This is a genomic window from Pseudomonas sp. E6002 (assembly GCF_013385565.1).
Lineage (GTDB): Bacteria > Pseudomonadota > Gammaproteobacteria > Pseudomonadales > Pseudomonadaceae > Aquipseudomonas.
In genome coordinates, this window is the sequence record NZ_JACAPT010000032.1 from 56,454 (window position 1) to 113,144 (window position 56,691).

Annotated in this window: 55 protein-coding genes and 1 tRNA gene (2 of these 56 running past the window's edge); 15 read left to right on the plus strand and 41 right to left on the minus strand. The window is 60.1% G+C overall.

The genetic code is table 11. The features are described 5' to 3' along the window. The 23 genes from HX815_RS25385 to HX815_RS25495 all read right to left on the minus strand — a co-directional run. On the minus strand, positions 1–46 hold the 5' portion of the coding sequence (locus tag HX815_RS25385; RefSeq protein ID WP_032899042.1) for a toxin. The gene continues 305 nt to the left of window position 1, outside the view; 46 of the gene's 351 nt are visible here — the first part of the coding sequence; its start codon is at positions 44–46; the stop codon falls past the left edge of the window. A gap of 238 nt (positions 47–284) precedes the next feature. Then, positions 285–1,748, minus strand: a complete 1,464-nt coding sequence (nuoN, locus tag HX815_RS25390) for an NADH-quinone oxidoreductase subunit NuoN (RefSeq protein WP_003219557.1) — start codon at positions 1,746–1,748, stop codon at positions 285–287. Positions 1,749–1,755: 7 nt separating this feature from the next. Further along, a complete protein-coding gene (nuoM, locus tag HX815_RS25395) occupies positions 1,756–3,288 on the minus strand; it encodes an NADH-quinone oxidoreductase subunit M (RefSeq protein WP_003219558.1) in 1,533 nt (510 codons plus the stop codon). A gap of 49 nt (positions 3,289–3,337) precedes the next feature. Beyond that, complete coding sequence (gene nuoL / locus HX815_RS25400) at positions 3,338–5,191, minus strand: NADH-quinone oxidoreductase subunit L (protein WP_003219559.1); 1,854 nt, start codon at positions 5,189–5,191, stop codon at positions 3,338–3,340. After that, on the minus strand, positions 5,188–5,496 hold the full coding sequence (nuoK, locus tag HX815_RS25405) for an NADH-quinone oxidoreductase subunit NuoK (RefSeq protein WP_003219560.1): 309 nt from the start codon (positions 5,494–5,496) through the stop codon (positions 5,188–5,190). Before nuoK ends, nuoL begins: the two co-directional genes overlap by 4 nt. A 2-nt stretch (positions 5,497–5,498) precedes the next feature. After that, positions 5,499–6,002, minus strand: coding sequence for an NADH-quinone oxidoreductase subunit J (gene nuoJ, locus HX815_RS25410; protein ID WP_003219561.1), 504 nt, complete (start codon positions 6,000–6,002; stop codon positions 5,499–5,501). A gap of 9 nt (positions 6,003–6,011) precedes the next feature. Then, positions 6,012–6,560 (minus strand): NADH-quinone oxidoreductase subunit NuoI, encoded by a 549-nt coding sequence (gene nuoI, locus HX815_RS25415; protein ID WP_003174725.1) that lies wholly within the window; start codon positions 6,558–6,560, stop codon positions 6,012–6,014. Positions 6,561–6,571: 11 nt separating this feature from the next. Beyond that, the gene (nuoH, locus tag HX815_RS25420; protein WP_003219563.1) at positions 6,572–7,579 is read right to left on the minus strand and encodes an NADH-quinone oxidoreductase subunit NuoH; all 1,008 of its coding nucleotides are present in this window, start codon (positions 7,577–7,579) and stop codon (positions 6,572–6,574) included. Next, on the minus strand, positions 7,576–10,290 hold the full coding sequence (nuoG, locus tag HX815_RS25425; RefSeq protein ID WP_177009162.1) for an NADH-quinone oxidoreductase subunit NuoG: 2,715 nt from the start codon (positions 10,288–10,290) through the stop codon (positions 7,576–7,578). The genes nuoH and nuoG overlap by 4 nt, the downstream gene beginning before the upstream one ends. 135 nt (positions 10,291–10,425) lie before the next feature. Then, positions 10,426–11,781 carry an NADH-quinone oxidoreductase subunit NuoF gene (gene nuoF / locus HX815_RS25430; protein WP_003219566.1) on the minus strand — a complete coding sequence of 452 codons (1,356 nt, stop codon included), beginning with the start codon at positions 11,779–11,781 and terminating at the stop codon, positions 10,426–10,428. Further along, positions 11,778–12,275 (minus strand): NADH-quinone oxidoreductase subunit NuoE, encoded by a 498-nt coding sequence (gene nuoE / locus HX815_RS25435; RefSeq protein ID WP_003219568.1) that lies wholly within the window; start codon positions 12,273–12,275, stop codon positions 11,778–11,780. The genes nuoF and nuoE overlap by 4 nt, the downstream gene beginning before the upstream one ends. Positions 12,276–12,277: 2 nt before the next feature. After that, positions 12,278–14,062: an NADH-quinone oxidoreductase subunit C/D gene (gene nuoC, locus HX815_RS25440; RefSeq protein WP_003219570.1), complete on the minus strand. Its 1,785-nt coding sequence runs from the start codon at positions 14,060–14,062 to the stop codon at positions 12,278–12,280. A gap of 72 nt (positions 14,063–14,134) precedes the next feature. Then, positions 14,135–14,809, minus strand: coding sequence for an NADH-quinone oxidoreductase subunit B family protein (locus HX815_RS25445; protein ID WP_003219572.1), 675 nt, complete (start codon positions 14,807–14,809; stop codon positions 14,135–14,137). A 10-nt stretch (positions 14,810–14,819) separates the two neighbouring features. Continuing rightward, complete coding sequence (locus HX815_RS25450; protein WP_003219575.1) at positions 14,820–15,233, minus strand: NADH-quinone oxidoreductase subunit A; 414 nt, start codon at positions 15,231–15,233, stop codon at positions 14,820–14,822. A 659-nt stretch (positions 15,234–15,892) separates the two neighbouring features. Continuing rightward, positions 15,893–17,218 carry an isocitrate lyase gene (aceA, locus tag HX815_RS25455; protein WP_003219577.1) on the minus strand — a complete coding sequence of 442 codons (1,326 nt, stop codon included), beginning with the start codon at positions 17,216–17,218 and terminating at the stop codon, positions 15,893–15,895. A gap of 494 nt (positions 17,219–17,712) precedes the next feature. Then, positions 17,713–18,450, minus strand: a complete 738-nt coding sequence (locus HX815_RS25460) for a secretin N-terminal domain-containing protein (protein ID WP_177029078.1) — start codon at positions 18,448–18,450, stop codon at positions 17,713–17,715. Between the two features lie 239 nt (positions 18,451–18,689). Next, the gene (locus HX815_RS25465; protein WP_003219580.1) at positions 18,690–19,112 is read right to left on the minus strand and encodes a GNAT family N-acetyltransferase; all 423 of its coding nucleotides are present in this window, start codon (positions 19,110–19,112) and stop codon (positions 18,690–18,692) included. Continuing rightward, entirely contained in the window at positions 19,105–20,271 is a 1,167-nt protein-coding gene (locus HX815_RS25470) for a cupin domain-containing protein (protein ID WP_003219582.1), read from the minus strand. Before HX815_RS25470 ends, HX815_RS25465 begins: the two co-directional genes overlap by 8 nt. Positions 20,272–20,355: 84 nt before the next feature. Next, the gene (gene purB, locus HX815_RS25475; protein ID WP_003219584.1) at positions 20,356–21,726 is read right to left on the minus strand and encodes an adenylosuccinate lyase; all 1,371 of its coding nucleotides are present in this window, start codon (positions 21,724–21,726) and stop codon (positions 20,356–20,358) included. A gap of 124 nt (positions 21,727–21,850) precedes the next feature. Then, positions 21,851–22,474, minus strand: a complete 624-nt coding sequence (hflD, locus tag HX815_RS25480) for a high frequency lysogenization protein HflD (RefSeq protein ID WP_003219586.1) — start codon at positions 22,472–22,474, stop codon at positions 21,851–21,853. Further along, positions 22,471–23,595, minus strand: a complete 1,125-nt coding sequence (mnmA, locus tag HX815_RS25485; RefSeq protein ID WP_003219588.1) for a tRNA 2-thiouridine(34) synthase MnmA — start codon at positions 23,593–23,595, stop codon at positions 22,471–22,473. The genes hflD and mnmA overlap by 4 nt, the downstream gene beginning before the upstream one ends. A 59-nt stretch (positions 23,596–23,654) precedes the next feature. Continuing rightward, on the minus strand, positions 23,655–24,101 hold the full coding sequence (locus HX815_RS25490; protein ID WP_008431568.1) for an NUDIX hydrolase: 447 nt from the start codon (positions 24,099–24,101) through the stop codon (positions 23,655–23,657). A 228-nt stretch (positions 24,102–24,329) separates the two neighbouring features. Continuing rightward, a complete protein-coding gene (locus tag HX815_RS25495; protein WP_087693052.1) occupies positions 24,330–26,555 on the minus strand; it encodes an NADP-dependent isocitrate dehydrogenase in 2,226 nt (741 codons plus the stop codon). A gap of 494 nt (positions 26,556–27,049) precedes the next feature. Here HX815_RS25495 and icd point away from each other — a divergent pair, with 494 nt between their 5' ends. Next, complete coding sequence (gene icd, locus HX815_RS25500) at positions 27,050–28,306, plus strand: NADP-dependent isocitrate dehydrogenase (protein ID WP_003219599.1); 1,257 nt, start codon at positions 27,050–27,052, stop codon at positions 28,304–28,306. Between the two features lie 70 nt (positions 28,307–28,376). On the opposite strand, the gene cspD is transcribed toward icd, so the two are convergent. Next, on the minus strand, positions 28,377–28,637 hold the full coding sequence (cspD, locus tag HX815_RS25505; protein ID WP_023658953.1) for a cold shock domain-containing protein CspD: 261 nt from the start codon (positions 28,635–28,637) through the stop codon (positions 28,377–28,379). Positions 28,638–28,861: 224 nt separating this feature from the next. On the opposite strand from cspD, the gene clpS reads away from it, so the two are divergent. Both clpS and clpA read left to right on the plus strand, forming a co-directional pair. After that, complete coding sequence (gene clpS, locus HX815_RS25510; protein ID WP_003219604.1) at positions 28,862–29,230, plus strand: ATP-dependent Clp protease adapter ClpS; 369 nt, start codon at positions 28,862–28,864, stop codon at positions 29,228–29,230. Positions 29,231–29,259: 29 nt separating this feature from the next. Next, positions 29,260–31,530: an ATP-dependent Clp protease ATP-binding subunit ClpA gene (clpA, locus tag HX815_RS25515; protein WP_003219606.1), complete on the plus strand. Its 2,271-nt coding sequence runs from the start codon at positions 29,260–29,262 to the stop codon at positions 31,528–31,530. A gap of 236 nt (positions 31,531–31,766) precedes the next feature. On the opposite strand, the gene infA is transcribed toward clpA, so the two are convergent. The 3 genes from infA to aat form a co-directional block, all read right to left on the minus strand. Then, positions 31,767–31,985, minus strand: coding sequence for a translation initiation factor IF-1 (gene infA, locus HX815_RS25520; RefSeq protein WP_002553999.1), 219 nt, complete (start codon positions 31,983–31,985; stop codon positions 31,767–31,769). A gap of 100 nt (positions 31,986–32,085) precedes the next feature. Continuing rightward, positions 32,086–32,793, minus strand: a complete 708-nt coding sequence (locus HX815_RS25525; RefSeq protein ID WP_003219609.1) for an arginyltransferase — start codon at positions 32,791–32,793, stop codon at positions 32,086–32,088. Positions 32,794–32,848: 55 nt separating this feature from the next. Next, positions 32,849–33,529, minus strand: a complete 681-nt coding sequence (gene aat, locus HX815_RS25530; RefSeq protein ID WP_003219611.1) for a leucyl/phenylalanyl-tRNA--protein transferase — start codon at positions 33,527–33,529, stop codon at positions 32,849–32,851. A 487-nt stretch (positions 33,530–34,016) separates the two neighbouring features. Here aat and ftsK point away from each other — a divergent pair, with 487 nt between their 5' ends. From ftsK to cysG, 6 genes are read left to right on the plus strand one after another with little or no spacing between them, the layout of a single operon-like run. After that, positions 34,017–36,425: a DNA translocase FtsK gene (gene ftsK, locus HX815_RS25535; RefSeq protein WP_003219614.1), complete on the plus strand. Its 2,409-nt coding sequence runs from the start codon at positions 34,017–34,019 to the stop codon at positions 36,423–36,425. Between the two features lie 57 nt (positions 36,426–36,482). Then, positions 36,483–37,106 (plus strand): outer membrane lipoprotein chaperone LolA, encoded by a 624-nt coding sequence (gene lolA, locus HX815_RS25540; protein ID WP_177029079.1) that lies wholly within the window; start codon positions 36,483–36,485, stop codon positions 37,104–37,106. Positions 37,107–37,133: 27 nt separating this feature from the next. Beyond that, on the plus strand, positions 37,134–38,456 hold the full coding sequence (locus tag HX815_RS25545) for a replication-associated recombination protein A (RefSeq protein WP_003219616.1): 1,323 nt from the start codon (positions 37,134–37,136) through the stop codon (positions 38,454–38,456). Continuing rightward, positions 38,456–38,830, plus strand: a complete 375-nt coding sequence (crcB, locus tag HX815_RS25550; RefSeq protein ID WP_008431560.1) for a fluoride efflux transporter CrcB — start codon at positions 38,456–38,458, stop codon at positions 38,828–38,830. Before HX815_RS25545 ends, crcB begins: the two co-directional genes overlap by 1 nt. Positions 38,831–38,846: 16 nt before the next feature. After that, on the plus strand, positions 38,847–40,127 hold the full coding sequence (serS, locus tag HX815_RS25555) for a serine--tRNA ligase (protein WP_003219618.1): 1,281 nt from the start codon (positions 38,847–38,849) through the stop codon (positions 40,125–40,127). After that, positions 40,128–41,522, plus strand: coding sequence for a siroheme synthase CysG (cysG, locus tag HX815_RS25560; RefSeq protein ID WP_003219620.1), 1,395 nt, complete (start codon positions 40,128–40,130; stop codon positions 41,520–41,522). A 130-nt stretch (positions 41,523–41,652) separates the two neighbouring features. Here cysG and HX815_RS25565 read toward each other — a convergent pair whose 3' ends face one another. The 7 genes from HX815_RS25565 to HX815_RS25595 form a co-directional block, all read right to left on the minus strand. Beyond that, positions 41,653–42,648: a glutathione S-transferase family protein gene (locus HX815_RS25565; RefSeq protein WP_177029080.1), complete on the minus strand. Its 996-nt coding sequence runs from the start codon at positions 42,646–42,648 to the stop codon at positions 41,653–41,655. 88 nt (positions 42,649–42,736) lie between these two features. Then, on the minus strand, positions 42,737–43,738 hold the full coding sequence (locus tag HX815_RS25570; protein ID WP_102369435.1) for a glycosyl transferase family protein: 1,002 nt from the start codon (positions 43,736–43,738) through the stop codon (positions 42,737–42,739). Further along, positions 43,735–44,070 carry a TusE/DsrC/DsvC family sulfur relay protein gene (locus HX815_RS25575; protein ID WP_102369434.1) on the minus strand — a complete coding sequence of 112 codons (336 nt, stop codon included), beginning with the start codon at positions 44,068–44,070 and terminating at the stop codon, positions 43,735–43,737. The genes HX815_RS25570 and HX815_RS25575 overlap by 4 nt, the downstream gene beginning before the upstream one ends. Beyond that, on the minus strand, positions 44,067–44,360 hold the full coding sequence (gene tusB / locus HX815_RS25580; protein WP_177029081.1) for a sulfurtransferase complex subunit TusB: 294 nt from the start codon (positions 44,358–44,360) through the stop codon (positions 44,067–44,069). Before tusB ends, HX815_RS25575 begins: the two co-directional genes overlap by 4 nt. Continuing rightward, positions 44,360–44,710 carry a sulfurtransferase complex subunit TusC gene (gene tusC / locus HX815_RS25585; RefSeq protein ID WP_102369433.1) on the minus strand — a complete coding sequence of 117 codons (351 nt, stop codon included), beginning with the start codon at positions 44,708–44,710 and terminating at the stop codon, positions 44,360–44,362. The genes tusB and tusC overlap by 1 nt, the downstream gene beginning before the upstream one ends. Position 44,711: 1 nt before the next feature. Then, positions 44,712–45,104, minus strand: a complete 393-nt coding sequence (gene tusD, locus HX815_RS25590) for a sulfurtransferase complex subunit TusD (protein ID WP_003219632.1) — start codon at positions 45,102–45,104, stop codon at positions 44,712–44,714. A gap of 89 nt (positions 45,105–45,193) precedes the next feature. Further along, complete coding sequence (locus tag HX815_RS25595) at positions 45,194–45,865, minus strand: Bax inhibitor-1/YccA family protein (protein WP_003219636.1); 672 nt, start codon at positions 45,863–45,865, stop codon at positions 45,194–45,196. A gap of 152 nt (positions 45,866–46,017) precedes the next feature. On the opposite strand from HX815_RS25595, the gene HX815_RS25600 reads away from it, so the two are divergent. After that, positions 46,018–46,108, plus strand: a tRNA-Ser gene (locus HX815_RS25600). A gap of 248 nt (positions 46,109–46,356) precedes the next feature. Here the strand turns inward: HX815_RS25600 and HX815_RS25605 are convergent. After that, positions 46,357–47,268, minus strand: coding sequence for a bifunctional GNAT family N-acetyltransferase/nucleoside diphosphate kinase regulator (locus HX815_RS25605; RefSeq protein ID WP_008431545.1), 912 nt, complete (start codon positions 47,266–47,268; stop codon positions 46,357–46,359). A 362-nt stretch (positions 47,269–47,630) separates the two neighbouring features. On the opposite strand from HX815_RS25605, the gene HX815_RS25610 reads away from it, so the two are divergent. Further along, complete coding sequence (locus tag HX815_RS25610; protein WP_003219642.1) at positions 47,631–48,089, plus strand: Hsp20 family protein; 459 nt, start codon at positions 47,631–47,633, stop codon at positions 48,087–48,089. 127 nt (positions 48,090–48,216) lie between these two features. Here the strand turns inward: HX815_RS25610 and HX815_RS25615 are convergent, their stop codons facing one another. The 4 genes from HX815_RS25615 to HX815_RS25630 all read right to left on the minus strand — a co-directional run bounded on the left by HX815_RS25615 (position 48,217) and on the right by HX815_RS25630 (position 51,431). Further along, complete coding sequence (locus HX815_RS25615) at positions 48,217–49,545, minus strand: OprD family porin (protein WP_003219643.1); 1,329 nt, start codon at positions 49,543–49,545, stop codon at positions 48,217–48,219. Positions 49,546–49,775: 230 nt separating this feature from the next. Next, positions 49,776–50,033: a hypothetical protein gene (locus HX815_RS25620; RefSeq protein ID WP_177029082.1), complete on the minus strand. Its 258-nt coding sequence runs from the start codon at positions 50,031–50,033 to the stop codon at positions 49,776–49,778. Positions 50,034–50,073: 40 nt separating this feature from the next. Continuing rightward, positions 50,074–51,066 carry a zinc-dependent alcohol dehydrogenase family protein gene (locus HX815_RS25625; protein ID WP_003219647.1) on the minus strand — a complete coding sequence of 331 codons (993 nt, stop codon included), beginning with the start codon at positions 51,064–51,066 and terminating at the stop codon, positions 50,074–50,076. A gap of 62 nt (positions 51,067–51,128) precedes the next feature. Then, the gene (locus HX815_RS25630; RefSeq protein WP_003219649.1) at positions 51,129–51,431 is read right to left on the minus strand and encodes a helix-turn-helix transcriptional regulator; all 303 of its coding nucleotides are present in this window, start codon (positions 51,429–51,431) and stop codon (positions 51,129–51,131) included. 598 nt (positions 51,432–52,029) lie between these two features. Here HX815_RS25630 and HX815_RS25635 point away from each other — a divergent pair. After that, positions 52,030–52,227 (plus strand): hypothetical protein, encoded by a 198-nt coding sequence (locus HX815_RS25635; protein ID WP_177029083.1) that lies wholly within the window; start codon positions 52,030–52,032, stop codon positions 52,225–52,227. A 56-nt stretch (positions 52,228–52,283) separates the two neighbouring features. Here HX815_RS25635 and HX815_RS25640 read toward each other — a convergent pair whose 3' ends face one another. Further along, positions 52,284–52,844, minus strand: coding sequence for a fasciclin domain-containing protein (locus HX815_RS25640; protein WP_003219652.1), 561 nt, complete (start codon positions 52,842–52,844; stop codon positions 52,284–52,286). A 191-nt stretch (positions 52,845–53,035) separates the two neighbouring features. On the opposite strand from HX815_RS25640, the gene HX815_RS25645 reads away from it, so the two are divergent. Continuing rightward, positions 53,036–53,785: a hypothetical protein gene (locus HX815_RS25645; RefSeq protein ID WP_032898777.1), complete on the plus strand. Its 750-nt coding sequence runs from the start codon at positions 53,036–53,038 to the stop codon at positions 53,783–53,785. Positions 53,786–53,800: 15 nt separating this feature from the next. Here HX815_RS25645 and HX815_RS25650 read toward each other — a convergent pair whose 3' ends face one another. Further along, positions 53,801–55,063, minus strand: coding sequence for an MFS transporter (locus HX815_RS25650; protein WP_102604557.1), 1,263 nt, complete (start codon positions 55,061–55,063; stop codon positions 53,801–53,803). A gap of 243 nt (positions 55,064–55,306) precedes the next feature. Between HX815_RS25650 and HX815_RS25655 the strand changes: the two genes are divergently transcribed. After that, complete coding sequence (locus HX815_RS25655) at positions 55,307–56,434, plus strand: MFS transporter (protein ID WP_177029084.1); 1,128 nt, start codon at positions 55,307–55,309, stop codon at positions 56,432–56,434. 55 nt (positions 56,435–56,489) lie between these two features. Further along, positions 56,490–56,691, plus strand: the start of a protein-coding gene (locus HX815_RS25660) for a LacI family DNA-binding transcriptional regulator (RefSeq protein ID WP_008431528.1). The gene runs 896 nt beyond the window's last position; 202 of the gene's 1,098 nt are visible here — the first part of the coding sequence; its start codon is at positions 56,490–56,492; its stop codon lies beyond the right edge, outside the window.

A 56,691-nucleotide genomic window follows, 5' to 3' on the forward strand; every position in this document is an offset into this window, starting at 1 on the left:
TGCGGTGCCGCTCAAAGGCTGGCAATTCGATAAATAGAGCATCCATGTTCTGTACGTAGCCTGCGTATAGTTTGGTGGCCCATCTGCGGTGGGTCAAGTGACCCTGCTGTGGGATGTTTCCTAAAACGCAACCACGATACGAGCGACCCAGGCAGGGTGATGCCGGAAGGGGAGGCATCTCGACGAGGAAAATTCCCTTTGTGTGTCAGACAACAAATTAATACGCCAGAAACGCAAAACGGCGCCCGAAGGCGCCGTTTTGCTTGCTGCGTTTAACTAAGCGATCAACCCGCCATCACCGCATGCTGCACCAGGGTGAGCAACGGTTGTGGGTACACACCCAGGAAGAACGCCAGCAGGGCGATTGCCAGCAGCATCACGCCGCCTGCTTTCTGTTCCCAGTGCAACTCGGCGTCCACACGGCGCAGGTTTGGCTCGATCAGGTACAAGGTCACCATCACGCGCAGGTAGTAGAAAACGCCGATGGCGCTGCCCAGTACCAGGGACGCAACCAACCACCATTCGTGCGCTTCAACACCGGTGGCCACGATGTAGAACTTGCCGATGAAGCCCGCAGTCAGCGGGATACCCGCCAGGGACAGCATCATCACGGTCAGTACGGCGGTCAGGTACGGACGGCGCCAGAACAGGCCGCGGTATTCGTACAGGGCGTCGGCGTCGCGGCCTTTGTAAGGCGAGGACATCAGCGTGATCACACCGAATGCACCCAGGCTTGTGATCACGTAGGTGACCAGGTACACGCCGATGGCTTCCATCGCCAGGCCCTTGCTCGCCACCAGGGCGATCAGCAGGTAACCGAAGTGCGCGATGGACGAATAACCCAGCAGACGCTTGAGGTTGTTCTGGGTCAGCGCCAGCAGGTTACCGAACAGGATCGAGGCGATGGCGATGATGGTCAGCACGTTGCTGAGTACACCGGTGTTGGCCGCAGGGGAGATCTGGAACAGACGCACCATCACGGCAAACACGGCGACTTTCGACGCGGTAGCCAGGAAAGCAGCCACCGGCGCCGGGGCGCCTTCGTACACGTCCGGGGTCCACAGGTGGAACGGCACCAGCGACAGCTTGAACGCCAGGCCGATCAGCATCATGGCCAGGCCCAGTTGGGCGATTGGCGCAGGGCTGCCGGAGGCTGCCAGGGCGTGACCGATACCGCTGAAGCTCAGACTGCCGGCTTCTGCGTAGAGCAGGGCCATACCGAACAACAGGAACGCCGAACCGGCTGCCGACAGCACCATGTACTTGATGCCGGCTTCCAGGGAGCGCTTGTTGAAGAAGGCATACGCCACCAGGCCGTAGACCGGGATCGACAGCAGTTCCAGGCCGATGAACAAGCCGGCCAGGTGCTGCGCGCTGACCAGCACGATACCACCGGCCGCAGCCAGCAGGATCAGCAGGTACAGCTCTTCGCGGTTGCCCGGGTAGCCGGTGCCGCCTTCGCCGAGGTAGGCGTGGGCGAGCGTGACGCAGGCCAGGGTGGCAACCAGGATCAGCGCGATATACAGCAGCGCGAAGTCATCGACCATCATCAGCGGGGTCACGGCCAGTGGCGCGACCTTGAGTGCCGGGATAATCGACAGCAGGGCCAGGTTCAAGCCCGCACAGGACAGCAGGAACGTTTGCGAGTGATTGCGGCGCCAGGCGATCGCCAGCATCACCACCACGATGGTGAGGCTGGTGATCAGCAGCGGCGCAAGCGCGATAAAGTGTTGGATCGTGAATTCCATAGCGCTCTTACCGGGCCGAAGCGAGTTGAGAGAAGGCGGTGCCGAACCACTGCTGCACGCCATGCATCGTTGCGGCAGAAGTATCCAGGAACGGTTGCGGGTACACGCCGATAAACACCAGCAGTACCGCAAGGCCGAGCACCATGATCAGTTCGCGACCGTCCATGCCGTGCAACACGGTGTCGGACTTGGCCGGACCGAAGTATGCGCGGTGGATCATGATCAGCGAGTAGACCGAACCGAACACCAGGCCAGACGTAGCGATCGCACTGACCCACGGCGTATGCACGAAGGCACCCATCAGGATCAGGAACTCGCCGATGAAGTTGCCGGTACCCGGCAAGCCCAGGGATGCGGCGGCGAAGAACAGGCTGATGGCCGGCAGGTAGGCGATACGTGACCACACGCCACCCATCTCGCGCATGTCACGAGTGTGCAGGCGCTCGTACAGTTGGCCGCTGAGGATAAACAGTGCCGCTGCCGACACACCGTGAGCCAGCATCTGGATCACGGCGCCTTGCAGCGCCAGTTGGCTGCCGGAGTAGATGCCGATCAGTACGAAGCCCATGTGGGAAACGGACGAGAAGGCAATCAGACGCTTGATGTCGGTTTGGGCGAAGGCCAGGAACGCACCGTAGAAGATCCCGATCAGACCGAGGGTCATGGCGATCGGCGCGAACTCGGCCGAGGCATTCGGGAACAGCGGCAGGGCAAAACGCAGCAGGCCGTAGGCCGCCGTCTTCAACAGGATACCGGCCAGGTCGACGGAACCCGCAGTCGGCGCCTGGGCGTGAGCGTCAGGCAACCAGGAGTGGAACGGCACCACCGGCAGCTTCACCGCGAACGCGATGAAGAAGCCCAGCATCAGGATGTACTCGGTGGTCAGGGACATCTTGGTTTTCAACAGGTCGGCGTAGTTGAACGTGATCACGCCCGTGCTGTTGAAGTTGACCAGTACCAGGCCCAGGATCGCCACCAACATGATCAGGCCGGAAGCCTGGGTGAAGATGAAGAACTTGGTCGCCGCGTAGATCCGGGTTTTCTTGCCGTCCGAAGAACTGTGACCCCAGAGCGCGATGAGGAAGTACATCGGCACCAGCATCATTTCCCAGAAGAAGAAGAACATGAACAGGTCGAGGGCGAGGAACACGCCGACAACGCCGCCCAGGATCCACATCAGGTTCAGGTGGAAGAAGCCCACGTGACGCTGGATCTCTTTCCAGGAGCAGAGTACCGAGAGGATACCCAGCAGGCCGGTCAGCAGGATCATCAACAGCGACAGGCCGTCGAGGGCCAGGTGCACGTTGATGCCGAAGCGCTGGATCCACACGTGCTTGAATTCAAGCGCGAAGGTGGGATCGACACCCGGTGCCGGAGCAAATGAATAGTCACCGTGGGCCCACAGCCAGAGGCCGAGCGCGAGTTCCAGGGACATGGTCAGCAACGCAATCCAGCGGGGGAGGGTGGCGCCGAAGCGTTCACCCATCCAGCAGAGCAGGCCGCCGATAAAGGGGATCAGGATTAGCCAGGGCAGAATCATGACGGGCTCGTTTCCTTTCGCAAGTTCGCAAAGTTCGCAATGTGCATAGTCAGACCGCGACCACGATGATGGCGCCGATTACCAGGACGGCACCGGCCGCCATGGAAGCTGCATACCAGCGCAATTGGCCGGTCTCGCTGCGGCTCAGGGCGGTGTGACCGGCCTTGGCGGCACGCGGGATCAAACCGATGGTCTGGTCGAGCGGGTCTTTGCGCAGCACGTGGCTGATCGCAAGGTACGGCTTGACGAACAGTTTGTCGTAGATCCAGTCGAAGCCCCAGGCAGCGAACCACCAGGCCGAAAGGAAGCGGCCAATGCCACTGTTGGCGATGGCAGTGACGAAGCGGCGCTTGCCGAGGAACAGCAGGGCCGCCAGCAGGATACCCGCGATGGCGATGGCGCCCGAGGCGATTTCCAGGCTGTGCTTGGCTGCACCACCGGCATGGCCGGCGCTTTCCGGCAGAACACCGGCCAGTGGCGGGGTGATCATGGCGCCGACGAAGGTCGACAGGATGATCAGCACCGACAGTGGCAGCCAGTGGGAAATGCCATGGCCTGCGTGGGCTTCAGTCTTGGCTTCACCGTGGAACGTGATGAAGATCAGGCGGAAGGTGTACAGCGAGGTCATGAACGCACCTACCAGGCCGGCGTACAGCAGGCCGTGGTTACCGCTGGCAAAGGCTTCCCAGAGGATTTCGTCTTTCGAGTAGAAACCTGCGGTCACCAGTGGCAGGGCCGACAAGGCCGCGCCGCCGACGATGAAGCTGGCGTAGGCCAACGGCAGTTTCTTCCACAGGCCGCCCATTTTGAAGATGTTCTGCTCGTGGTGGCAGGCAACGATCACCGCACCGGAAGCAAGGAACAGCAGGGCCTTGAAGAAGGCGTGGGTCATCAGGTGGAAGATCGCGCCGTCCCAGGCGCCAACGCCCAGGGCCAGGAACATGTAGCCGATCTGGCTCATGGTCGAGTAGGCGAGGATACGCTTGATGTCGGTCTGAACCAGGGCAGCAAAACCTGCCAGTACCAGGGTCACGCCACCCACCAGGCCCACCAGGTGCAGAATCTCCGGTGCCAGGGTGAACAGGCCGTGGGTACGGGCAATCAGGTAGACACCGGCGGTTACCATGGTCGCGGCGTGGATCAGTGCCGAAACCGGGGTAGGGCCGGCCATCGCATCCGCCAGCCAGGTTTGCAGCGGCAGTTGTGCGGATTTACCGACCGCGCCACCCAGCAGCATCAGGGTCGCCAGGGTGATCCAGAAGTCGCCGACCTGGAATTTCTGCGGTGCCAGCACCAGCAGTTCCTGGATGTTCAGCGTGCCCACCTGTTGGAACAGGATGAACAGGCCGATGGCCATGAACACGTCACCGATCCGGGTCACGATAAAGGCTTTGAGTGCGGCGTTACCGTTGTTGCGGTTGCTGTAGTAGAAACCGATCAACAGGTACGAGCACAGGCCCACGCCTTCCCAGCCGAAGTACAGGAACAACAGGTTATCGCCCAGCACCAGGAACAGCATGCTGGCGATAAACAGGTTGGTGTAGGCGAAGAAGCGCGAGTAACCGGCTTCACCGCGCATGTACCAGGACGCGAACAGGTGGATCAGGAAGCCCACACCCACCACCACGCCGAGCATGGTGATCGACAGGCCGTCGACGTAGAGGGCGAAGTTGGGCTTGAAGCCCTCCACCGACATCCACTGCCACAACACCAGGGTGTAGTGACCGCCTTCAGGCGGTGCGACGTTGAATTGCCAGATGACGTAGGCGGCGACAATCGCCGACAGGCCAATGGAACCCACGCCGACCAGGGCCGAGAGGTTTTCCGACCAGCGTCCACGGGAGAACGACAGCAGCAGGAAACCGATCAGGGGAAATACGAAAGTCAGAAAGATCATGTTCATCCGCGCATCTCACTGGCAGCGTCGATATCAAGCGTGTGGAAGCGACGATACAGTTGCAGCAGGATCGCCAGGCCGATACTGGCCTCGGCGGCTGCCAGGCTGATCACCAGGATGAACATCACTTGTCCATCCGGCTGGCCCCAACGGCTACCGGCCACGATGAACGCGAGTGCCGCGGCGTTCATCATGATTTCCAGGCTCATCAACACGAACAGAATGTTGCGGCGAACCATCAGGCCGACCAGGCCAAGGCAGAACAGGATGCCGGCGACCGCCAGACCATGCTCCAAAGGGATAGCAGGCATCGTCATTGCTCCTTGGCTTCGTTGCGGCCCAAGTGGAAGGCGGTGATGGCTGCAGCGAGCAGCAGCATCGAAGCCAGTTCGACCACCAGCAGGTACGGGCCGAACAGGCTGATGCCCACGGCTTTCGCGTCTACGGTGGTGTGGCCGATGGCCTGGCCGCTCTGGTGAGCGAACAGCACATACAGCAGTTCACCCAGCAGCAGGGCTGCGAGGATCACCGGGCCGAGCCAGATGCCGGGCTTGAGCCAGACGCGTTCCTGGGCGACAGACGCCGGCCCCAGGTTGAGCATCATCACCACAAACACGAACAGCACCATGATGGCGCCGGCGTAGGCGATCACTTCCAGTACACCGGCGAACGGTGCGCCGAGGCTGAAGAAGGTCATGGCCACGGCGATCAGCGAAATGATCAGGTAGAGCAGGGCGTGCACAGGGTTAGTGTTGGTGATCACGCGAAGCGTGGACACCACTGCAATACCCGATGCGAAATAGAAAGCGAATTCCATCTTTCTTCCTTAAGGCAGCAAGCTCTTCACGTTGATCGGCTCGGCTTCGTTTTGTGCGGCGCCTTTCGGCTTACCGGCAACGGCCATACCTGCAACACGATAGAAGTTGTAATCAGGGTTTTTACCGGGACCAGAGATCAGCAGATCTTCTTTCTCGTACACCAGGTCCTGACGTTTGAACTCGGCCATCTCGAAATCCGGTGTCAGCTGGATCGCGGTGGTCGGGCAAGCTTCCTCGCAGAGGCCGCAGAAAATGCAGCGCGAGAAGTTGATGCGGAAGAAGTCCGGGTACCAGCGACCGTCTTCGGTTTCAGCTTTCTGCAGCGAGATGCAACCCACCGGGCACGCCACGGCGCACAGGTTGCAGGCCACGCAGCGCTCTTCGCCGTCGGGGTCGCGGGTCAGGACAATGCGGCCGCGATAACGCGGCGGCAGGTACACCGCTTCTTCCGGGTATTGCAGGGTGTCGCGTTTGCGAAAGCCGTGACCGAACACCATCACCAGGCTTCGCAACTGGGTACCGGTACCCTTAACGATGTCGCCAATATATTTGAACATGGGTCAAATCCTCACTGAACCGCGCCCGCTGGCGTGTTCAACAACACAACGGCAGCAGTCACCAGCAAATTGATCAGGGTCAGCGGCAGGCAGAATCGCCAGCTGAAATCCATCACCTGGTCATACCGTGGACGCGGGATGGAAGCGCGCAGCAGGATGAACAGCATGATGAAGAACGCGGTCTTCAGGAAGAACCAGAAGAACGCCAGCTGCGGCAGGATGCCGAACGGACCGTGCCAGCCGCCGAAGAACAGCGTGACCAGCAGGGCCGAGATCAAGATGATGCCGATGTATTCACCAACGAAGAACATGCCCCATTTCATGCCGGCGTATTCGATGTGGTAACCGTCGGCCAGTTCCTGTTCCGCTTCCGGCTGGTCGAACGGGTGACGGTGAGTCACGGCGACGCCAGCGATGAAGAACGTACAGAAGCCGAAGAACTGCGGAATGATGAACCACAGGTTCTGCGCCTGGTACTCGACAATGTCGCGCATGTTGAACGAGCCCACCTGCACCACGATGCCCATCAGCGCGAGGCCCATGAACACTTCGTAGGACACGGTCTGGGCCGAGGCCCGCAAGCTGCCCAGCAGGGCGAACTTGTTGTTGCTCGACCAACCGGCGAACAGCACCGCGTAGACCGACAAGCCGGCCATGGCGAAGAAGAACAGCAAGCCGATGTTCAGGTCCGCCACGCCCCAGGTCGGGGTGATCGGGATGATTGCGAAGGCAATCAGCAAGGCGCTCATGGCCACGACCGGTGCCAGGGTGAAGATCACCTTGTCGGCAAACGGCGGGGTCCAGTCTTCCTTGAAGAACATTTTCAGCATGTCGGCGGCGATCTGGAACATACCAAACGGGCCAACGCGGTTCGGACCGTAACGGTCCTGCCACCAGCCCAGCAGGCGACGTTCGACGAAGCTGAGCAGGGCGCCCGCCACGACCACGGCCAACAGGATCACGATGGCCTTGACCACCGCGATGATCACGTCGATCACTTCAGGGGTGAACCAGGTCATTGAGCTGCCTCCTGCAGACCGTCAACGGTAAGGCCGAAGATCGCCGGAGGAATCCCCGCGAGGCCTTTTGGCAATGCAACCAGGCCAGCACCCAACTCTTCGTCGATGCGCAGCGGCAGACGCAGGGTCTTGCCGGCGACGTTCACGCTGAGCAGGGCACCGTCGTTGACGCCCAGGCGGTCGGCTTCGGACTTGGCTACGGACACGTAGGCGGCTGGAATGCGCTCTTGTACCGGCGCGGCTTTGGAAGAAGTCTCTTCGCTGCCGAACAGGTGGAAGAACGGCACAACCTGCCAGGTACCCTGGGCCGGGTTGAACGGACGCGGAACGCTGGCGAACCAGTTCAGCGAGTCACCGGTGCTTTCGATCAGGCGGGTGCCCGGGTCGCCGGCACGGATGTGGCCACCGACTTCGTCCTGGAACTTGTTCCAGGCCTGCGGCGAGTTCCAGCCCGGCGACCAGGCGAAAGGCACCTGCTGACGTGGCTCGACCGAACCCGAGTAACCTTCCATGGAGAAGGCAAACGCGGTGTCGTTGTCTTGCGGTGTACGTGGCTCATGCACGCTGATGTCAGCCCGCATGGCGGTACGGCCGGAGTAACGCAACGGTTCACGGGCGAGTTTCATGCCCTTGATGCGGAACGCGGCGGACGGTGCAGCGTCGACGATGCGTGCCAGTTGCGGTGCGGCTGCGGCTGTGGCGGCAGTCACGTGGTCGAGCTGGGTCCAGTCGATCGGCTGGTTCAGCAGGGTAGCGCGCAGGGCATGCAGCCAGCGCCAGCCTTCGTGAACCAGGATGCTGGCGTCCATGTACTTCGGATCGAATACCTGGAAGAAGCGCTGGGCGCGGCCTTCCTGGCTGACCAGGGTACCGTCGCCTTCAGCAAAGCTGGCGGCGGGCAGTACCAGGTGGGCACGGTCGCTGGTGGCGGTTTTCTGGTGGTCGGCAACGATCACCACTTTGGCCGCGTTCAGCGCTGCGTCGACCTTGGCCGAATCAGTGCGGGTGTACAGGTCGTTTTCCAGTACCACGATCGCATCGGCGCTGCCGTCGGTCACGGCTTGCAGGGCGGCGTCCAGGGACTCGCCACCGAGCATGGCCAGGCCAAGGCTGTTGGCTTCCGGCACGATCAGGCTGATGGAACCGTTCTTCTCGCGCAGCTTCAAGGCTTTGGCAATGTTGGCAGCGGCTTCGATCAGCGCCTTGGAACCCAACGAGGTACCGGCAATGATCAGAGGACGCTTGGCGGCCAGCAGGGCGTCGGCGATACGCTTGGCCAGTTCAGCGGCTTCAGCGTCCAGGCCTTCTACGGCAGGCGCACTGGCGTCGAGGGCGTGGGCCACGGCGAAACCGATGCGGGCCAGGTCGTCAGGCGCGGCGTGTACGCATTCTTCTGCGATGTCGTCGAGCTTGGTGGCGGTCAGGCTGGCGATAAACAGCGGGTTCAGCGCGTGCTGGCCGATGTTTTTCACCGCAGCGTCGAGCCAAGGCTGGACGCGCATGGCGTCGGCCATGTCTTCGGCCTTGCCTTTTACCGACTGGCGCAGGGACAGGGCGACACGGGCAGCGGTCTGGGTCAGGTCTTCACCGAGGACGAAGATCGCGTCATGGTCTTCGATGTCGCGCATGTTCGGAACCGGCAGCGGGCTGTCGTTCAAGACTTGCAGCACCAGGCGGATGCGCTCCAGTTCACCGGCTTCGATACCCGAGTAGAAGTGTTCGGCGCCTACCAGCTCGCGCAACGCGTAGTTGCTTTCGAGGCTGGCGCGGGGCGAACCGATACCGACGATGTTGCGACCGCGCAGCAGGTCAGCGGCTTTATCCAGTGCTTCGTCGAGGCTCAACTTGGCGCCGTCGGCCAGCAGTGGCTGACGTGGGCGGTCTTCGCGGTTGACGTAGCCATAGCCGAAACGGCCACGGTCGCACAGGAAGTACTGGTTGACCGAACCGTTGAAGCGGTTTTCGATCCGACGCAGTTCGCCGTAGCGCTCACCCGGGGAGATGTTGCAACCGCTGGAGCAGCCATGGCAGATGCTCGGCGAGAACTGCATGTCCCACTTGCGGTTGTAGCGCTCGGAGTGAGTCTTGTCGGTGAACACACCGGTCGGGCAGACCTCGGTGAGGTTGCCGGAGAATTCACTTTCCAGGGTGCCGTCTTCAACGCGACCGAAGTACACGTTGTCGTGGGCGCCAAACACACCGAGGTCGGTACCGCCGGCGTAGTCCTTATAGAAGCGCACGCAGCGGTAGCAAGCGATGCAGCGGTTCATCTCGTGGGAGATGAACGGGCCCAGTTGCTGGTTCTGGTGAGTACGCTTGGTGAAGCGATACCGGCGCTCGTTGTGGCCGGTCATCACGGTCATGTCTTGCAGGTGGCAGTGGCCGCCTTCCTCACACACAGGGCAGTCGTGCGGGTGGTTGGTCATCAGCCATTCGACGACGCTGGCGCGAAACACTTTCGCTTCTTCGTCTTCGATGGAGATCCAGCTGCCGTCGGTGGCAGGGGTCATGCAGGACATCACGATACGACCACGGGTGTCGTTCTCGTCGGTGTACTGCTTGACCGCGCACTGGCGGCAAGCGCCAACGCTGCCAAGGGCGGGGTGCCAGCAGAAATATGGAATGTCGAGGCCTAGCGACAGACACGCCTGTAACAGGTTGTCTGCCCCATCGACTTCGAGCTCTTTGCCGTCTACGTGGATAGTGGCCATGGTTCAAAGTTCTTCGTTGGCCCGGTGTCAGCGGGCGTGGCTAATGGAATCTTGTTATTCATGTGCATCAACACAGCCTTGAAGGCGTCAGCACATGAGAAAGCGAAGGGCACGGACCCTTCGCCTTTTTAAGCGTTACGCGCCGACTACGATCGGCCTTGCCAGAGGCGGGACGGCGGCGCTGGTAGGCGCGATGCCGGCTTCGAACTCCGAGCGGAAGTATTTGATCGCGCTGCCCAATGGCTCCACGGCGCCCGGTGCGTGAGCACAGAAGGTCTTGCCTGGGCCGAGGAAACCGACCAGACCCAGCAGGGTCTCGATGTCGCCCTCGCGGCCTTCGCCGTTTTCCAGGGCCATCAGCAGCTTGACGCTCCATGGCAAACCGTCGCGGCACGGGGTGCAGAAGCCACAGGATTCGCGGGAGAAGAACTGCTCCATGTTGCGCAGCAACGACACCATGTTCACGGTGTTGTCCACGGCCATGGCCAGGCCGGTACCCATACGGGTGCCCACCTTGCCGATGCCGCCGGCGTACATTTGCGCGTCCAGGTGTTCTGGCAACAGGAAGCCGGTACCGGCGCCGCCTGGCTGCCAGGCCTTGAGGGTGTAGCCATCGCGCATGCCGCCGGCGTAGTCCTCGAACAGCTCGCGTGCGGTCACGCCGAAAGGCAGTTCCCACAGGCCCGGGTTCTTGACCTTGCCGGAGAAGCCCATGAGCTTGGTGCCCATGTCTTCGCTGCCTTCGCGGGCCAACGATTTGTACCACTCCACGCCGTCGCCGATGATTGCCGGCACGTTGCACAGGGTTTCAACGTTGTTCACGCAGGTCGGCTTGCCCCACACGCCCACGGCGGCAGGGAAGGGCGGCTTGGAACGCGGGTTGGCGCGGCGGCCTTCGAGGGAGTTGATCAGTGCGGTTTCTTCACCGCAGATATAACGCCCGGCGCCGGTGTGCACGAACAGTTCGAAGTCGAAACCCGAACCAAGGATGTTCTTGCCCAACAGGCCAGCGGCCTTGGCTTCTTCCACGGCACGGTTCAGGTGCTTGGCGGCGGTGGTGTATTCGCCACGCAGGAAGATGTAGCCACGGTAGGTTTTCAGCGCGCGGGCACTGATCAGCATGCCTTCGATCAGCAGATGGGGCAGTTGCTCCATCAGCATGCGGTCTTTCCAGGTGTTCGGCTCCATTTCATCCGCGTTGCACAGCAGGTAGCGGATGTTGATGGATTCGTCTTTGGGCATCAGGCCCCACTTGACACCCGTGGGGAAGCCTGCACCGCCGCGGCCCTTAAGGCCTGCGTCTTTCACGGTCTGGACGATGTCGTCCTGGGCCATGTCGGCAAAGGCTTTGCGCGCGGCCGCGTAACCGTTCTTGGCCTGGTACTCGTCAAGCCATACAGGCTCGCCGTCGTCACGCAGGCGCCAGGTCAGCGGGTGAGTCTCGGCCGACCGCTTGATGCGGTTGGCAGGACCAAAGGAAGTCAGGGTCATGGGTAGCCCTCGAGCAATTGGGTGACGCCAGCAGGCTGCACGTCGCCGAATGTGTCGTCGTCGATCATCAACGCCGGCGCCTTGTCACAGTTGCCCAGGCAGCACACCGGCAGCAGCGTGAAGCGCCCGTCCGGAGTGGTTTGGCCCAGGCCGATGCCCAGCTTGCTCTGGATCTCGCTGACCACGGACTCGTGGCCACCGATGTAGCAGACCATGCTGTCGCACACGCGAATGATGTGGCGGCCGACCGGCTGGCGGAAGATCTGGCTGTAGAACGTCGCCACGCCTTCAACGTCGCTGGCGGGGATGCCGAGGATCTCGCCGATGGCGTAGAGGGCGCCGTCCGGCACCCAGCCACGTTCCTTCTGGACGATCTTCAAGGCTTCGATCGACGCCGCGCGCGGGTCTTCGTAGTGATGCAGCTCGTGCTCGATGGCCGAGCGCTCGGTTTCACTCAAGGTGAAACGGTCTGTCTGGATAAGCGTGCTATTCATGCTTAGCGGTCCACGTCGGCCATAACGAAATCGATACTACCCAGGTACGCAATCAAGTCCGCGACCATTTCACCTTTGATCACCGAAGGGATCTGCTGCAGGTGCGGGAAGCTTGGCGTACGAATCCGGGTGCGGTAGCTCATGGTGCCGCCATCGCTCGTCAGGTAATAACTGTTGATACCCTTGGTCGCTTCGATCATCTGGAAGGATTCGTTGGCCGGCATCACCGGGCCCCACGAAACTTGCAGGAAGTGCGTGATCAGGGTTTCGATGTGTTGCAGCGTGCGCTCTTTCGGCGGCGGCGTGGTCAGCGGGTGATCCGCCTTGTACGGGCCTTCCGGCATGTTGCGCATGCACTGTTCGATGATCTTCAGGCTCTGGCGCATTTCTTCGACGCGCACGATGCAGCGGTCGTAGGCATCGCCGTTGGCCGCCAGCGGCACTTCGAATTCGAAGTTCTGGTAGCCGGAGTACGGGCGTGCTTTACGCAGGTCGAAATCGCAACCGGTGGAACGCAGGCCAGCACCGGTGACGCCCCATTCCAGGGCCTCTTTGGTGTTGTACTGGGCGACGCCGATGGTCCGGCCCTTGAGGATGCTGTTGTCCAGGGCGGCTTTCTGGTATTCGTCCAGACGCTTGGGCATCCAGTCGATGAATTCCTTGACCAGGCGTTCCCAGCCACGCGGCAGGTCGTGGGCGACGCCGCCGATGCGGTACCAGGCCGGGTGCAGGCGGAAACCGGTGATGGCTTCGATGACCTTGTACGCACGCTGACGGTCGGTGAAGGTGAAGAACACCGGGGTCATGGCGCCGACGTCCTGGATATAGGTACCCAGGAACAGCAGGTGGCTGGTGATCCGGAAGAACTCGGCCATCATGATGCGGATGGTGTCGACCTTGTCCGGCACCTTGATGCCGGCCAGCTTCTCGACCGAGAGCACGTACGGCAGGTTGTTCATCACGCCGCCGAGGTAGTCGATACGGTCGGTGTACGGGATGAAGCTGTGCCACGACTGACGCTCGGCCATCTTCTCGGCACCACGGTGGTGGTAGCCGATGTCCGGTACGCAGTCGACGATTTCTTCGCCGTCCAGTTGCAGGATGATGCGGAAGGCACCGTGAGCCGAAGGGTGGTTCGGGCCCAGGTTGAGGAACATGTAGTCCTCGTTGGTGCCGGAGCGCTTCATGCCCCAGTCTTCCGGACGGAAGCGCGCAGCCTCTTCTTCAAGCTGTTGCTTGGCGAGGGTCAGGCTGAATGGATCGAATTCGGTGGCGCGGGCAGGGAAGTCCTTGCGCAGCGGGTGACCTTCCCAGGTCGGCGGCATCATGATGCGCGACAGGTGCGGGTGGCCCGGGAAATCGATGCCGAACATGTCCCACACTTCACGCTCGTACCAGTTGGCGTTGGGCCAGATACCGGTCACGGTCGGAACGCTCAGGTCGCTCTCGGAGAGGGCCACCTTGATCATCACGTCGCTGTTACGTTCCAGCGACATCAAGTGGTAGAACACGGTGAAGTCGGCGCCGCTCGGCAGCCCCTGGCGCTTGGTGCGCAGGCGCTCGTCCACGCCATGCAGGTCATAGAGCATGACGTACGGCTTGGGCAGGTTGCGCAGGAAGCTCAGGACTTCGACGAGCCTGGCACGCGCCACCCACAGCACCGGCATGCCGGTGCGTGTGGCCTGGGCGGTGAAGGCGTCAGGGCCAAAACGGTTGTTGAGTTCGACGACCACATCCTGGTCGTCTGCCTTATAAGGCGGGATGTACAGAGCACTGCCTGTAGTCATGGTTTTTTATCGCTTTCGGTCAACGTAAAGAATGAAGCCAGGTTTTCGTTCTATAAAAGAAGCGGTTCTGGATCAGACTTCGTCGGGGCTGCGCAGGTTGGTTACCTGAATACGCTGTTCGCGGCGCTGTTCCTTTTGTGACGGCATCTCGGCGCGGTATACGCCTTGATCTCCGACAACCCAGGAAAGTGGGCGACGCTCCTTGCCAATCGATTCCTGCAACAGCATCAAGCCTTGCAGAAATGCTTCAGGGCGGGGCGGGCAGCCAGGCACGTAGACGTCCACGGGCAGGAACTTGTCCACCCCCTGAACCACGGAGTAGATGTCGTACATGCCACCGGAGTTGGCGCACGAACCCATGGAGATAACCCACTTTGGCTCGAGCATTTGCTCGTAGAGACGCTGAATGATCGGCGCCATCTTGATAAAGCAGGTACCGGCGATAACCATGAAATCCGCCTGACGCGGCGATGCCCGGATAACTTCGGCGCCAAAGCGCGCGATGTCGTGGGGCGCCGTGAAGGCGGTGGTCATTTCCACGTAGCAGCAGGACAGACCGAAGTTGTACGGCCACAGGGAGTTTTTACGTCCCCAGTTGACCGCGCCACTCAGCACGTCTTCCAGCTTGCCCATGTAGATGTTTTTGTGGACTTGGTCTTCTAACGGGTCGGAAACGGTTTCCCGTTCGCCGATTGGGTACTGCTCGTTAGGAGCATCCGGGTCGATCCTGGTGAGATTGTATTGCATCGCCAAAGCCTCATTGTTTCAGCTTCGCTTGCCGCTTGCGACGAGCTTCCGGAGCCCAGTCAAGGGCGCCCACTCGAAATAGGTAGACAAGGCCTGCCAACAGAATTGCTATGAAAACGAGGGCTTCGACGAATCCGGTCCAGCCGCTTTCGCGGACGGACACAGACCAGGCAAAGAGAAAAAGGGCTTCGATGTCGAAGATCACGAAGAGCATCGCGACCAGATAGAATTTGGCTGAGAGCCGCAAGCGGGCGCCACCTGTAGGTAGCATGCCGGACTCGAACGGTTCGTTTTTGCTGCGGCCCCAGGCTTTTGACCCGAGGAGGCTGGAGACGCCGAGCATGAAGGCGCAAAGGCCGACTACACCGAGGAGGAAAATGGCAAAGCCCCAGTTGTGGGCCATGAGTCCTGTCGCTTCGGTCATGCTGGAAATCCTTAACAGAGAGCAAAGGTCTCTGAGCTCGAAAAAGTAACGATGCAGTGACGATATGTCGCAGCGCAATCAATCGCGGTGATTTTATGGCTAAACACCGGGCAAGTAAAATTCCTATAGCGAAATTATTCGATGGAATAAGGACATAGTGCACCTTCTTGGGGCTGTAGCCCTTGTGCTGCGGGCATTAGCGGGCTTTTCACGAATTGTGTTTTGTTTAACCGGTAAAGAAGTTTTCATGCTCTAAATGATAATGAATATTGTTTGCGTGGGGTTTAAGCGAATGTTTCTCGTGTGGCGGGGGAAGTTGCCGTTACTTGCTAGATTGTCGCTTAGTTGCTGACGGAGATCTTTTAACCGATCTGGTTGATGCAGATACCGCTCTAGATCAATGTTTTGCACAAATTTTCAGAATGCACACATTCCCCTTGTGGGAGCGGGCTTGCTCGCGAATGCAGTGGGTCAGCCAATGAATCTGTTGACTGATACACCGCATTCGCGAGCAAGCCCGCTCCCACATTTTGATCTGTGTTGTGTCAGGCAGGGTTTCATCAGTGCAAAAAAAACGCCCCGAACCAGTCGGGGCGTGATTGCTGTGCGGCACTGCGGTTAGGTCTTCCGTGGGGCCGCAGTGGCCGTGTACTCAGTACTTAGTGGAACTGCTCTTCTTCGGTCGAACCGGTCAGCGCAGTCACGGACGAGGTGCCGCCCTGGATCACGGTGGTCATGTCGTCGAAGTAACCGGTGCCCACTTCCTGCTGGTGCGCCACAAAGGTGTAACCCTTGGCAGCATCAGCGAACTCTTGTTCCTGCAGCTTCACGTAGGCAGTCATGTCGTTGCGGGCGTAGTCGTGCGCCAGGTTGAACATGCTGTGCCACATGTTGTGAATGCCGGCCAGGGTGATGAATTGGTGCTTGTAGCCCATGGCAGACAGTTCACGCTGGAACTTGGCGATGGTCGCGTCGTCCAGGTTCTTCTTCCAGTTGAAGGAAGGCGAGCAGTTGTAGGACAGCAGTTGATCCGGGTATTCCTTCTTGATGGCTTCGGCAAAGCGGCGAGCTTCGTCCAGGTCCGGCTTGGCGGTTTCGCACCAGATCAGGTCGGCGTACGGCGCGTAGGCCAGGCCACGAGCGATCGCCTGGTCGAGACCGGCGCGCACTTTATAGAAACCTTCCTGGGTACGTTCGCCAGTCACGAACGGCTGGTCGTACGGGTCGCAATCCGAGGTCAGCAAATCAGCCGCGTTGGCATCGGTACGGGCCAGGATGATGGTCGGAGTGCCAGCAACGTCAGCAGCCAGACGAGCAGCCGTCAGCTTTTGAACAGCTTCCTGGGTTGGAACCAGTACCTTGCCGCCCATGTGGCCGCATTTCTTCACCGAAGCCAGCTGGTCTTCGAAGTGAACGCCGGCAGCGCCTGCCTCGATCATGCTCTTCATCAGCTCGTAGGCGTTCAGTACGCCACCGAAACCGGCTTCAGCGTCTGCAACGATCGGTGCGAAGTAGTCGATGTAGCCTTCATCGCCCGGGCCTTTACCGGCTTTCCACTGGATCTGGTCGGCACGGCGGAACGAGTTGTTGATGCGCTTGACCACGGTTGGCACGGAGTCCACCGGGTACAGCGATTGGTCGGGGTACATGGATTCAGCGGAGTTGTTGTCCGCTGCCACTTGCCAGCCAGACAGGTAGATCGCCTGGATACCGGCTTTGACCTGTTGAACCGCTTGGCCGCCAGTCAGGGCGCCCATGCAGTTGACGAAATCTTTTTCGGGACGGAAGGACGGCTTGGCACCCTGGGTGACCAGCTTCCACAGCTTCTCGGCGCCGAGTTTTGCAAAGGTGTGCTCAGGTTGAACCGAGCCACGCAGGCGGACGACGTCAGCAGCGGAATAAGCGCGGGTCACGCCTTTCCAGCGTGGGTTTTCAGCCCAGTCTTTTTCAAGGGCTGCAATTTGCTGTTCGCGTGTCAGTGCCATGGGGAAAAACCTCGTCGCATAGGTCTAGGTGGAAAATTCCATTTGCCAGCCACGTAATCAGTGCGTGGTTATGGCTGCTCGCTGACCAGAAGCTTAGGCGGTCAAGTCAGGCTCGGCGGGGAAGGCGACGGGATGAACGAGTGGCTCAAGGGGGAGTTGAGCAGGTAAGGGCGAACTGCGAACAGTCTTCGGGCGTCGTGGGCCTTTGTACGATCCATCAGTGTGTTGCCGGGTTACCTGGTTAGCTTCCGTCCCTCGGGACAACTTCGTTCCAGTCGCAACCTCGTCAAACACACCTTGTGGGCGGTACAGACACGAATCGGCTCAGGTGGGTGGCTTTGAGCGACGATCCGAAGGCCCTTGCCAGGGCCCCTGATTAGCGGGAGCGAGGCCATCATGCCCATGCTTTTTTGGATCGTCAAATGTTTTGTAGTGCTTTTTTTCAAGCACTACATCTTTAGTCTAATACGACTCGCCAGTCAGTTTTCGGTGCTTCAGTTCAGCGTGTCGACTTTGACCCGCAATGTCAGGTCATCGCGCCCTTGAGTAGAGTAGCTGCGGGTTGTAGTGCTTTTGTCGGCCTGGGTCCGGCGGTTGATCCCGGCCAGGGTGATCCACTCGCCCAGGCGTCCGCTGACAGTTGTGTCGGTACTTTGCACGTTCACTACATCGGGACGTTCCTGGCTCATGCGGTCACGATTGGTACTGATGCTCAGGTGAACGGTCTCGCCGGTGACGCTGGCCGTCACGTAGAAACCCTGGGTTACGTTGCGATACTGGGTCTGGTTCTGCGGGCGGCCGTAGGCATCGGGCTGGGTGGTGGTGAGGGGCACGCTCTGGCCGACCTGGATCAGCGCAGGCACGCCTTCGCTGGCCTGGATCTGCTGGATCCCGCCGTCACGGCTTTCGGTGCTGTAGGTGATGACCTGTGTTTGATTGTTGCCGTTGCTCTGCTGGTTGTTTTCGTTGGTGTCGACGGTGATCAACAGGCGTTTGGAAGGCGTATCCAGTTGCGCGAGCAGGGCGCGCAGGCCCTGGATCTTGTCGGGCTCGGCATTCACGATCAGTTGGTTGCCGTAGGCGCTGACGGTGCCGTCCTTGCCGATAAAGTTCTGCGCCACCGGCAGCAGGTCGGCGCTGGTGCGGTTGCTCAGGGGCACGACTTCGGTGGCGGCCATCACCGAGAAACTGGTGGCCAGGAGCAACAGGGTGAGCAGGGTGCGTAGGGACATGTCCGTTATCTCTGCGAGTCATTTAGGCTAGATATTGCCAGTTTGTCGGCCTGGCGGGGTGCAAGTTGAATCCTGGACGGCAAAAGGCCCTGGCATCGGGGGATGGCAGGGCCTTTTGAGGTGTTGCTGATGGCGCCTTCGCGAGCAAGCCCGCTCCCACATTTGACCTCATTCCAAAGGATGTACTGGATCGAATGTGGGAGCTGGCTTGCCTGCGAAGGGCGCGGCGCGGTCTCGGATCAGCCCTCGCGCACCATATCAACGTGAGGAATCCCGACTTCCAGGAACTCATCGCTGACAATCTTGAAGCCCAGGCGCTCATAAAATGGCGCCGCATGGACCTGTGCACTGAGTATCTGCCGGGTCTGGCCGCGTTTCTCGGCCACGCCGATCACCGCTTCCATCAGCTTGTCGCCGACCTTCAGGCCGCGCCAGTCCTTGAGAACCGACACGCGGCCGATCTCGCCGGTAGGCAGCAGGCGTGCAGTACCGATGGGAAAGTCGCCTTCGAACGCCAGGAAATGCACGGCACTCGCGTCGTCTGCATCCCATTCCAGCTCCGGTGGAACCGATTGTTCAGCGATAAATACCGCTTCACGAATGCGCCGTATCTCGGCGATATCCTTTTGCCAGTCCGCGACACTTACGTGAATCTTATTCATCGGCAAACCCCAGGCTCCCTTGCTTGACCAGTTCCCACAGCAGGGCGCAGCCATCTTCATCCGCCAGCCATGGGCCGAGGTTGTCGATGTGCAGGGCGTCGGCGGCGCACACCAGCTTCAGCAGTTCCCGCAGCTTGCCCGGCAACAGGCGGCTCTGGCCGCTGGCGAACAGCAGCAGGTCGTCGTCGACTTCGGACCAGGCCAGGCGGGCGCTCGGGTTGCGGATCAGCACGGCGCCGTTTTCCAGGCTGCCCAGCAGGTCTTCTTCTTCCACTTCCGGGCCGGCGACCAGTTCCGGGTAGCGCGGCTCGGTCATGAACTGGCCGAACCAGGTCAGCAGCATGCGCTCGTCGCTCATGTGCTCGGCCAACAGGCTTTTCAGGCGGTCGAGGGCGTCGCCCTGGATCTGGTGCGGGTCGCTGACCGGCTGGGCATCGGCGTCGGTGTAGCGCTCTTCGTCAGTCAGGTACTGGCTGAGGAAGTCGGTGAAGTGGGTCAGCACTTCAGCGGCGCTCGGAGCGCGGAAGCCTACGGAGTAAGTCATGCAATCATCCACGGCCACACCGCAGTGGGCCAGGCGGGGCGGCAGGTAGAGCATGTCGCCCGGTTCCAGCACCCATTCGGCGGTCTCTTCGAATTCAGCGAGGATGCGCAGGTCCGCGTGTTGCAGCAGCGGGCTTTCGGAGTTGCACATCTGGCCGATCTTCCAGTTGCGCTTGCCGGAACCTTGCAGCAGGAACACGTCGTAGTTGTCGAAGTGCGGGCCCACGCTGCCACCCGGGGCGGCGTAGCTGATCATCACATCGTCAATGCGCCAGCTTGGCAGGAAGCGGAAGTTTTCCAGCAGTTCGGCCACTTCCGGCACGAACTGGTCGACCGCCTGCACCAGCAGGGTCCACTCGCGCTCGGGCAGGGTGCTGAAGGCATCTTCGGCGAACGGGCCGCGGCGCAACTCCCACGGGCGTTCGCCGTGTTCGATGATCAGGCGCGACTCGACTTCTTCTTCCAGCGCCAGGCCGGCCAGTTCGTCGGCGTCGATCGGGCTTTCGAAGTCAGGGATGGCCTGGCGGATCAGCAGGGGTTTTTTCTGCCAGTAGTCGCGCAGGAATTCCCGTGCTGTGATGCCGCCCAGAAGTTGAAGAGGAATGTCAGGATTCATGTGTAACCTATTGAAAAAAAGCACTTTTCAGACGGGAATAAAAACGCCCGGCGCTGCCGGGCGTCTCAAGGGGTCAAGCTTCTATCAGATGCGTTTGGCTTGAGCCACAGCGTTGCCGATGTAGTTGGCCGGGGTGAGCAGTTTCAGCTCGGCCTTGGCGGCGGCTGGCATATCCAGGCCGTCAATGAAAGTTTGCAGCGCTTCGGAGGTGATGCCCTTGCCGCGGGTCAGCTCTTTGAGCTTCTCGTACGGGTTTTCGATGTTGTAGCGGCGCATCACGGTCTGGATCGGCTCGGCCAGGACTTCCCAGCAAGCGTCCAGGTCAGCGGCGATCTTCTGCTCGTTGAGCTCCAGTTTGCTGATGCCTTTGAGGCTGGCTTCGTACGCGATCACGCTGTGGGCGAAGCCCACGCCGAGGTTGCGCAGTACGGTGGAGTCGGTCAGGTCGCGCTGCCAGCGGGAGATTGGCAACTTGCTGGCCAGGTGCTGGAACAGGGCGTTGGCGATCCCGAGGTTGCCTTCGGAGTTTTCGAAGTCGATCGGGTTGACCTTGTGCGGCATGGTCGATGAACCGATTTCGCCGGCAATGGTGCGCTGCTTGAAGTAGCCCAGGGAGATGTAGCCCCAGATATCGCGATCAAAGTCGATCAGGATGGTGTTGAAGCGCGCAATCGCGTCGAACAGCTCGGCGATGTAGTCGTGGGGTTCGATTTGCGTGGTGTACGGGTTGAAACCCAGGCCCAGTTCGTCTTCGATGAAGGCGCGGGCGTTTTCTTCCCAGTCGATCTCAGGATAGGCCGACAGGTGGGCGTTGTAGTTGCCTACGGCGCCGTTGATCTTGCCCAGCAGCGGTACGGCCGCGACTTGAGCGATCTGGCGCTCCAGGCGGTACACCACGTTGGCCAGTTCTTTACCCAGGGTGGTCGGCGAAGCCGGCTGGCCGTGGGTGCGCGACAGCATCGGAACGTCGGCGAAACGGATCGCCAGTTCGCGGATGGCGTCGGCAGTCTGGCGCATCAGTGGCAGCATCACGTCATCACGGCCTTCGCGCAGCATCAGGGCGTGGGACAGGTTGTTGATGTCCTCGCTGGTGCAGGCAAAGTGGATGAACTCGCTGACCTTGGCCAGTTCCGGCAGCTTGGCCGCTTGCTCTTTGAGCAGGTATTCGATGGCTTTAACGTCGTGGTTGGTGGTGCGCTCGATCTCTTTGACACGCTCGGCGTGCTCCAGAGCGAAGTTTTCCGCCAGGGCGTTCAGCACAGCGTTGGCTTCGGCAGAGAACGCCGGCACTTCGCTGATGCCAGGGTGAGCGGCCAGGCGCTGGAGCCAGCGCACTTCAACCAGAACACGAGCACGGATCAACCCGTATTCGCTGAAAATAGGGCGCAGGGCCTGGGTTTTGCCGGCGTAGCGGCCGTCAACAGGGGAAACCGCAGTGAGCGAAGAAAGCTGCATGGGGTGTTCTCGGACAGTCGGGCAACGAAATGGGGCGCGTATCATACATGAAAAAATCCGCCGGTCCGTTGCCAACTGACCGGCGTATTACGCGTGGGGCTATAAAAAAATCGGTTGCTGCGACTTATTCGTTGCGCATCAACGGGTAAAGCTCTTTCAGCAATTTGCGTCGGCTGACCACCAACTGCCAGCGATGACCGCCCAATTGGCGCCATAACCGCGCCGAACGAATACCGGCCAACAGCAGGGCGCGGATTTTCGAGGCGTTGTTTGGTTGTTGCAGGTTGCGCATATCGCCGTGCACCTGGATCCGCTGGCGCAAGGTGCTCAGGGTGTCCTGGTACAGGGCGCCACAGGCTGCGATCACGTTTTCGTGGGCCGGGCCAAAATGCTCGACCTGGGACTGGATCTGCGGCAGGCGCTTGCCGATGGTGTCCAGCAGGTCGTCGCGCTTGGCCAATTGACGCTCCAGGCCGAGCATCGACAGGGCGTAGCGCAGCGGCTCGCGCTGCAAGGTGCTTGGGTCGCGCTCGAGGGCGCCGACCAGTGCGCGATAACCTTCGCGCAGGGCCAGGTCGTCGCCGCCGTACACTTCCAGGGTGTCCTTCGGGTCGCGGATCAGCAGGCTGCCGAGCATGCAGGTCAGGCCTGCCTCGGTGACCTGGCCGGTCTTGGCGATCTTGTCCACCAGCACCGCGGCGAGAAACACGCCGCCCAGTGCCGTCAGTTGCTCCTGGGTCGGGCTCATGCCTGGCTGCTCCAGGGTTCGGCAACTTCGATCACACCGCCCCCCAGGCAAATCTCTCCGTCATAGAACACTACCGATTGGCCGGGCGTTACGGCGCGCTGCGGGTCGTCGAAGGTGGCGCGATAGCCGGTGGCGGTTTTTTCCAGGGTGCAGGGCTGGTCGCTCTGGCGATAGCGCACTTTGGCCGTGAGGCGGCGCGGGCTGCTGAGGTCCACCGGGTTGACCCAGTAGATGTCCGAGGCCAGCAGGGCGCGGGAGAACAGCCATGGGTGGTCATTGCCCTGGCCCACGATCAGCTCGTTGTGCTCCAGGTCCTTGACCAGCACGTACCACGGCTCTTCGCCGGCGTCTTTCAAGCCGCCGATGCCCAGGCCCTGGCGCTGGCCAATGGTGTGGTACATCAAGCCGTGATGACGGCCGATGATCTCGCCTTCGGTGGTCTTGATCTCGCCCGGTTGCGCCGGCAGGTACTGCTTGAGGAAGTCGCTGAAACGGCGCTCGCCGATAAAGCAGATCCCGGTGGAATCCTTCTTCTTGGCGGTGGCCAGGCCGTGTTTCTCGGCAATGGCGCGCACTTCGGGCTTTTCCAGCTCGCCCACCGGGAACAGGGTCTTGGCGATCTGTTCGCCGCCGACGGCGTGCAGGAAGTAGCTCTGGTCCTTGTTGGCGTCCAGGCCCTTGAGCAGCTCGGTGCGGCCATCGATGTCGCGACGGCGCACGTAGTGGCCAGTAGCAATCAGATCGGCACCTAGGATCATCGCGTAGTCGAGGAACGCCTTGAACTTGATCTCGCGGTTACACAGGATGTCCGGGTTCGGCGTGCGACCGGCCTTGTATTCGGCCAGGAAGTGCTCGAACACGTTGTCCCAGTACTCGGCGGCGAAGTTGGCGGTGTGCAGCTTGATGCCGATTTTGTCGCAGACGGCCTGGGCATCCGCCAAGTCGTCCATGGCGGTGCAATATTCCGTTCCATCGTCTTCTTCCCAGTTCTTCATGAACAGGCCTTCCACCTCATAACCCTGCTCCATGAGCAGAACGGCGGAAACGGAAGAATCCACGCCGCCGGACATACCGACGATGACGCGCTTCTTTTGTGTGTCAGAAGGGGCTGGATCACGCATAGGATTTCAACGGGAGTCTTTAAAAAGGACGCGATTCTAGCAGGCTCGCGTCTGCAAGGCTAAAGAGAAGGGCGGATCAATTCGAGGCTGTGGCGCTGGCCGGCCAGATAATCGTCGATGCAGCGGATAATCAGCTCGCTGCGCCAGTCTTCGCGCAGGGCCATCAATTCGTCACGGGTCAGCCAGCGGGCGCGCAGAATACCGTCGTCCAGTGGGTAGTCCGGGTGGTGTTGCAGGGCCTTGGCGATGAAGCATACGCGCTGATAGGTCACGCCATTGCTGGGAGCGGTGTACAGGTAAATCCCGACAATCCCGGTGGCTTCGACGTCCCAGCCGGTCTCTTCGAGGGTTTCGCGCACGGCGGCCTCGGTCAGGGTTTCGTTCGGGTCGAGGTGACCGGCGGGCTGGTTGAGCACGGCGCGGCCGCCCTTGAGTTCTTCGACCATCAGGAAGCGGCCGTTGTCTTCGACGATGGTGGCGACGGTGATGTGAGGTAGCCAGGTCATAAAGTGCCTCGATTCAAGGTGTAACGCTGTCTTCAGGCGCGATTGCATTCAGTGTGGGAGCGGGCTTGCTCGCGAATACGGCGTGTCAGTTAAAGAGGTATTGACTGATCCACCGCATTCGCGAGCAAGCCCGCTCCCACATTTTGATTGGGTTTCTTCAATAAAAGTGCCATGTCCAGAAACAGAAACCCCGGCACAGGGCCGGGGCTTCTTTGCATCCTTACAACCTTACACCAGCGCAGCGATTGCCGCGTTGAGGGTGGCGCTTGGGCGCATGGCCTTGCTGGTCAGCTCGGCGTTCGGTGCGTAGTAGCCACCGATGTCCACTGGCTTGCCCTGGACAGCGTTGAGCTCGGCAACGATGGTTGCCTCATTCGCGGTCAGGGTCTTGGCCAGTTCGCCAAACTGCGCTTGCAATGCAGTGTCTTCGGTCTGGGCCGCCAGGGCTTGAGCCCAGTACAGCGCCAGGTAGAAGTGGCTGCCGCGGTTGTCGATGTTGCCGACTTTGCGCGATGGCGACTTGTTGTTGTCGAGGAACTGGCCGGTGGCCTGGTCCAGGGTCTTGGACAGTACCAGGGCTTTCGGGTTGTTGTACGTCACACCCAAATGCTCGAGGGATGCGGCCAGGGCGAGGAACTCGCCCAGGGAATCCCAGCGCAGGAAGTTCTCTTCAACCAGTTGCTGCACGTGCTTCGGAGCCGAGCCGCCAGCGCCGGTTTCGAACAGGCCGCCACCGTTCATCAGCGGCACGATCGACAGCATCTTGGCGCTGGTGCCCAGTTCCATGATCGGGAACAGGTCGGTCAGGTAGTCGCGCAGAACGTTGCCGGTCACCGAGATGGTGTCCAGGCCCTTGCGGGTACGCTCCAGGGTGAACTTCATCGCGTCGACCGGCGACATGATGCGGATGTCCAGGCCTTCGGTGTTGTGGTCTTTCAGGTAAGCCTGAACTTTCTCGACCACGACGCCGTCGTGCGCGCGCTGCGGGTCCAGCCAGAAGATGGCCGGGGTGTTGCTGGCGCGGGCGCGGTTGACGGCCAGTTTGACCCAGTCCTGGATCGGCGCGTCTTTGGTCTGGCACATGCGGAAGATGTCGCCGGCTTCAACAGCCTGTTCCATCAGCAGGTTGCCCTTGCTGTCGGTGACGCGGACTACGCCGTCAGCCTTGATCTGGAAGGTCTTGTCGTGGGAGCCGTACTCTTCGGCTTTTTTCGCCATCAGGCCAACGTTTGGCACGCTGCCCATGGTAGTTGGGTCGAAGGCGCCATTGGCCTTGCAGTCTTCGATCACTGCCTGGTAGATAGTGGCGTAGCAGCGATCCGGGATCACGGCCTTGGTGTCGTGCAGCTGGCCGTCGGTGCCCCACATCTTGCCGGAGTCACGGATCATGGCAGGCATCGATGCGTCGACGATGACGTCGCTCGGCACGTGCAGGTTGGTGATGCCTTTGTCGGAGTTGACCATCGCCAGGGAAGGGCGAGCAGCGTATACCGCCTGGATGTCGGCTTCGATCTGCGCTTGCTGATCGGCCGGCAGGGCCTTGATGCGAGCGTACAGGTCGCCGATGCCGTTGTTCAGGTTGAAGCCGATCTGCTCCAGCACCACAGCGTGCTTGGCCAGTGCGTCTTTATAGAACTCGGCAACGATCTGGCCGAACATGATCGGGTCGGAAACCTTCATCATGGTGGCTTTCAGGTGAACCGACAGCAGCACGCCTTGTTTCTTGGCGTCTTCGATTTCAGCGGCGATGAAGCTGCGCAGGGCTTTCTTGCTCAGCACGGCGGTGTCGATGATCTCGCCAGCTTGTACGCTGGTTTTTTCCTTCAGGACGGTAGCAGTACCGTCCTTGGCGATCAGTTCGATCTTGACGGCATCAGCGCCTTCGATCTGAACGGCTTTCTCGCTGCCGTAGAAGTCGCCGTTGCTCATGTGGGCAACGTGGGACTTGGAGTCGGCAGCCCAGGCGCCCATTTTGTGCGGGTGCTTGCGAGCGTAGTTCTTGACCGACAGCGGGGCGCGGCGGTCGGAGTTGCCTTCGCGCAGTACCGGGTTCACGGCGCTGCCCTTGACCTTGTCGTAACGTGCACGGGTTTCTTTTTCCGCGTCGGTGGTTACGGTTTCCGGGTAGTCCGGCAGGGCGTAGCCCTGGGCCTGCAGTTCCTTGATCGCAGCTTGCAGCTGAGGGGTCGAGGCACTGATGTTCGGCAGCTTGATGATGTTGGCTTCAGGGGTAACGGCCAGGTCGCCCAGTTCGGCGAGGTGGTCCGGCACGGCCTTGGCGCCCAGTTGCTCGGGGAAGCTTGCGAGGATGCGCGCGGCCAGGGAAATGTCGCGGGTTTCCACGGCAATATCAGCGGAAGCGGTGAAGGCCTCTACGATAGGCAGCAGTGAATAGGTGGCGAGGGCTGGGGCTTCGTCGGTGAAGGTGTAGATGATCTTCGAGCGGGTGGGCATATTCGGATTAACTCTCTTCTTTGCTGAAAGCATGCGCAGAAACTCGAGATGCGCCGGGTAAAGCGCGTTCGTTCAAAGTCATCCATGAGCGAAATGTCGAAGTTTCTTCGCGGTGATGTTGGGTTGCATCAGTCGAGCGTCAAGCGGGTGAGCTACTGTAGTAGCTCGGCTTTTCTGGCGGAGGGCGTCTGTCTAGAGCGGTCGGCCGTCGTGACTCTTTGGTCAGCGGCGGCATTATACATAGGTCGCTATGCTTACGCCGAGCCTTCATACAAAAGGTGTGTCGTCCATTGGTCTAAAGGTCGCAGGCAGCGGGTTGCGCCTAAAGTCGCATGATGTGCTCAAGATTGGCGCTTTTCCCTTTGCTTTCAAGCTTGTAGGCCGCTAAATATGCTGTTTTCGACGCAAATGTGCAGGGCCTGAGGTTTCAGTCCTCATTTATCTGGAGTAGGCTCGAACGCAGCCAGATGTTCAATCCATAGATGGAGTTCAGCATGGGATACAAGAAGATTCAGGTTCCGGCAGTCGGCGACAAAATCACCGTCAATGCAGACCATTCTCTCAATGTTCCTGACAACCCGATCATCCCCTTCATCGAGGGTGACGGTATTGGCGTCGACATCAGCCCGGTGATGATCAAGGTGGTCGATGCAGCTGTTAACAAGGCTTATGGCGGCAAGCGCAAAATCTCCTGGATGGAGGTGTATGCCGGCGAAAAGGCCACCCAGGTTTACGACCAGGACACCTGGCTGCCCCAGGAAACCCTGGATGCGGTCAAGGACTACGTGGTTTCCATCAAGGGCCCGCTGACCACCCCAGTCGGTGGCGGTATCCGTTCGCTGAACGTGGCCCTGCGCCAACAGCTCGACCTTTATGTGTGCCTGCGCCCGGTGCGCTGGTTCGAAGGCGTGCCAAGCCCGGTCAAGAAGCCAGGCGATGTGGACATGACCATCTTCCGCGAGAACTCCGAGGATATTTACGCCGGCATCGAGTGGAAAGCCGGCTCCCCGGAAGCGATCAAGGTCATCAAGTTCCTGAAGGAAGAGATGGGCGTCACCAAGATCCGTTTCGACCAGAACTGCGGGATCGGCATCAAGCCGGTGTCCCTGGAAGGCACCAAGCGCCTGGCGCGCAAGGCCTTGCAGTATGTCGTGGATAACGACCGCGACTCGCTGACCATTGTGCACAAAGGCAACATCATGAAGTTCACCGAAGGTGCCTTCAAGGAATGGGCCTACGAAGTGGCGGCCGAAGAGTTCGGCGCGACCCTGTTGGATGGCGGCCCGTGGATGCAATTCAAGAACCCGCGCACCGGCAAGAATGTGGTGGTCAAGGACGCCATTGCCGACGCCATGCTCCAGCAGATCCTGCTGCGCCCGGCCGAATACGACGTGATCGCCACCCTTAACCTTAACGGTGACTATCTGTCCGACGCCCTGGCGGCGGAAGTGGGCGGTATCGGTATTGCGCCGGGCGCCAACCTGTCCGACACCGTGGCGATGTTCGAAGCCACCCACGGTACTGCGCCGAAGTATGCCGGCAAGGACCAGGTCAACCCGGGTTCGCTGATCCTGTCGGCGGAAATGATGTTGCGCCACATGGGCTGGACCGAAGCGGCCGACCTGATCATCAAGGGCACCAACGGCGCAATTTCGGCCAAGACCGTGACCTATGACTTCCACCGCTTGATGGACGGCGCCAAGTTGCTGTCGTCGTCGGCGTTCGGGGATGCGCTGATTTCGCATATGTAAGCTGATACAGGGGCGTAAAAAAACCGGCCTGATGGGCCGGTTTTTTTTAGAGCGTTTGCTCAGTGGCTGATCAGGCCAGTTGTCTTTTTGATTTTTGAGCAACGCCCTCTTTGGGGGTAGTGGCGCTGACTGGAGCGCTGATATTCACTGCGTGCAAGCCCTTGGGTCCCTGAATGATGTCGAAGGAAACCGGTTGCCCTGCCTTTAGTGTCTTGTAGCCATCCATTTGGATAGCCGAGTAATGCGCAAATAGGTCGTCAGTCTTGTCGTCTTCGTTGATGAAGCCGTAACCCTTGGCATTGTTGAACCACTTGACCTTACCGCTCGCCATGCCCATATCCCTCTGCACCAGACTCCATCACTGGAGTATCATCCAGTTTATCCGTCCTAACCCGAATAAATAAGGTTGACTGCGCGGACCTTTTTTACCCACTGTGGGTTCTATTGGTTGTAACACTGATTTGCCGATAGTCAAGGCGACCAGTCGGTCAGAGTTGAAATTCTGACAGGTCGCCCCCACCACTGTATTTGAACCACTGACGAACCTTTCTTTCCATGCATGCAATCAGCCAGATTCGACTAACATTCAATCAGGATCGCCCGGATCATCAAGAAGACGACGACGGTTCTGCAGGCATTGCTGTCCAGGAGGCCAAGCCTGCTTTACAGGCGCCGCCGATGTACAAGGTGGTTTTGTTCAATGATGACTACACACCGATGGATTTCGTCGTCGAAGTGCTCGAGGTGTTTTTTAACCTGAACCGCGAGTTGGCGACCAAGGTAATGCTGGCCGTTCACACAGAAGGACGGGCAGTATGTGGAGTGTTTACCCGCGACATCGCCGAGACAAAGGCCATGCAGGTCAACCAGTACGCCAGGGAAAGCCAGCATCCGCTACTCTGTGAAATCGAGAAGGACGGTTAACTCCGACCACTTGGGTATGAGGTGAAGCTATGTTAAACCGCGAGCTCGAAGTCACCCTCAATCTTGCCTTCAAGGAGGCCCGTTCGAAGCGTCATGAATTCATGACCGTCGAGCACCTGCTGCTGGCACTTTTGGATAACGAAGCTGCCGCCACCGTACTGCGTGCGTGTGGTGCCAATCTCGACAAACTCAAGCATGACCTGCAGGAGTTTATCGACTCCACCACGCCGTTGATCCCCGTTCATGACGAGGACCGCGAGACCCAGCCAACCCTGGGCTTCCAGCGGGTACTGCAGCGTGCCGTTTTCCACGTACAGAGCTCCGGCAAGCGCGAAGTCACAGGGGCCAATGTGCTCGTGGCGATCTTCAGCGAGCAGGAAAGCCAGGCCGTCTTCCTGCTCAAGCAGCAAAGCGTTGCCCGTATTGATGTCGTCAACTACATCGCCCATGGCATTTCCAAGGTGCCGGGGCATGGCGATCACTCGGAAGGTGAGCAGGATATGCAGGATGACGAGGGCGGTGAGTCTTCTTCTTCGAGCAACCCGCTGGACGCTTATGCCAGCAACCTCAACGAACTGGCGCGCCAGGGGCGGATCGATCCGCTGGTAGGGCGTGAGCTGGAAGTTGAGCGCGTGGCGCAGATCCTGGCGCGTCGCCGCAAGAACAACCCGTTGTTGGTCGGTGAGGCAGGCGTGGGTAAAACCGCGATTGCCGAAGGCCTGGCCAAACGCATTGTTGATAACCAGGTGCCCGACCTGCTGGCCAACAGCGTCGTCTACTCCCTTGACCTGGGCGCATTGCTCGCCGGGACCAAGTACCGTGGCGATTTCGAGAAGCGCTTCAAGGCGTTGCTCGGCGAGCTGAAAAAACGCCCGCAGGCGATCCTGTTCATTGACGAAATCCACACCATCATCGGTGCCGGTGCGGCTTCCGGTGGCGTGATGGATGCGTCGAACCTGCTCAAGCCGCTGCTGTCTTCGGGCGATATCCGTTGCATCGGTTCGACCACGTTCCAGGAATTCCGCGGGATCTTCGAAAAAGACCGCGCCCTGGCGCGCCGCTTCCAGAAAGTGGATGTGTCCGAGCCTTCGGTAGAAGACACCATTGGCATCCTGCGCGGGCTCAAGGGGCGCTTTGAAGCGCACCATGGCATCGAGTACACCGATGAGGCGCTGCGTGCAGCCGCCGAGCTGGCATCGCGCTACATCAATGACCGGCACATGCCGGACAAGGCCATCGACGTGATCGACGAGGCGGGTGCCTACCAGCGCCTGCAGCCGGTAGAGAAGCGTGTGAAACGCATCGACGTGCCTCAGGTCGAGGATATCGTGGCGAAGATCGCGCGGATTCCGCCAAAACACGTCAACACCTCCGATCGGGAGCTGCTGCGTAACCTGGAGCGCGACCTCAAGCTGACCGTGTTTGGTCAGGATGCGGCGATCGACTCGCTGTCCACCGCGATCAAGCTGTCCCGCGCTGGCCTCAAGTCGCCGGACAAACCGGTCGGTTCGTTCCTGTTCGCCGGGCCTACCGGCGTCGGCAAGACCGAAGCGGCGCGGCAATTGGCCAAGGCCATGGGGATCGAGCTGGTGCGTTTCGACATGTCCGAGTACATGGAGCGTCACACCGTGTCGCGCCTGATCGGTGCGCCTCCGGGCTATGTCGGCTTCGACCAGGGCGGCCTGTTGACCGAGGCGATCACCAAGCAGCCACATTGCGTGCTGCTGCTCGATGAAATCGAGAAGGCGCACCCGGAAGTCTTCAACCTGCTGTTGCAGGTCATGGACCACGGCACCCTGACCGACAACAACGGGCGCAAGGCGGACTTCCGCAACGTGATCGTGATCATGACCACCAACGCCGGTGCCGAAACGGCCGCGCGGGCTTCCATTGGCTTTACTCATCAGGATCACTCTTCCGACGCCATGGAAGTGATCAAGAAGAGTTTCACGCCGGAATTCCGCAACCGCCTGGACACCATCATCCAGTTTGGTCGCCTCAGCCATGAGGTCATCAAAAGCGTGGTGGACAAGTTCCTCACCGAGCTCCAGGCGCAGTTGGAAGACAAGCGCGTGCAGCTGGAAGTCTCGGACGCGGCGCGCAACTGGCTGGCGGAAGGTGGCTACGACGCGGCAATGGGCGCTCGGCCAATGGCTCGCCTGATCCAGGACAAGATCAAGCGCCCACTGGCGGAAGAGATCCTGTTCGGCGAACTGGCAGACCATGGTGGCGTGGTGCACATCGATCTGAAGGACGGCGAGCTGACCTTCGACTTCGAAACCACGGCTGAAATGGCCTGATAGCTGACGCAACAAAACAAAAAGGCGCCGAGAGGCGCCTTTTTGCTGTCTTGAAACCGATGCAGATCAAATGTGGGAGCGGGCTTGCTCGCGAATGCGGTGTGCCAGTCGACACAATCAGTGACTGATACGCCGCATTCGCGAGCAAGCCCGCTCCCACAAGGGATTTCTGGTTTCAGGTAAATAGCGCACACACAAAAACGCCCGGCATAACCGGGCGTTTTGTATTGACTTGATTAACGGGCGCGGTAAGTGATGCGCCCTTTGCTCAGGTCATAGGGCGTCAGTTCGACGCGCACTTTGTCACCGGTAAGAATACGAATGTAGTTCTTGCGCATCTTGCCGGAGATATGCGCGGTTACGACGTGCCCATTTTCCAACTCCACACGAAACATGGTGTTGGGCAGGGTGTCGACGACAGTGCCTTCCATTTCGAAGCTGTCTTCTTTCGACATGCAGTAAAGCCCTCGGTATCCAGTGAATGGCCCGGTGCAACTGCGCCAGGCAAAAGCGGCGTGCATTGTGCCCGAAAAAGGGTGTTTAAGCCAAGAGGTTCTAGTTCAACGTGACCCATCTTTGGTTAATTAGCAGCTCAATGGGCCGATATTGGGTCTTGTAGTTCATCTTTTTGCAGTTTTTTATCCAGTATCCGAGGTACACCGCCTCCAATTCCAGGCGCAAGGCTTCACCGATCTGCCACAGGATCGCAAAGCGTCCCAGGCTGCGCCGTTCCTCGGCGGGCTCATAAAAGGTGTAGACCGCCGACAGGCCATTGGGCAGCAGGTCAGTCACGGCGACCGCCACCAGTCGTCCCTCGAGCCGAAACTCATAGAAGCGCGAGAAGGGCAGGTCGCGCACCAGGAAGGTGGAAAACTGGTCGCGGCTGGGCGGGAACATGTCGCCGTCGGCGTGGCGCTGTTCGATGTAGCGTTGGTAAAGGTCGAAATATTCTTCGCTGAAGCCGGGTTTGGTGGCGGTAACGGTCAGGTCGGCGTTGCGCTTCAGGATGCGTTTCTGGTTGCGGTCCGGCAGGAACTGCGCCACCGGGATGCGCGCCGGTACGCAGGCGTTGCAGTTCTGGCAGTGCGGCCGGTAAAGGTGGTCGCCGCTGCGCCGGAAGCCCATTTCCGACAAATCGGCATACACATGCACGTCCATCGGCTGGCTGGGGTCGAGGAACAGCGTGGTGGCCTGCTCATCGGGCAGATAGCTGCATGAGTGGGGTTGAGTGGCATAAAACTTCAAACGCGCCAGCTCGGTCATGATCAACCCTCGGATAAGCTTTGAAATAAGTGTAAGCCAGGTGTGGGGAAGTCGCCTAGGAAACCCACGGAGCAGAGCTGGTTTGGTCCAAATGGTCGCGCAGGTAGTTGGCGAAGTCGCTGCGGGGAATGGCGCGGGCGCCGAGGCTGTGCAGGTGATCGGTGGGCATCTGGCAGTCGATCAGCACAAAGCCCCAGGCCTGTAGTTGCCGAACCAGGGTGGCAAAGCCGTATTTCGAGGCGTTGTCGGCGCGACTGAACATGGACTCGCCGAAAAACAACTGGCCCATCGCCAGGCCGTACAGGCCGCCCACCAGTTCGCCCGCGTCCCACACCTCCACCGAATGCGCATAACCGCGCTGGTGCAGTTGCAGGTAGGCGTTCTGCATGGCTTCGGTGATCCAGGTGCCATCGGCATAACTGCGCGGCGCCGCGCACGCCTGGATGACCGCAGCGAAGTCCTGGTCGAAGGTCACTGTGTAACGCTGCTGGCGCAACAATTTGCCGAGGCTGCGGGAAACGTGCAGCTCATCGGGGAACAGTACGGTGCGTGGGTCGGGCGACCACCAGAGGATGGGCTGGCCTTCCGAGAACCAGGGAAAGCAGCCGTGGCGGTAGGCCTGGATCAGGCGGTCGGCCGACAGGTCGCCACCGGCAGCGAGCAGGCCATTGGGTTCGCGCATGGCCTTGGCCAGCGGTGGGAAGGTCAGGGTGTTGCGTTGTAACCAGGTCAGCATGGCATCCAGGCTTACGGAAGGGGAGGGCGGTAACGGCGATGTTGTCCGTTGCAAGAGCTGTGATTATTGTCGACGAAACGCTCTGGGGCTACCCCGAACATGGGATCGATGCAGATAAGCATGAACGGGTGTTTCTGCAACTCTATGCCGGGGGCGTGGTCGTAATCGCGTACGTCGGTCGGCAAGCTAGCCTGGATTGGCAAAAACAGCTCATAAGCCTTTGTCAGTAAAGACAATGCATGCTCAAATTGAACGTTATGAAATTGAACATTGGCTATGCTGTGTAACGTAGGGCCAAGTGCGTGGCATCGCGCACACAAACCCGTACAATGCGGCCATTGGGGCGTTATCGCCGTTTCATGAATCAGTAGCAGGGTGTTAAAAGTAGCTCCACTGGCACTCGTTCATTTTTTACCTGCCCGGATTGGGCAGTGTTTTGCAGTCATTCAACAGATGGACGCGCTAAAGGCGCAGGAAAAGACCCGTTTTGAAGAAATCCGCCGCAACACCTAAAGCCGCAGTCGTGCCCGCCTGGCGCCAGCACCTGCACTACCGACTCAAGGAAGGTGCACTGATCGCCATCGGAGCGCTGTGCCTGTTCCTGATGATGGCCTTGCTTACCTATGGCAAGGACGATCCAGGCTGGAGCCACAACAGCAAGATCGAAGACGTGCAGAACTTCGGTGGTCCGGCCGGCTCCTACAGCGCCGACATCCTGTTCATGGTGCTGGGTTACTTCGCTTACATCTTCCCGTTGCTGCTGGCCATCAAGACCTGGCAGATCTTCCGCCAGCGTCACGAGCCGTGGCAATGGAGCGGCTGGCTGTTCTCCTGGCGCCTGATCGGCCTGGTGTTCCTGGTGTTGTCCGGCGCGGCCCTGGCCCATATCCATTTCCATGCACCTACCGGTCTGCCGGCCGGTGCCGGCGGCGCTCTGGGCGAAAGCCTCGGCGATCTGGCCCGCAGGACCCTGAATATCCAGGGCAGCACCCTGATGTTTATTGCGCTGTTCCTGTTCGGCCTCACCGTGTTTACCGACCTGTCCTGGTTCAAGGTCATGGACGTGACCGGCAAGATCACCCTCGACCTGCTCGAACTGTTTCAGGGCGCCGCCAATCGCTGGTGGTCGGCCCGGGTGGACCGCAAACGCATGGTTGCGCAACTGCGCGAGGTGGATACCCGCGTCAACGAGGTGGTGGCCCCGAGCACGCCGGACCGGCGTGAGCAGGCGAAGGTCAAGGAACGCCTGATCGAACGCGAGCAGGCCCTGACCAAGCACATGTCGGACCGCGAGAAGCAAGTGCCGCCGGTGATTGCCCCTGCGCCGCCGAAGGCCCCCGAGCCAAGCCACCGCGTGCAGAAAGAGAAACAGGCGCCGTTGTTTGTCGACAGCGCCGTGGAAGGCACCTTGCCGCCGATCTCGATTCTTGATCCTGCGGAAAAGAAACAGCTCAATTACTCCCCTGAATCCCTGGCGGCCGTCGGCCACCTGCTGGAAATCAAGCTCAAGGAATTCGGCGTCGAAGTCTCGGTGGATTCGATCCACCCGGGCCCGGTGATTACCCGCTACGAAATCCAGCCGGCTGCCGGCGTCAAGGTCAGCCGCATTTCCAACCTGGCCAAGGATCTGGCGCGTTCGCTGGCCGTGACCAGCGTGCGGGTGGTGGAAGTGATTCCGGGAAAGACTACCGTCGGTATCGAGATTCCCAACGAAGACCGGCAGATCGTGCGCTTCTCCGAAGTGCTGTCGACCCCGGAATACGACAACTTCAAGTCGCCGGTCACCCTGGCCCTGGGCCACGACATCGGCGGCAAGCCGGTGATCACCGACCTGGCGAAAATGCCTCACTTGCTGGTTGCCGGTACCACCGGTTCCGGTAAGTCGGTGGGTGTGAACGCGATGATCCTGTCGATCCTGTTCAAGTCGGGCCCGGATGACGCCAAGCTGATCATGATCGACCCGAAAATGCTTGAGCTGTCGATCTACGAAGGCATTCCGCACCTGTTGTGCCCGGTGGTGACCGACATGAAGGATGCGGCGAACGCCCTGCGCTGGAGCGTTGCCGAGATGGAGCGGCGCTACAAGCTGATGGCGAAGATGGGGGTGCGTAACCTGTCGGGCTTCAACGCCAAGGTCAAGGAAGCCCAGGACGCCGGCACGCCGCTGACCGACCCGTTGTACAAGCGTGAAAGCATCCACGACGAAGCGCCGCTGTTGACCAAATTGCCGACCATCGTGGTGGTGGTCGACGAATTTGCCGACATGATGATGATCGTCGGAAAGAAGGTCGAAGAGCTGATCGCCCGTATCGCCCAGAAGGCGCGGGCCGCCGGGATCCACTTGATCCTCGCGACCCAGCGTCCGTCGGTGGACGTGATCACCGGCCTGATCAAGGCCAACATCCCGACCCGCATGGCGTTCCAGGTGTCGAGCAAGATCGATTCCCGGACCATCATCGACCAGGGCGGCGCCGAGCAACTGCTGGGCCACGGTGACATGCTCTACATGCCGCCGGGCACCAGTTTGCCGATCCGTGTCCACGGCGCGTTCGTCTCCGACGATGAGGTGCACCGTGTGGTGGAAGCCTGGAAACTGCGTGGCGCCCCGGAATACAACGACGACATCCTCGCCGGCGTCGAAGAGGCCGGCAGCGGCTTCGACGGTGGCAGCGGCGGTGGCGACGATGATGCCGAGACCGATGCGCTCTACGACGAAGCGGTGCAGTTCGTGCTTGAAAGCCGCCGCGCCTCGATCTCCGCCGTACAGCGTAAGCTGAAGATTGGCTACAACCGCGCTGCCCGCATGATCGAAGCCATGGAAATGGCCGGCGTGGTCACCTCGATGAACACCAACGGCTCGCGCGAAGTGATTGCGCCAGCGCAGATGCGTGACTGATTACGTGCCGCGTGGCAACACGCGGCACGCCTTGCAACCGAATCTAAGAGGACTCCCATGCGTCTTATCCGCATGCTGTTGTTGCCTGCATTGGCCCTGACTGCTATTTCGGCTCATGCTGACCCGGCTTCCGTCGCCAGCCTGAAAAACCTGTTGGACAAATCCCAGACCCTGACCGCGCGCTTCTCCCAGCTCACGCTGGATGCCGGTGGCACCCAGTTGCAGGAAACCGCCGGCGAGATGGCTGTGCAGCGCCCAGGGCTGTTCTACTGGCACACAGAAGGCAAGGCCGAGCAGACCATCGTCTCTGACGGCCAAAAAGTCACCCTGTGGGACCCGGACCTGGAGCAGGCGACCATCAAGAAGCTCGACCCGCGCCTGAACCAGACGCCAGCGCTGTTGCTGTCGGGCGATGTGTCGAAGATCAACGACAGCTTCGACATTACCTCCAAGCAGACCAGCAACGTGATTGAATTCACCCTTAAGCCGAAATCCAAGGACACGCTCTTTGACACGCTGTCCCTGTCGTTTGGCAACGGCGTGATCAACAACATGCGCCTGGTTGACAGCGTCGGCCAGCGCACCGATATCCTGTTCTCCGGGGTCAAGGCCAACCAGCCGGTACCGGCATCCAAGTTCAAGTTCGACATCCCGAAGGGTGCCGACGTGATCCAGGAATAAACTGCCCAGAGGTTTCAAACGCTGCCCATGGACCTGTTTCGAAGTGACCCGATTGCTCAGCCTCTGGCGGCGCGCCTGCGCTCGACCAACCTGGACGAGTACGTCGGGCAGGAACACCTGCTCGCCCGCGGCAAGCCTTTGCGCGAGGCCCTTGAGCAGGGTGCGCTGCACTCGATGATTTTCTGGGGGCCGCCGGGCGTGGGTAAAACCACCCTGGCGCGGCTCCTGGCAAAAGTCTCGGATGCACACTTCGAGACGGTCTCGGCGGTGCTGGCCGGGGTCAAGGAGATCCGCCAGGCGGTGGAAGTCGCCAAGCAGCAGGCCGGGCAGTACGGCAAGCGCACCATCCTGTTCGTCGACGAAGTGCATCGCTTCAACAAGTCGCAGCAGGATGCGTTCTTGCCGTATGTCGAAGACGGCACGCTGATCTTTATTGGTGCCACCACCGAAAACCCGTCTTTTGAACTGAACAATGCCTTGCTGTCCCGGGCGCGTGTCTATGTGCTCAAGAGCCTCGATGAAGCCGCGATGCAGAAGCTCTTGCAGCGTGCGCTGAACGAAGACAAGGGCCTGGGCAAGCGCCAGTTGAGTGTCAGTGAGGAAGGCTTCAAGATCCTGCTGACTGCTGCGGATGGCGACGGTCGACGTTTTCTCAATCTGCTGGAAAACGCTTCCGACCTGGCCGAGGATGGCAGCGAAATCGGCGTCGACTTGCTGCAGAGCCTGTTGGGCGACACCCGCCGGCGTTTCGACAAGGGCGGCGAAGCGTTCTACGACCAGATTTCCGCGCTGCACAAATCTGTGCGCGGCTCCAACCCCGACGGCGCGCTGTACTGGTTTGCGCGGATGATCGACGGCGGTTGCGACCCGTTGTACCTCGCCCGGCGCGTGGTGCGCATGGCCAGCGAAGATATTGGCAATGCCGACCCGCGTGCGCTGAGCCTGTGCCTGGCCGCCTGGGAAGTGCAGGAACGCCTGGGCAGCCCGGAAGGCGAGTTGGCGGTGGCCCAGGCCATCACCTATCTGGCCTGCGCACCGAAGAGCAACGCGGTGTACATGGGCTTCAAGTCCGCCCTGCGTGCTGCCGCCGAGCATGGTTCCCTGGAAGTGCCGCTGCACTTGCGCAATGCGCCGACCAAGCTGATGAAGCAACTCGGCTACGGCGATGAATACCGCTACGCCCACGATGAGCCGGACGCCTATGCGGCTGGCGAAGATTACTTCCCGGATGACCTTGAGCCGCAGCCGTTCTACCAGCCGGTGCCCCGCGGCCTGGAGCTGAAGATCGGCGAAAAGCTCAATCACCTCGCCCAACTTGACCGGCTCAGTCCGAAACAGCGGAGAAAGTAGTGCTCAGAACGATTCTTGCCGTGTCCGTAGCCGGCATCGCTGGTACATTATTGCGTTTCGCCACCAGCACCTGGGTCAGCGCCAATTGGCCGAAGCATTTTTATGCGGCGACCCTGGCGGTCAACCTGGTGGGCTGTTTGATCATCGGCTTGTTGTACGGATGGTTTCTGCTTCGCCCGGAAGTGCCGATTGAGATTCGTGCCGGCTTGATTGTCGGTTTTGTAGGCGGTCTGACGACCTTTTCATCCTTTTCACTGGACACGCTACGCCTGCTGGAAAGCGGGCAGGCACCGGTCGCCTTCGGGTACCTGGCCATCAGCGTGTTCGGCGGGCTGCTCGCCACTTGGGCTGGCCTGTCCTTGACCAAACTTTGATAAACGAGAGACCGACATGCTCGATTCCAAACTGTTACGTAGCAACCTTCAGGACGTAGCGGACCGCCTGGCATCCCGTGGCTTTGCCTTGGATGTTGCGCGCATCGAAGCGCTGGAAGAACAGCGCAAGACCGTCCAGACCCGCACCGAAGCACTGCAGGCTGAGCGTAATGCGCGTTCCAAATCCATCGGTCAGGCCAAGCAGCGCGGCGAAGACATCGCGCCGTTGATGGCGGACGTCGAGCGTATGGCTGGCGAGTTGGCTTCCGGCAAAGTCGAGCTGGACGTTATCCAGACCGAACTGGACTCGATCCTGCTGGGCATCCCGAACCTGCCGCACGAATCCGTGCCGATCGGCGAAGACGAAGACGGCAACGTCGAAGTCCGTCGCTGGGGCACGCCAAAAGCCTTCGATTTCGAGATCAAGGACCACGTCGCCCTGGGCGAACTGACCGGTGGCCTGGACTTCGAAACGGCGGCCAAAATGTCCGGCGCGCGCTTTGCCTTGCTGCGTGGCCCGATTGCACGCATGCACCGCGCCCTGGCGCAGTTCATGATCAACCTGCACACCGGCGAGCACGGCTACGAAGAGGCTTACACCCCGTACCTGGTCCAGGCTCCGGCGCTGATGGGCACCAGCCAGCTGCCGAAATTCGAGGAAGACCTGTTCAAGATCAGCCGCGATGGCGAAGCCGACTTGTACCTGATCCCGACCGCCGAAGTATCGCTGACCAATATCGTGGCCGGGGAAATCCTCGACGCCAAGCAGTTGCCGATCAAGTTTGTCGCCCACTCGCCATGCTTTCGCAGCGAAGCCGGTGCATCGGGCCGCGACACCCGCGGCATGATTCGCCAGCACCAGTTCGACAAGGTCGAGATGGTGCAGGTTGTCGAGCCGTCGACTTCCATGGAAGCGCTGGAAGGCCTGACCGCCAACGCCGAACGCGTCCTGCAACTGCTGGAGCTGCCGTACCGCGTTCTGGCGCTGTGCACCGGCGACATGGGTTTCAGTGCCGTGAAGACTTACGACCTGGAAGTGTGGGTGCCGAGCCAGGACAAATACCGCGAGATTTCGTCGTGCTCCAACTGCGGTGATTTCCAGGCCCGTCGCATGCAGGCGCGTTTCCGTAACCCGGAAACCGGCAAGCCCGAGCTGGTCCACACCCTCAACGGTTCGGGCCTGGCAGTAGGCCGTACCCTGGTGGCCGTGCTGGAAAACTACCAGCAGGCTGACGGTTCGATCCGCGTGCCTGAAGTGCTCAAGCCGTACATGGCGGGCGTTGAGGTCATCGGCTAAATGGAATTTCTGCCGCTGTTTCATAACCTGCGCGGCAGTCGTGTGTTGGTCGTCGGTGGCGGGGAGATTGCCTTGCGCAAATCCCGGCTGCTGGCCGACGCCGGCGCGTTGTTGCGGGTGGTTGCTCCCCAGATTGAAGACCAGTTGCGTGAACTGGTGCAGGGCAGTGGCGGTGAACTGATTTTGCGTGGTTATCAGGAGGCCGACCTCGACGGTTGCACCCTGATCATCGCGGCGACCGACGACGAGCCGCTGAACGCGCAAGTGTCCAGCGATGCCCGGCGTCGTTGCGTACCGGTCAATGTGGTGGATGCGCCGGCCTTGTGCAGCGTGATCTTCCCGGCGATTGTCGACCGTTCGCCGTTGGTGATCGCAGTGTCCAGCGGCGGCGATGCGCCGGTGCTGGCACGCTTGATCCGCGCCAAGCTGGAAACCTGGATTCCGTCGACTTACGGCCAGTTGGCCGGGCTGGCGGCGCGGTTTCGCAGCCAGGTCAAAGGCTTGTTCCCGGATGTGCAGCAACGTCGCGCGTTCTGGGAAGATGTCTTCCAGGGCCCGATTGCTGATCGGCAACTGGCCGGGCAGGGTGATGAAGCCGAACGTTTGCTGGTGGAGAAAATCAACGGCGCACCGCCCCACGCACCGGGCGAAGTCTACCTGGTGGGCGCAGGCCCGGGTGATCCGGACCTGCTGACATTCCGCGCCTTGCGCTTGATGCAACAGGCCGACGTGGTGCTGTACGACCGCCTGGTGGCGCCGGCGATTCTTGAGCTGTGCCGTCGCGATGCCGAGCGGGTGTATGTCGGCAAGCGGCGCGCCGACCATGCGGTGCCGCAGGACCAGATCAACCAGCAACTGGTGGACCTGGCCAGGCAAGGCAAGCGCGTGCTGCGGCTCAAGGGTGGCGACCCGTTCATCTTTGGGCGTGGCGGTGAAGAGATCGAAGAGCTGGCGGCCCATGGCATCCCGTTCCAGGTGGTGCCGGGTATTACCGCGGCCAGTGGTTGCGCGGCGTATGCCGGTATTCCGCTGACCCACCGTGACTATGCGCAATCGGTTCGCTTCATTACCGGGCACTTGAAGGACGGGACTTCGGACCTGCCGTGGAGTGACTTGGTGGGCCCTTCGCAGACCCTGGTGTTCTACATGGGCTTGATCGGGTTGCCGATCATCTGCGAACAGCTGATCAAGCATGGTCGTTCGGCGGATACGCCGGCGGCGTTGATCCAGCAGGGCACCACGTCCAACCAGCGGGTGTTTACCGGCACCCTGGCTGACCTGCCACGCATGGTGGCGGAACATGAGGTTCATGCGCCGACACTGGTGATTGTGGGAGAAGTGGTGCAGTTGCGTGAGAAGCTGAAGTGGTTTGAAGGCGCTCAGTCGCAAGTCTGATAACCGCGACAGATGTTCAACTGTAGGAGCGAGCTTGCTCGCGAAAAACTCAAGGTCACCGCGTTCATTCAGCATGAGCGCGTTATCGTTGACGACCTTCGCGAGCAAGCTTGCTCCTACAGGGCTTGGATCAACTCCAAATCCCTTTCCCGCTCAACCGCTCCCGGTCATGCTCCGCCTCAAACGTCTGCAACGGCCCCTTCGGCACAATCCCCGTCGGATTAATCGTGCGGTGACTGGCGTAGTAATGCCCCTTGATGTGAGCAAAATCCACCGTCTCGGCAATCCCCGGCCACTGATACAACTCCCTTAGCCAGTTCGACAGGTTCGGATAATCCGCAATTCGCCGCAGGTTGCATTTGAAGTGGCTGTAGTACACCGCATCAAACCGGATCGCCGTGGTGAAAAGCCTTACATCGGCTTCAGTCAGGTATTCTCCCGCCAGGTAACGATGCTCACCCAAGTGCTGCTCAAGGTGATCCAGTTCGGCAAACACATCATCAAATGCGGCCTCATAAGCCTTTTGTGACGTGGCAAAGCCTGCGCGGTACACACCGTTGTTCACGGCGGGATAGATTCGATCGTTCAGTGCATCAATGGTCGAGCGCTGGGCTTCGGGATAGAAATCCAGTTGATTGCCGGTCAGTTCATTAAACGCACTGTTGAACATGCGAATAATCTCCGCCGACTCATTGCTGACAATCCGCTTGCGCTTCTTGTCCCACAACACCGGCACCGTGACCCGCCCGGTGTAGCTGGCGGTGTCGGCGGTGTAGCGTTGGTGCATGAAGGTGAAGTCGTCAAGCTTGTCGCCGCTGGAGCCATGGGCCTTGTCGAAGGTCCAGCCGTTTTCCAGCATCAGCCAACTGACCACCGACACGTCGATCAGGCTTTCCAAGCCTTTGAGCTTGCGCAGGATCAATGTGCGGTGCGCCCAGGGGCAGGCGAGGGATACGTATAAATGGTAACGACCGGCTTCAGCCGCGAAACCGCCTTCGCCGGTCGGGCCGGGTTCACCATCGGCGGTCACCCAGTTGCGGCGTTGCGCCTGCTCCCGTTGGAAGGCGCCGTCTGCGCTACTTTCGTACCACTGGTCATGCCAGCGTCCTTCGATCAGCAAACCCATGACTGACTCCTTGGCTAATAAGCGTTGGAGTGCAGTCTAAAGGTCTGAGTTCGAACAAAAAGCGCAAAGGCTGGGGGTTAATGATCGACTAAATCGATTTGTCCCGGGCATCCCAGTACTGCTGGGCCAGTTCGAACGCCTGTTCCCGCGGGTGGCCGAGGCCGCGCAAGGCCAGGGCCATGGTGGCGATCAGTGCCAGTTGCGGGTAGCTGTCCTGCACCTCACCGCGCCATAGCGCCTTCAAATGCTCGGGCTCCAGGGCCGCAGGCTTGACGTGGCGCTGGGCGGAGAGGGCGGGCCACTCTTCATCCCAGCTTTCGCCGCCGGTAGTGCCGTACAGGTGGCTGATGGTGTCCGGGTTGATCTCGATCTCGCCGCCGTCGCCCTTGATCACGATGCTGTTGTCGCCAAGCAGGCCGCTGGCATCGCGGTGTACGCCCTGGTAGCCCGGGTGGAAGATGCTTTGCAGGCCGCAGCGGGCGCTCAACGGGTTGAGGATGCGCGCCAGTGAATGGATCGGCGAGCGCAGGCCCAGGGTGTTGCGCAGGTCGATCATGCGCTGCAGTTGCGGCGCCCAGTCCCCCAGGGGAATAAACGCCAGGTTGCCCTGTTCAAGGGCCGCTTCCACCTGTTGCCAATTGCGGCACAACGGAATCTGCAAGCCATCCAGCAACTGCTCGGTGTAGAGCCGGCCTGCCGTATGCGCGCCGCCGCCGTGCATCAGGATACGCACGCCGTTCTGTGCCAGGCACTTGGCTGCCAGCAGGTACCACGGCAGGTGGCGTTTTTTACCGGCGTAGGTCGGCCAGTCGACATCCACATTGAGCGACGGTGCATTCAGGCGCTCGCGCACGGCTTCGGTGAAACCGGCGAGTTCCTCCGGGCTTTCTTCCTTGTGCCGCAGCAGCATGAGGAAGGCGCCGAGCTGGGTGTCTTCGACCTTCTCGTCCAGCAGCATGCCCATGGCTTCCCGGGCTTCCTCACGGGTGAGGTTGCGGGCGCCGCGCTTGCCTTTGCCGAGGATGCGCACGAACGGCGCGAACGGATGTTCGGCAGGGGTTTCAGTGATCAACGGGGCAAAATCAGTCATAAGCAATTCGTCGGCCTGGGCAGGCCCGCCAGCTTGGCGGCGAGTTTGGCGGGAGTGCCTTTGAACAGTCGGTTGAGGTGCAGGCTGTTGCCCTTTTCCGGGCCCAGCTTCAAGGCGGTGTACTTGATCAGCGGGCGGGTGGCGGGCGACAGCTGGAATTCGGTATAAAAGCCGCGCAGCAGTTCGAGGATTTCCCAGTGTTCCGGGGTCAGCTCCAGCGCTTCGGCGGTGGCGAGGGCGTTGGCCACGTCGCTGGACCACTCGGTCAGGTCGACGAGGTAGCCGTCCTTGTCCAGTTCGAGGGTGCGTTCACCTACGGTCAAAGTGTTCATAGCCAGGTGTTGACCTTGTCATAGTCGATCGACAGCTGGACGAACGCCGGGTAATCGACACTGCCGGCCCATTCAGGCACGGCGAGGTTACGCGCCTGGCTGTCTTCGGCCAGTACAAACACTTTCACGCCCCTGGCCTGCAGGGCCTGGCAAGTCGCGCTGGCGGGTTGCAGGGCGTAGGCGCCGTCGCCGCACAGCAGGATCGCATCCTGGGTGCCACAGAGGCGCAGGCAGCTGTCCAGCCGGCTGTCGGTAAAAGGCGAGTGGGATACCACATGCAAGGTCGACATCAGAGGGTAATCACCTGGTCGTAACGGTCAATCATCTGTGAAATTTGTTCACTGCTCAGCGGCTGTGCGTTGCCGGAGGTGGCCAGCCCGCGGACGGCGAGGCTATGGCTGCAGGCAAACACCTCTTCGACGCCAAATAATTCCAGGGCCTGGAGGTTGGCGCTCAGGTCTTTCTGTTGCACGGCCCTGGCGTCCTGGCTCGCGGCCAGTTGAAACACGCCGTCATCCAGAAACAACAGGCCAATCGGCAAATCAAACGCGCCGCCAGCCAATACGATATCCAGCGCTTCACGGGCGCCGGGGCCGGACCACGGCGCCTGTCGGCTGATCACCAGCAAGGATTTCGACATGTCACGGCCCTCCGAAGCAGATCAAGCGGTCAGCGGACTGGGCGGCGTCATGCAACTGCCCAAGCCCGGACAATGCCCAAGGCGCGTCCAGGTTCACTGCGCTGCGCTGATAACGGGTGGCCTCTTCGGCATTCAGCACGCCACGGCGCAGGGCCGCGGCGATGCACACCACGCCATCGAGTTGATGCTCGCTGACAAACTCGCGCCACTGACGGGCGATATCCTGCTCATCCTGCGGCGCAACAATGTTAGTGGACGCGCTGTAGACGCCATCCTGATAAAAAAACAGCCGCACAATCTCATGTCCACCCGCCAGCGCCGCCTGGGCGAACAGCAAGGCACGGCGCGAGGAGGGCGCATGGGCGGCGGAAAAAAGCGCAATCGCGAACTTCATGGAACACTCTGAAGGCAAAACCTGTGGCAATGATAAAGCCGCAGGCAACAAAAAGCCCGCCGAAGCGGGCTTTTTGCATGCGGCTGCGATCAGTCGTCGCGGCCCATGATGCCGAAGATCTGCAACAGGCTGATAAACAGGTTGTAGATCGATACATACAGGCTGATGGTGGCCATGATGTAGTTACGCTCGCCACCCTGGATGATTGCGCTGGTCTGGAACAGGATGCAGGCCGAGGAGAACAGCACGAAACCTGCGCTGATCGCCAGTTGCAGGCCGCTGATCTGGAAGAACATGCCTGCCAGTACGGCAGCCAGCAACACGAAGAAACCGGCGGTGATGAAACCACCCAGGAAGCTCATGTCCTTGCGGGAAATCAGCACGTAGGCCGACAGGCCGCCAAATACCAGGGCAGTCATGGCAAATGCCGAGCTGACCACTTCCGCGCCGCCGGCCATGCCGAGGTAGCGGTTAAGGATCGGGCCGAGGATAAAGCCCATGAAACCGGTCAGGGCAAACGCCGACACCAGGCCCCAGGCCGAGTCGCGCAGCTTGTTGGTCAGGAAGAACAGACCGTAGAAGCCGATCAGCACGACGAAGATATTCGGGTAGCCGACGCGCATTTGCTGGGCTACGAAGGCCATCACGCCGCTGAACGCGAGGGTGAGAGCGAGCAAGCCGTACGTATTGCGCAGGACGCGGCTAACTTCTAGCTGCTCAGCCTGCGCGTTTCCATTCACTGCGTAATTTTGTTCGCGCATGGCGACACTCCTTCAGTTTTGAAACATTCAGTCGCAAGGATCATAACAGACGCTCTGTAACAAGCTATGGCGAGAGTTTGACAGTGTGTTTCATTCGGGTATTATGGCGCCCGCTGAGGCAGGATGAGCTACGCTAATCCTGTGTTGCACAAGGGAAATTGGCAGAGTGGTTGAATGCACCGGTCTTGAAAACCGGCGGACGTTAATAGCGTCTCCAGGGTTCGAATCCCTGGTTTCCCGCCAAGATTTACTCAAGAGCCCCGCTATTGCGGGGCTTTTGCGTTTCTGGGGTTCAGGAATACACCTCTAATCGTTTCCGTATCATTTCAGGCAGTTTCCGCAACTCTGCAAAAAGTGGGCGTCAGCGGGTAGGTTTCACGATCTCACCCCCCGCGCCGATAACCGTCTCGGTTATCAGTTCACGCTGGAGAAGTCAGGCACCCAAGCCGGGCGCGCTGACTGGCGTGATTCGTTACTGAGAAAAGGCGCAATTACAGGTGGAAGTCGCCCGCAGCCTCCGGCTGGTAAAGCACTTTCTTGATCTCAATCCGGCGGGTCCGGTCAGCAATTCGCCAGTCGATGGCGTCTCCCTCCTGATAGCCAAGGATGGCGGTGCCTATGTCGGAATACACGGAATGCTTTGCTGCGTTGCTGTCCGCGTCTTCAGGGTAGACCAAGGCCACTTCGAACTCTTCATCGTCCAGTTGCAGCAAGGCCCTGGAGTTCATCGTGATGACATTGCACGCCACCTGCTGCGGCTTGACGACAATGGCCCGCTCAAGCTCATGTTCGAGTTCAACAACCGCCGGGCCTTGCTCGAACGCGATCAGATCCTCGAGCCTGGCCTTGTCGATTTCAGTGATGTAGATCCTGGTGGAGTCGCCACCGGCGCCTTCGCGCAAGAACTGGAAATAGCTTGCCGCCGTCATGGAAAATGACGTCAATGTCGGCGTTTCGCTCTCCAGCATAAAGCCGCTGCGCAGAAAGGCTTTCAGCGAGCGCGAGTTGTCCGGGTGAATCTTGGCGATGAGCTTCTCGGCCCGCATGTCGAGGAAGGCCAGTTTCATGCCTTCGCGGATCGTGCTGGCGCCCAGGTTCCGGCCCCATTTGTCGCTGTCTCCGATGACCAGGACAATCTCGCAATTTGAGCCGGTCTTGATGAGACGGACAAAGCCCACCGGGGCGTCATGCCGGTCATAGGCCATAAAGAATCTGCCGCCCTGGTTGAATAGATGAGTCAGGATCGGCAACTGAGTCCGATCAATGACTTGCTCAATGGAGCGGGAGACATGACGCGAATCGCTCAGGTAGCAGGTGATGCGTTCATCCTCTAACCAATCCACCAACGTCAGCGCGTGCGCCCGCGTAATTTCAGGGCACAGCGAAATGAAAGGCTTGTTCATCTTGACCACACTTATTTGTAAAGGATTGAAGCCCTTCATGGATATGTCATGGCGGTTCTTCGGCAACCGGATACTTTAAGACATGCCGCGAGTAATGGCGAACATGCCAGAGAGTTCCACGAAGCCACCGCTTGCTGAACCCGACCCAGGCAAGCACTCAAGAGAAAGGTGGGCTGACTACGCATCGCAGCCTGAGGGCGGCCTGTCTATCCAACCGAGCAAGCCGTTCCCGGCTGGCACTCAAATGTAAAAATTTTTATCTGGCCTCTTGAAAATTTTCCCGGCGAACATAAATTTTCATCACGCGACGCCGAATGCGGGTCGCGCACTTAATCACTTGGATTTAATCAGGAGATTTTGAGATGGCTACTACCCTTTCGTTGGCCCCTTTATTCCGTCAATCCGTGGGCTTCGATCGCTTCAATGACCTGTTTGAGTCGGCGCTTCGCAGCGAGGCTCCGAACACTTATCCGCCTCACAATGTGGAAAAGCACGGTGATGACGAATATCGCATTGTCATTGCTGTCGCTGGGCTTACTGAAGCGGATCTGGATATTCAGGTCGAGAAGGGCGTTTTGACAGTCGTTGGCGACAAGCGTGAAACCGAGAAAGCAGTCACTTATCTGCACCAGGGCATCGCGCAACGAGCATTTCGGCTGTCGTTCCGGCTGGCAGATCATATCGAGGTGCGCGGTGCTTCGATGAACAACGGGCTGTTAAGCATCGACTTGCTGCGCGTGGTTCCTGAAGAGGCCAAGCCCAAGCGCATCACGATTGGTAGCGGGAAAGAGCCCGAACTGCGTCAGGTTAGTTTGCAATAAGTCAGCGGTAACAAAAAAGGCGCTCTTGGTAGCGCCTTTTTTTGTGTGTGGAATCAAAACGCCTACCGATCAATACCTGGCTACGCAGAGTACCCGGTAGATCCATCAACCGGGCACTCCCGCCTGTTTAGAAGATATTCAACGGGTACTCGGTAATCAGGCGTGTCTGCACCAGATGCCCCCCGGTGGACGCATCACCATCGTGCCAGGCTTCCCTCAGGCGAAAGGACAGCTTCTTGGCCGGGCCACTCTGCACGACGTATTTCACTTCGGCGTCGGTTTCGTGTTCCTGGTCGTTGGCGCCATAGAACCCGGTGTAGGCCGAATTGCCGGGGGTATGCGTACCGTCGATGCCAGCACCGCGAATATGGCGGGCCATGAAGCTCAGGCCGGGGGCGCCAAAGGCTCCCATGTCCAGGTCATAGCGCATCTGCCAGGACCGCTCGCCCGGGCCGTTGAAGTCGGAGTATTGCACCGAGTCAGCCAGGTTGATCGAGTTGCCGTAGCGCCCGGCACCGACGCCGGCATTGGTCTCCCCAAAGCCGACGTAGTCGAACGGCTCGTCACCATGCACTTTCTGCCCGGCCAGGGTGAAGGTCTGTGCACCCAGGGTGTAGGCAGCCGCCAGCGAGGCTGCGGTGGTGTCGATGGTCCCGGCCTTGGCGCTGCCGTCGTCCAGTGTGCGATAGAGGTTGAAGTCCAGCGCGACGGATTGGTCATCGGTCAGTGGATGAACAAGGTTCAGGTTGACGTAGTACTGATTCCACACGTCTTCCAGGTGTGCTCCGTACAGCGACGCGGTGAATTCCTTGCTGAACTGGTATTTGCCCCCCGCGAAGCTGGCCGACGACGCTTCCACGCCTGCATAGCTGGCGAGAATGTCGCCGCTGCGCGAGGTGGTGGTGGTACCGGTGCCGGAGGTGTAATGGCCGGCCTCCAGGTTCAGGCCGGTGATTTCATGGCTGTCGATCTGGAAGCCTGTTGCGGTCTGTGGCATCAGGTAGTTATCGGCGGTGGCGAACACCGGCGACGTAGGCTGCAGGTCGCCGACCTTGAGCGTGGTATTGGAAATACGGAACTTGACGTCACCACCGGCCTTCGCGAAGCCATGATCCGGATTGCCATTGGCGTCGGACGGTATGTTCGGGCCACCGGCACGGTCGGTGTCCCCGTCGATGCGCAACGCCAGGTCGGCAAACGCATCAATGCCGATGCCAATGGTGCCTTGAGTGAAGCCCGAGCTGTAGGTCGCCATCAGCGCCTGGCTCCAGTCACGGGTGTGGGCGCCGTTGCCGTTCTGGTTCCAGAACAGGTTGCGGTTGAGGATATTCAAGCTGCTGTCGGCGACAAAGCCCTTGGAGTCGGACTGATCGCTGGCATAGCTCATGGCCGGCAAGGCAAATGCCAGCGCCACGGCCAAGGTATTGAGCTGAAGTAACGGTTGACGTTTTTTCATTATATTTTGCTCCTGTGCACGAGTTCGTGTGGGAGCATTAAGGCGACAGCCCAGGCCATCAACAAATGAAACTGGATGAAGGTTTTGATATCCCTTTTACCAAATTCCAGGCAAAGAAAAGCCCGCGATGGGGAGTGCGGGCTTAAAGGTGTTCACTTAGGAGCTGGAGTGACGATAAGCGCTCGAGTGTGAAAGGGATGTGAAAGGTTGTTGGGTGCGTAGCGTATTTATCACGAGTGATCCTCTCCTCGCACAATCCTTCCGGCCTTCACCTCATCCGCGTACCCGCTGAGCTTTTCCTGCTGAGCCGCGAGCAGTGCACCCATCTTCATCAGGGCGACTGCTTCGTCGGGTGATTTGGCGACCCCGGCGATAGTGGCCAATTGATTGACCGACCAGGCGATAACGGCCGTCGCATCGTCGAGGTCGTAGAACAGTTCCTGCTGTGCGGTCCTTGGGCCGTCGAGCATTTCCATCAGTTCTGCCATTTACCCGTGCTCTCCAAAAAAGTGGTTCAGTGCGATCAGCTCAGGCACCGTTGCGCCAATCCTCCTGTAAGCCGGCGGACACGGCAATCGCGATTTTCCCTTGAATGCCGTTGTTGGGGCTTTCCAGGCGGGAATGGGCGAGCGGGATGTCGGCAAGGGAATAGACCGCGCCAACGTGTGGCCGCAGTTGACCGTTTGCTATCAGTGCGCTCATTTCATCCAGCTTACCGCGGTTCTGTCGTGTGAAAACGAAGTGATAACTCGCGTTCCTGCCCCAGGCCTGGACGAGGTTCTGGGGGTGCGCCGTGTCCACAATCGTGACCACGCGACCCAGTTGCGCAAGCGCGTCCGGGCTACGGGACAATGTGGTGCCGCCGATGGTATCGAACACCACATCAACGCCACGGCCACCCGTTTCCCGCAGGATGGCGTCGACGTAATCTTCCTTTTCGTAGTCGATGATTACGTCCGCGCCCAGGCTTCGCGCGAACTCGACATTGACGTCGCGTACGGTGGTGAACACCTGGGCGCCAATGGCTTTCGCCAGTTGGATCGCCACATGGCCGACGCCGCCCGCGCCGCCGTGCACCAGGATGCTTTCTCCCACCCTGAGGGCTGCACGCACCACCAGCGCTTCCCAGGCGGTGCCGCCGACCAGGCTCAGGCTTGCCGCTTCAAGGTGACTCAGGGCAGGGGGCTTCTTCCCGATAATGCCTTCGGCCGCCACGTGGTATTCGGCATAGCTGCCGGGTCCGTCAAATATTTGCGGGGTGTACCAGACTTCGTCGCCTGGCGCGAAGGACGTAACCCCCGGCCCGACTTCCTCAACGACCCCCGATACGTCATGCCCGGTAATCGCCGGTAGCGGCACCAGGTCAGCGTAGTCGCCACGTCGGACCTGGTAATCCAGCGGGTTGATGGAGGTTGCGTGTACGCGGACCAGGACTTGCCCCGTGTGCGGAACGGGCTTGGGAACGTCGCGAAGTTCGAATGATTCCGGGCCGCCAAATGACTTGAGTATCAACGCCTTCATTGCATTTCCTCGTTTCGACAAAAAGGGATATCGCGAAATCTCGATATTCTGTGGTAAAAAAACTACAAATCTTTCCCTATGATCTCGGCAAGCCTGCGGATGGTGGCTTCATTGCGCTTGTAGTAAGTCCACTGGCCGATGCGCCTGACTTCGACCAGACCCACCCGTTGCAGCGTTGCCAGGTAACCGGACACCGTCGACTGCGAGAGCCCGATGCCTTCCTGAATACTGCTGACGCACACGCCCACCGTGTGAACGTCCCCTTCATCTTGTGCAGGGAAGTTCTTCTCGGGGTCCTTCAAACCTTTCAGGATTTCGAGGCGTGTCTGGTTTGAGAGGGCTTTGAATATTTCGAGTAAGTCCATGGCGTGATCATATCGAGAATTATCGATATGTCAATGTGTGTCAGATATAAAGGGTAGTCAGTTTCAGGCCTCACCGTAGGCGGCGACCAAGGACCTGTCGCGCTGCGGGCCTCTGAGCTATAACAGTGTAAAAGCACAAAAAACAAACGTGTTTCCGGGCTGTTTTCAGGAGAGAACTCATGAGCGCCATGGACGCGGGGCAAGTGGTGCCTGGCTACGTAACCTTCGTCGGGCGTGAGGCATCGTGGGCCGGACGCCAGTTCATGAGCTTCAGCTATAGCGTCAATGGGCAGCACTTTCACAAGTCTCTCAACGAGACGGTTGACGCTTGGTCAACGACGACGCTTCGTAAAGCCTCGTATGGCTTGCGAGTGGGAGACCCGGTGTCTGTCTGGTGTTCTCTCACCGACCCCGAGGTGTGTTGCATTGGCGAAAAACCAGCAGAGAAACCCGCGATCCTGCGGTGGATAGAGTCTCTCGGAGCGTTAGGGCCGTTATGAAATTGATCCCCACCGTTCGTCCATCGTCCGGCACTCGCGACACCGCATCGTTTCTCATGTTCAAGCACGGACATCCCGCGCTAGAACGGAGAGCCAGCATGGAAATTAACGAGAAGGCCCCTGGAAACGTATCCCAGCAGGCCGTAACGCGCGGTACAGACAATGAAACCGGGCATGATCCTCGGCGCGATCAACCTGAAGCGCCTCTACCACCGGACGATGATGCCCCTCTGGAAGAGGATATGTCGGATGTGGATGCGGCTGATTCTGTCGCGAGTGAACACCCCGACAACTGAAGCATCCGAATCAGCCCGACGCACACTGCGTCGGGCTTTTCGGTGTCAAGCGACGATTACGGCATCAGCACCGAATCAACCACATGAATCACGCCATTGGACTGCATCACATCCGCAATGCTGATGCTGGCCTTGCCCCCCTTGGCATCCACCACCCACAATTTGCCGTCATGCAGCTTGATCGTCAGCGACTCACCCTGCACGGTTTTCAACATCACGGTACCGCCGTTCTTCTTGGCGTCGGCCATCAGTTGTGCAGAGGTATGAGTGCCAGCCACCACGTGATAGGTCAGGATTTTTGTGAGATCGGCTTTGTGCTCAGGCTTCACAAGCGTATCCACGGTGCCTGCGGGGAGCTTGGCGAAAGCTTCGTTGGTCGGTGCGAATACGGTGAACGGGCCTTTGCTGTTAAGGGTATCCACCAGTCCGGCTGCCTTGACCGCCGCCACCAGAGTGGTGTGGTCCTTTGAGTTGACTGCGTTTTCGACGATGGTTTTCGTCGGATACATCGCCGCGCCGCCCACCATTACGGTGTCGGCGGCAAAACTTAGGGATGTGGTGACGGAGAGGATCGTAAAGCAGGCAACGGCAGCAATTTTTTTGTAGATGGCGTGCATGATGTATCTCCTTGGTGCTTGTGCCCTCCGGGTGAGGGTATTGAATCTACGTACCAAGGATCAAAGTGGATGCACCTCTGGAAAAATTATTGGTTTGCCGCCCTCACTGCACTTTTTCCCGTTCTTCCGATCTATCTCTGTCCCGACCACACTAATTTCCGGCGTGGACAGCAGACCCAGACCTGGTGCCGATGGATCGCACGTTACCTGTTTTTATCACCCGATGGATGCGTCAGCCGCTGTGGCTGGCTGCGGTTTTGATGCTTTGCGCCAATGGTTGCAGCCAGCAGCAGGGGCGCGATATTGCCACGCAGTTCAGCAACGGCAAGCCCGATGAATTCTTCCAGACCAGCGTTGATCGCATGGCCACCCTGAGCATGCGCGACAACCTGCAAAGCCTGTATCTGCTGATGAGCAAGCTCTACCTGCGCAACCCCAACCAGTGGCGTCAATCGGGTTACACCGACGCGGTGACCGCCGCCCGGCAAATCCGCCAGGCCATCGAACTTCGCCAACCGCTACCTGCCCTGGGCGATCGTCGCGACCTGGCGGCGCTGAGCTATTCCCTGAGCCCGGAGTTTCGCGGCGACCGGGTAGGCGCCTTCATCTACGCGATCGGCAGCATGCTGGTGACGGCACACGGCGGGCGCACCGAGTTTTATATAACGGACTCGATCAACCCGCAGTTCGTCAGCAATGCCGCGCGCAATATCGAGAAGGCCACCTGGCTGCTCAGTCAGCGCCAGGATGCCAATGGCTCGCTGTTGCTGTTCTCCAACGAGATCTCGGAGGCGGGCAGCAACCTCAGCTTTGCCGTGGAGTTCGGCAAGATCGTCGCGCGCCTCGACCTGTTGACCCAGATGCTCGACGAACGCTACCGGCGCATCGGGCTCAACTACGCGCAAAGCTTGCTGCTGATGAATTTCCTGCCGGTGCAGTGACGATGCGGGCCTCCCTCACACCTCGGTTTGCGCTTTGCCGCGGGCAACGGTTTTCTTCGGCGCGCGCATCAGCAGTGGGCCGAACGTCGCGAGCAAACCGAGCATCACCAGCGGGAAGAACATCAGCTTGCTCAGGCCGAAGTTGCTGACGATGACGGTGATGACGGCGGGGCCCACCAGCATCCCGGAAAATCCGATGCAGTTGACGATGCCGATATTGCGCCCGGCATGTGCCGGGTCCCGGCGCCCGGCGGCGGAGATCATCAACGGTGCGATGCACGAAAGGCCGAGGCCAAACAGCGCGAAGCCGACAACGCCGGTCACGGCCGTACCGCCCAATATCGTGGTGATCATGCCGAGGACGCACAACGTACCGCATCCAAACACCACCTGCGCATTACCGAACGCAGCGGCCAGGCGGTCGCCAAAAAGGCGCCCCACGAATGACGCACCGACGAACAGTGAGACCGCCATGCCTGCGGTCGAGGTGGTGGTCGCGAACTCCCGGCGAATGTATTCCTGGCCCCAGTCGGCAATTGCGTTTTCGCCCATCATGCTGCCCAGCAGCAAGGTGCCGAGAGCGATCATCACCAGCAGCGTCTTGGCCGAAGGGCCCTTGCCGGTTTCGTCCCGGGACTGGGTGCCGGCTTGCCAGTCGTCGAGCTGGGCGTCGGGCACATCATGCTTGCCCAGCAACCATCGGCTGAACACACAGCCCAGAATGAACATCGCCAGGCCCAGTACGGTGTAAGGCACCAGCACGCTGTCGGTGTAGAACCGGGTCAGCCAACTGCATGCCATGCCCAGCAGGAAGCCGCCCAGGGAATAGAAGGCATGGAAGCCGGACATGATCGAGCGTCGATAAAACCGTTCAACCTGCACGCCGTGGGCATTCAAGGCGGTATCCAGGGCGCCGCGCAACAGCCCCAGCACAGAGCCGAAACACAGCGCAAACCAGAAACCGTTGACGAAGCCCAGCGGGATAATCGAAAGGGGATAGGCGAGGGCGCCAAGGGTAATTACCGGCTTGGCGCCGAAGGTGTCCAGCAGCCGCCCGACCAGCAGCGCACCGGCTGCGGAACCGACACCGACCCCGAGGGCAATCAGGCCGAAACTCGAGTCCCCGAGTTCTCCCGTCAGGCCAAGCTGGGTCCTGAACACGCTTACACCGGTGGACCAGATGTACATCATGGCGCCGATCATCATGAAGCCGAGAAAGGTGGCGATACGTGCCTTGCGAATACGCGGGGGGATCGGGGTTTTCTGGAAAGTGCTTATCACGCTGCATGGTCCCTTTTGTTTTTGTGGGGTGGTTATGCAATTTTGGGTTATACGAATAACCTTGCGGAAGTAAAACCTGCACCCTGTGGGCTGTCAATGCTTTATCAATCCAGAATATGTAACAGTCACAAGGCAGTGGCTGGCGCTTGAGTTTTAAGTTATACGTATAACTCCAACTGTTCAGGTATTGGGGTTTCCGTGTCGTCTCAAGAGTTGTTATTGCCGTGCTCCACGCCGCATATGTCGGCCTACCGCTTGACGTTTCTGCTGTCCGGCCTGTGCATGGGCGCCTGGGCGCCGCTGGTTCCCTATGCGCGCAGCCGGGCCGGGGTGGACGACGGCGCATTGGGCATCCTGTTGCTGTGCCTGGGCCTCGGCTCACTGGTGATGATGCCGCTGGCGGGCATCCTGAACGCCCGCAAAGGTTGCCGCTTTACCATGCACATCGGCATCGCCCTGGTGTTTCTGACGCTGCCTCTGCTGGCGACCACACATTCATTCTTGGGCTTGATGTTTGCCCTGACCGTGTTCGGTGCAGGGTGCGGCGCAGTGGATGTGACGATGAACGTACAGGGCGTGATGGTTGAGCGTGCGACCGGGCGGTCCTTGATGTCGGGTTTTCATGGCTTGTTCAGCCTGGGCACGATTGTCAGTGCGGCAGGGATCACCGCGCTGCTCTGGCTGGGCGCCACGCCGTTGCTGGCCAGCAGCGCGGTGATGACGGCACTGGCTGTGTTTGTCCTGAGTTACGGGCGCCAGATGCTCGGGCGCAGCGGCGAAGAGGGCAGCCCGATCTTTGTGCGGCCCACGCGTAAAGTCCTGGTGCTGGGGGTGCTGTGCCTGTTCGCGTTCCTGGCCGAAGGTGCGATTCTCGACTGGAGCGCGGTGTTCCTGACCCAGGTGCGTGATGTCGAGCCTTCCATTGCAGGCCTGGGCTACGCCTGCTTCGCCGTGATGATGGCGTTGGGGCGCTTGAGTGGCGACCGGATTCTGCTCAGGCTCGGCGCCCGGCTGGTACTGGTGGGCGGTGGCCTGATTGTAATCCTGGGCTTTCTCACGGTGGTGCTCGCGACGAACTGGCAGGTGAACCTGGTGGGGTTTGCGGTCATCGGCATCGGTTTGGCCAACATCGCGCCGGTGTACCTGTCGCTGGCGGGCGCGCAAAAGACCATGCCGGGGGAACTGGCGATTGCCGCTGCCACCAGCCTCGGTTATCTGGGTATCCTGATGGGCCCTGCGGTGATCGGCTTGTTCGCCCACGCGACGAATCTATCCTGGGCGCTGCTGGCGGTTGCCTCGCTGATGGTCGCAATCATGTTCAGTGCCACACGACTGGTTCCGAAGGTTTCCCCTCAACGGGTACACTGAGCGCCTGTTTTTTCATGACCTCGCATGAGGTTTCAAAAGGATTGGGAAGCAAGCGATGGCCGTTTCAATGAAAGACGTAGCACTGGCGGCAGGGGTGTCCCAGCCTGCGGTGTCTTACGCCTACAACCGACCTTCCAAACTGTCCCCGGCCCAGCGCGAGCATATCCTCGAGGTGGCCGCTTCATTGGGCTACCCGGGCCCCAATGTGCTGGGCCGCAGCCTGCGCTCGGGCAAGATCGGCGCCATCGGGTTGATGA

Coding starts and splice junctions, on each gene's coding strand:
- nuoN (WP_003219557.1), bottom strand. CDS start 1,748: ATGGAATTCACGATCCAACACTTTATCGCGCTTGCGCCGCTGCTGATC.
- nuoM (WP_003219558.1), bottom strand. CDS start 3,288: ATGATTCTGCCCTGGCTAATCCTGATCCCCTTTATCGGCGGCCTGCTC.
- nuoL (WP_003219559.1), bottom strand. CDS start 5,191: ATGAACATGATCTTTCTGACTTTCGTATTTCCCCTGATCGGTTTCCTG.
- nuoK (WP_003219560.1), bottom strand. CDS start 5,496: ATGCCTGCTATCCCTTTGGAGCATGGTCTGGCGGTCGCCGGCATCCTG.
- nuoJ (WP_003219561.1), bottom strand. CDS start 6,002: ATGGAATTCGCTTTCTATTTCGCATCGGGTATTGCAGTGGTGTCCACG.
- nuoI (WP_003174725.1), bottom strand. CDS start 6,560: ATGTTCAAATATATTGGCGACATCGTTAAGGGTACCGGTACCCAGTTG.
- nuoH (WP_003219563.1), bottom strand. CDS start 7,579: ATGACCTGGTTCACCCCTGAAGTGATCGACGTGATCATCGCGGTGGTC.
- nuoG (WP_177009162.1), bottom strand. CDS start 10,290: ATGGCCACTATCCACGTAGACGGCAAAGAGCTCGAAGTCGATGGGGCA.
- nuoF (WP_003219566.1), bottom strand. CDS start 11,781: ATGACCCTGACTTCCTTTGGTCCTGCCAACCGCATCAAGCGGTCGGCC.
- nuoE (WP_003219568.1), bottom strand. CDS start 12,275: ATGAATAGCACGCTTATCCAGACAGACCGTTTCACCTTGAGTGAAACC.
- nuoC (WP_003219570.1), bottom strand. CDS start 14,062: ATGACTACAGGCAGTGCTCTGTACATCCCGCCTTATAAGGCAGACGAC.
- HX815_RS25445 (WP_003219572.1), bottom strand. CDS start 14,809: ATGCAATACAATCTCACCAGGATCGACCCGGATGCTCCTAACGAGCAG.
- HX815_RS25450 (WP_003219575.1), bottom strand. CDS start 15,233: ATGACCGAAGCGACAGGACTCATGGCCCACAACTGGGGCTTTGCCATT.
- aceA (WP_003219577.1), bottom strand. CDS start 17,218: ATGGCACTGACACGCGAACAGCAAATTGCAGCCCTTGAAAAAGACTGG.
- HX815_RS25460 (WP_177029078.1), bottom strand. CDS start 18,450: ATGTCCCTACGCACCCTGCTCACCCTGTTGCTCCTGGCCACCAGTTTC.
- HX815_RS25465 (WP_003219580.1), bottom strand. CDS start 19,112: ATGAATAAGATTCACGTAAGTGTCGCGGACTGGCAAAAGGATATCGCC.
- HX815_RS25470 (WP_003219582.1), bottom strand. CDS start 20,271: ATGAATCCTGACATTCCTCTTCAACTTCTGGGCGGCATCACAGCACGG.
- purB (WP_003219584.1), bottom strand. CDS start 21,726: ATGCAGCTTTCTTCGCTCACTGCGGTTTCCCCTGTTGACGGCCGCTAC.
- hflD (WP_003219586.1), bottom strand. CDS start 22,474: ATGAGCCCGACCCAGGAGCAACTGACGGCACTGGGCGGCGTGTTTCTC.
- mnmA (WP_003219588.1), bottom strand. CDS start 23,595: ATGCGTGATCCAGCCCCTTCTGACACACAAAAGAAGCGCGTCATCGTC.
- HX815_RS25490 (WP_008431568.1), bottom strand. CDS start 24,101: ATGACCTGGCTACCTCACATCACCGTCGCCACCATCGTCGAAGACAAC.
- HX815_RS25495 (WP_087693052.1), bottom strand. CDS start 26,555: ATGCCCACCCGCTCGAAGATCATCTACACCTTCACCGACGAAGCCCCA.
- icd (WP_003219599.1), top strand. CDS start 27,050: ATGGGATACAAGAAGATTCAGGTTCCGGCAGTCGGCGACAAAATCACC.
- cspD (WP_023658953.1), bottom strand. CDS start 28,637: ATGGCGAGCGGTAAGGTCAAGTGGTTCAACAATGCCAAGGGTTACGGC.
- clpS (WP_003219604.1), top strand. CDS start 28,862: ATGCATGCAATCAGCCAGATTCGACTAACATTCAATCAGGATCGCCCG.
- clpA (WP_003219606.1), top strand. CDS start 29,260: ATGTTAAACCGCGAGCTCGAAGTCACCCTCAATCTTGCCTTCAAGGAG.
- infA (WP_002553999.1), bottom strand. CDS start 31,985: ATGTCGAAAGAAGACAGCTTCGAAATGGAAGGCACTGTCGTCGACACC.
- HX815_RS25525 (WP_003219609.1), bottom strand. CDS start 32,793: ATGACCGAGCTGGCGCGTTTGAAGTTTTATGCCACTCAACCCCACTCA.
- aat (WP_003219611.1), bottom strand. CDS start 33,529: ATGCTGACCTGGTTACAACGCAACACCCTGACCTTCCCACCGCTGGCC.
- lolA (WP_177029079.1), top strand. CDS start 36,483: ATGCGTCTTATCCGCATGCTGTTGTTGCCTGCATTGGCCCTGACTGCT.
- HX815_RS25545 (WP_003219616.1), top strand. CDS start 37,134: ATGGACCTGTTTCGAAGTGACCCGATTGCTCAGCCTCTGGCGGCGCGC.
- serS (WP_003219618.1), top strand. CDS start 38,847: ATGCTCGATTCCAAACTGTTACGTAGCAACCTTCAGGACGTAGCGGAC.
- cysG (WP_003219620.1), top strand. CDS start 40,128: ATGGAATTTCTGCCGCTGTTTCATAACCTGCGCGGCAGTCGTGTGTTG.
- HX815_RS25565 (WP_177029080.1), bottom strand. CDS start 42,648: ATGGGTTTGCTGATCGAAGGACGCTGGCATGACCAGTGGTACGAAAGT.
- HX815_RS25570 (WP_102369435.1), bottom strand. CDS start 43,738: ATGACTGATTTTGCCCCGTTGATCACTGAAACCCCTGCCGAACATCCG.
- HX815_RS25575 (WP_102369434.1), bottom strand. CDS start 44,070: ATGAACACTTTGACCGTAGGTGAACGCACCCTCGAACTGGACAAGGAC.
- tusB (WP_177029081.1), bottom strand. CDS start 44,360: ATGTCGACCTTGCATGTGGTATCCCACTCGCCTTTTACCGACAGCCGG.
- tusC (WP_102369433.1), bottom strand. CDS start 44,710: ATGTCGAAATCCTTGCTGGTGATCAGCCGACAGGCGCCGTGGTCCGGC.
- tusD (WP_003219632.1), bottom strand. CDS start 45,104: ATGAAGTTCGCGATTGCGCTTTTTTCCGCCGCCCATGCGCCCTCCTCG.
- HX815_RS25595 (WP_003219636.1), bottom strand. CDS start 45,865: ATGCGCGAACAAAATTACGCAGTGAATGGAAACGCGCAGGCTGAGCAG.
- HX815_RS25605 (WP_008431545.1), bottom strand. CDS start 47,268: ATGAACAAGCCTTTCATTTCGCTGTGCCCTGAAATTACGCGGGCGCAC.
- HX815_RS25610 (WP_003219642.1), top strand. CDS start 47,631: ATGGCTACTACCCTTTCGTTGGCCCCTTTATTCCGTCAATCCGTGGGC.
- HX815_RS25615 (WP_003219643.1), bottom strand. CDS start 49,545: ATGAAAAAACGTCAACCGTTACTTCAGCTCAATACCTTGGCCGTGGCG.
- HX815_RS25620 (WP_177029082.1), bottom strand. CDS start 50,033: ATGGCAGAACTGATGGAAATGCTCGACGGCCCAAGGACCGCACAGCAG.
- HX815_RS25625 (WP_003219647.1), bottom strand. CDS start 51,066: ATGAAGGCGTTGATACTCAAGTCATTTGGCGGCCCGGAATCATTCGAA.
- HX815_RS25630 (WP_003219649.1), bottom strand. CDS start 51,431: ATGGACTTACTCGAAATATTCAAAGCCCTCTCAAACCAGACACGCCTC.
- HX815_RS25635 (WP_177029083.1), top strand. CDS start 52,030: ATGGAAATTAACGAGAAGGCCCCTGGAAACGTATCCCAGCAGGCCGTA.
- HX815_RS25640 (WP_003219652.1), bottom strand. CDS start 52,844: ATGCACGCCATCTACAAAAAAATTGCTGCCGTTGCCTGCTTTACGATC.
- HX815_RS25645 (WP_032898777.1), top strand. CDS start 53,036: ATGGATCGCACGTTACCTGTTTTTATCACCCGATGGATGCGTCAGCCG.
- HX815_RS25655 (WP_177029084.1), top strand. CDS start 55,307: ATGTCGGCCTACCGCTTGACGTTTCTGCTGTCCGGCCTGTGCATGGGC.